This is a genomic window from Saccharopolyspora sp. NPDC002376 (assembly GCF_053593195.1).
The window spans coordinates 1-57,671 of record NZ_JBSFBZ010000009.1; the positions used below are offsets into that span (position 1 = coordinate 1).

Genomic DNA, 57,671 nt, shown 5'->3' on the forward strand with positions numbered 1-57,671 from the left:
TCTGAGAACCCGCGGCGGTGCCGGTTGCGGGGGGTGGGCTATGCGCCTGCGGCGCATGCGACCCTCGCTGCGCGGTGTCGGTCGTGCTTCGCGGTTACCAGCCGGACAGGATGAAAAAGGATCAATGGAAATTGGACATCCAATTTCCATTGAAATTGCGGAAGTTGTCCACAGGACCCGGGACCTGTCCACATCCCCCGGGCATTCGCTCTGGTCACTGGTGCTGGCTGAAGATCGTGTCGAAGGTCAGCGCCGAGGCCAGGACCATGCTCTGCAGCGGGTCCTGGAGCGGGCGGTGGATCTGCAGGACGTAGTTGTCCGCCGTGGTGAACGCCGCCTTCGCCAGGCCCTGCCAGGTTTTGCTGATCTGGCCGATCGGCTGGTCCGCCTGGTCGAGGACCTTGATGTCCCAGGCACGCAGGTTCTCGGCCTGCAGACCGCCGATGCGCTGGCCGCCGATCTCGAAGTTGAAGCGCGCCTTGCCCCAGAAGTTCGCCAACCGGATCTCGCCGATCGGTGACTGGTCCGGGCGCTTCACCTGGACCGTGCCCTTCCAGAGCGTCGCGGGGCGGGTCAGCAGCAGGACCGGGCGACCGGTGATGTCCCGGATCTCCAGCTTGACCGTCATCATCGAGTCGAGCTTGGTGAACGCGCGCAGCGCTTTCTGCGCGCCGCTCTGCCCGACCTGCACGACCGCGCCGATCTGGCGTCCGTGCTGGTCGTAGATGGCGTACTCGTTCGACATCTCGATCAGCTTGGCCTGCTGGTTGATCACCAGCACCGGTTCGGTGAACAGGGTGCCCCCGCCACCGGCGACCGGGCCGCCGACCCCGGCGTGCTGCTGGACCTGGTGCTGGATCGACGCGGCGTTGCCGGTGCCGCCCACGGACATCTCCACGGCGTTGGCGTCGCTTTGCGGCTGCGGTGCCGGTGCTTGTGCCGGTTGCACGTGTTGCGTCCACTGGCGGCCGTCCCACCAGCGGACGTAGCGCTGGTCCGCCTGGTCGGGGTACCAGCCTGGCGCGGGAGCGTTCATGGCGTCCAGGCTAAGTGATCGGTGCGGGGGCTGTCCGCCATTTCCAAGGCCTGTTCGGGAACTCGTTTTGCCTGGTCAGGGCAAAGAGGATCAAAGGCAGGTTTTGGGCCCGATGCGTTTCGGCGCGGTGCCGTTCCGTGCTCGGCTAAAGTCCGGACAGCAATCCCGCCGTGCTCCAAGGGGAGGCGAGGGCCTCCCGCGACTCGAGGCCCCGATGTCGTTCGCAAGCCCCCTGTTCCTCTGGTACTTCCTGCCAGCTGTGCTGGCGGCGGTGCTGATCGCGCCGCGCAGCGGGCGCAATGCGGTGATCGCGGTGGCGAGCCTGCTGTTCTACGCCAGCGGCGCGGGCAGCACGACTTTGTTGCTGCTGGCCTGCATCGTGGTGAACTTCCTCGCCGGGCTGCGTCTGGAACCGGTGGAGTGGGGCTTCGAGCAGAACCGGCGGCGATGGGTGCTGATCGGCGCCGTGTCGTTCAACCTGGCGATCCTGGCGGTGTGGAAGTACGCCGGGTTCGCCACCGAGCAGTTGGCGGTGCTCAGCAGCTGGTTCGGCGGCGACTTCCCGGTGCTGCACCTGGCGCTGCCGATCGGCATCTCCTTCTACACGTTCCACCACATCTCCTACGTGGTGGACATCTACCGCGGTGAGCGCCCGGCGCTGCGCAACCCGGTTTCGTTCATCACCTACATCGCGATGTTCCCGCAGCTCGTGGCGGGTCCGATCGTGCGCTACCGGGAGATCGCCGACCAGCTGCCGCAGCAGCGCACGCACCGGCTGGACGACATCGCGGCCGGTTTTCCGCGCTTCGCCTGGGGGTTGACGAAGAAGGTCGTCATCGCCGACACGCTGGCGCCGATGGTGGACGCCTGCTTCGCGACTCCGGACGAGGACATGACGTTCGCGATCGCCTGGCTCGGCGCGATCGGTTACGCGGTGCAGCTGTACTTCGACTTCTCCGGCTACTCGGACATGGCCATCGGTTTGGGGCGGATGCTGGGGTTCCGGCTGCCGGAGAACTTCGCGCGGCCGTACTCGTCGGTGACCGTCACGGAGTTCTGGCGGCGCTGGCACATGTCGCTGTCGCGCTGGTTCCGCGACTACGTCTACATCCCGCTCGGCGGCAACCGGCACGGGCAGGTCCGCACCTATCGGAACCTGGCGATCATCTTCGTGCTGACCGGTTTCTGGCACGGCGCGGCCTGGACCTACCTGGTGTGGGGCCTGTTCCACGGTCTTCTGCTGGTGATCGAGCGCGCCTTCGGCTGGTCCCACTCGCCTTCGGGCACTCCCGCTCGGATCGCCCGGCGCGCGCTGACGTTGCTGCTGGTGGTGATCGGCTGGGTGTTCTTCCGCTCGCCGGACCTGAGCAGCGCGTTCGTGATGCTGGGGCACATGCTGCTCCCGGACTTCTCCGGTGTCACCGACATCGTGTCGGCCTCGGTGACCAACCAGCGCCTGGTGTTCCTGCTGCTGGCGCTGATCGTGCTGTTCCTCCCGGCGAACTCGGGCACCGGCCCGTTCCTGGAGTCGGTCCGCACCCGCCAGGCCTACGCCCTGCGCATCGGAGTCCTGACCCTCGGCCTCGGCTACTCCGGCCTCCTCGTCGCCACCGGCTCCTTCAGCCCGTTCCTGTACTACCAGTTCTGATTTAGGCGGCGCCCTGACCTGGCGTTTTGGTGCTGCATAAGCGGTATTTGAGGGTGCCAGGCCGTATCCAGGCCGTCTGAACGCACCAACGCCCCGCATCGGGGGAGTCCCGACCGGGGCGTTGGTTAGTGGCGGCCGAACACCGCATCGACAGCACGCTGAGTCCGCTCCAGGCTGGTCGGCATCAGGTGCGTATAGACCTTCAACGTGAATCCACGCGGGTCGGTTGCGACACCCGAGCAACGCGGCCCGCTTCTTGCTTCTGCGAGGGGCGCCGGCTGCCCCGTCTTGTGTGAACGGGGCAGCCGGTCGCTGCGTATTAGCTGAGGTGTGTTTGAGACACAGGTCAGCCCTCGTCGTCGATCTGCTTGGGCTCACCGTCGTGCCGCCCCTTCGGGTCCCCCGGCCCCAGCAGGCGCATCCCCAAGAGCGTCAGGGCACCGATAGTGACCTGGTCGCGATCGAACATCAGCGCCATGGCGATCAGCCCGACAACCAAAATGAAGTTGACGTTGAGCGAACTCTGCAATGCTGCATCCTTCCTGGTAGTTGCCTATCAGGGAGGAATCGCAGGACTCGGTGTTGCGATGTTTGCAGCCTCGTGTATTGTTCGTGGTGGCTAGGGGCCGGTGGTGCTACACCGGCGTCTGGCGCGCAACGCAGCCACATGCGAACTTCCTCCCTTCGCTATCTCCTCGCCAGAGATCAAGAAGAGAGATTAACAGGAGCCCGGGACAGGTCTGAGACCGCCGTCCCCGGGCTTTTGTTTTTGCTGATGGGGACCGATCGTGGGGCGGACCTCTGTGCGGTGGGCAGTCCAGCCAGAGCGATGGCAACCGGATCGCCGTTCTCGAAGTCGTCATCTCCTGAGCCCTGCGGGACTCCTCTCAGGACTCTGTTGGGCGGCATCGTCGGCACACGTGTCTAAACTTTCTCTACTTCATCAAGGGCGGCCCCGCAGGAGCCGCAGAAGTGGAGGCCTTGAGCCTGGTGTCCCGGCTGCAGGCGGTCGCTTGGGCGGGCCGTCAAAGAACGATGCTGGGCACGCTGCGAGGGTGGTCGTCTTGCTTATCCCCGTAGGTCACGAACCGTCGCCTTGGGCACGGGTCACCTGCTTGTGGTCCATTGGCCCAGACAGCGGTGAAACGGATTTCCTGCAGGTTCCGATGTAGCAGATGGACTGGTCAGTAGCTAGCATCCGACAGGTCTGCCCAACGTGGTTTGGTCACTTGGTGCAGCTGGTAGAGGGCCCGACCAGTGGTGAGAACACCGGCCGGGCCGCAGGTGGTGCTACTGGAAGGGCAGCCAGCCCAGGTGGTCACGCAACCACTGGGCAACTTGGGTGCGAACTTCCTGCCAAGCCATCCAGAGAAGGAGCCGGATCCCTGCGCCGACCAAGCTGCGGGTCCGGCTTTCTTCTTGGGTGGGGCGCGAAACCTTGCGGTGTCGCTTTCCGTGGCGAACGGTGGCCAATGCGGCTCTACCTCCTCCGTTAGGGGAGCAAACCCCTTGTGGCTTGCTCCACGTCCGGAGTCGCCCCGACTCGACAGAGTCGGAGGAAGTAGACGTATTGCCTGGCGTTCTCACAGATGGCAACCGAGTGGATCTCGGTTGATCAGAACGATACGGCTTGCACAAACAGAAAGGCGAACGCCAGCGTATGTGACTATTGGCACATAACGTCATACGCCGGTCGGCCGATGCGGGGTAATTCCCGAGGTCAGGGCGCCGCAATCGAGTCGTTTTTAGGTCGAAATCGATCACCTATGGCGCGTCGTGGGTCACACCATTGCATCAGATGAGCTGGCTTCGTCGCCTGGCGGTCGACCGAACTCGCGTTGGGGTGGAGTGGGGCACTGGGTGGTCGGGCGCCTGCTCTCAGCGATCCTGTCGCAGAATCCGGCGGTATGCCGCAAGCGCCTCAGCTAGCCGGCCGCGGGCGACTCTCGCTTCCGACTCATCCGCGGCACGCTCGGCGTGTGCGTACACTGCACCGCTTGCGGCCTTCACGCGAAGCTCGGCCTTTGTCTTCTCGTCCACGCTCCCATCGTCTCCTTCAATACACGGCCCCGAACGAGCTACTCTTTGGCTCACACGTCCAGGCCCAGCAGGGGGTGGGGATTCAGCTGCCGTGCTGTAGGGCCTGAAAGCGGCGGATTGCCAAAGAATTGCCAAGAATCACCCGCAACCAACGTCAAACGTCGGTAGACGAAGCGAGATCAGATTTCGGGGTTTTCCCAGATAACCAGGGGTGTCGGCAGACGACGGCAAGCATTGTCTACTTTGGAAACGTGATCCGCGAGTTCAGGGTTCGATGATCCGTGGCTCTCTCCGCAGGGCAACCGGCTGGAGCATCCGCTCACTGGAGCTCTCAGGCCGCCGTCAGGCCGTCTCTAGGCCCACTAACGACACCAGACATCAACAACCGTCAACTGCCGACTCGTGCAGGTCAGAGTCTTATAGGCGGTTGCCCGCGCTGGTCGCGATCTTCGGGCCCTCAGAACTACCAGTTCTGATCCTGGCGTTTTCGATCGGTCGCGGTGCGTGGCCGGTTAACGTTGGGGTGTGTCGCGGCAGAAGAACTTCCCCCCGGTCCACGAGGCGTGGTTGCCGCGGGAACATCCGCTGCACCGGCCGCGGCACGGCAGGCGGCAGCTCGCCGCGCTGGTGTGCGCCGTCCTGTTCTTCACCGCACCCCTGACGAGCTGGGTGTTCGGGGCTCGGCCGACGCAGCTGGAGAACCGGCCGCTGGCGGCGTTCCCGAGCATCACCGACGGTTGGGGTTTCTTCACCGGGCTGAACGCCTGGGCCACTGACAACCTGCCGTTCCGGAAGGACGCAGTGCAGTCGGTGGACGCGCTCAGCCGCGGGATCTTCGGCGAACCCGCTCGGCTGGACGGCGGTTCGCACACCTCGCCGGTGGGGGCCGGGCAGGTCGACGAGAAGCCGCAGATCGACGAGAACGTGTTCCCCGCAGTCATCGAGGGCAAAGGCGGTTGGCTCTACCTCGGGCACGACGTGTCCTACCGGTGCGTGCCGAAGCGCTCGTTGGACGACGTGATCGCCGGGCTGCGCCGCTGGCGCTCTGTGGTGGAAGCCTCCGGGCGGAAGTTCCAGCTGGTCATCGCGCCCGACAAGTCCACTGTGTACCCGGAGAACATGCCGGACCGCTATGCCGGGCAGGACTGCTCGACGAAGGCCCGCGAGGAGTTCTGGAAGCGGGTGCCCGGCGAGACCGGGGCGCTGGACATGCGCAAGCAGCTGCGCGACGTGGCGGCCCGCAACCAGCGGCCGATCTACCACGACATCGACACGCACTGGACGCACGAGGGCGGCATCACCATGGCCTACCAGCTCGCCGAACGGTTGCAGCCGGGAGTGACGAGTGACTGGAAGGTCCGGCCGTCGCGGCAGTACCCGCACAGCGCGGACATCCCGGACCTGCAGGGGCAGGACCGCACCGTGCCGATCCAGGCGTACTCGCTGGCGCCCGACGGCAGCGACGTGGACAACACCCAGTTCAAGCCCAGCGACTTCCACGAACCGCTGCACCTGGACTCGCCGCCGAAGCCGGGCATGGTCACCGAGCCGATGCGCATGATCGGCGACTCGTTCACCCAGTTCGCGAGTCCGTACCTGGCGGCGACGTTCACCGACGTCACGATCGTCCACCCGGACCAGGTCGCCCTCGACCCGGAGGCGACCGGCCAACTCCTGGCGGAGGGCGAGGTCGTGACCCTCGAGCTCTCCGAGCGCTTCGTCGCCGGAGGCCGCTACCCGATGCTCGACCCGGCTGTGGCGGACAAGGTCGGCGAAGTCCTGGCAGCCCACCCCGTCCGCTGACCCCTCCCGACACGCCGGAGAGTGCCGGATCCCAACTTTAGGGAAATTTGGAAACCCCACCAGATCCGGAAAACCCCAGGTAGCGAGGGTTGCGCGGTGGGAGGGGGTGTCAATTTCTCGCGAAATTGACCACTTGTCGCCCAGCCGGGTCGTGAGGGCGGAGGCGTGGTTGAGGGCGCTTCCGCCCTCACGACCCGGGGTTTAGCGGGTTAGGGGAGTGTGGTTTCGGGATGCGATGAACGGTGGGCGTGGTTCTGGTGCCGAGAACGGGTCGGTCGGTGCGTTCTCGACGCTGTTGAACACCAGGAAGATGTTCGAGCGGGGGTACGGCGTGATGTTGTTGCTCGACGCGTGCATGCAGTTCGCGTCGAACCACAGCGCCGAGCCCGCCGGCCCGGTGAACTGCTCGACCCCGTACTCATAAGCCAGCCGGGTGATGTCGTCCTCGGCAGGGACCCCGACCCGCTGTTCCTTGAGGGACGACTTGTAGTTGTCCTCCGGTGTTTCGCCCGTGCAGGGGACGAAAGTCCGGTGCGATCCCGGCATAATCATCAGACCGCCGTTGAACGGGTAGTTGTCCGTCAGGGCGATCGAGATGCTGACCGCGCGCATCGCCGGTAGGCCGTCTTCGGCGTGCCAGGTCTCGAAATCAGAGTGCCAGTAGAAGCCGGTGCCGCGGTAACCCGGCATGTAGTTGATCCGGCTCTGGTGCACGTACACGTCCGAGCCGAGGATCTGCCGCGCCCGGTCGAGCACCCGCGGATCGCGGGCCAGCTCGGCGATCAGCTCGCTCATCCGGTGCACTTCGAAGATCGAGCGGACCTCGTTCGACGATCGCTCGATGATCGTGCGCTCGTCAGCCCGCACCCGAGGGTCGCTGGTGAGCCGTTCCAGCTCCTGCCAATAGGTTTGCACCTCGGCCGGGGACAGCATCCCCTCCACGACGTGGAAGCCCTTGATCTCGTGCGCCCGGAGTTCCTCCGGGCTGGCCGGTCCCGCGTCCACGCCTGGCCACACGGTGGGGTCGACCCGATCGATCGGCGCAGGCGAAGCGCCCACCCGCGTCGGGTAGCGGTCCTGGGTGCTGAGATCAGCGACGGTCATGGTTTGCGCCTCCTTCGCGAATTCCCGCCGGAGCGGCTGATGCCTTCGGCACCGCCGCCATTTCTCGGTTCCTCGGTTAGAAGCGGCGCACGCGCGGTGCGCCCGCAATCCCCCACGGCGCTGCGCGGGGGAGACCAGTTGTGCGCGTGGCGGGCAACCGGGCATCGGTTACCCGCCACGGGCGAAGAAAAAAAGCCGTCAGGCCATCACTTGGCCGCGGCGGCCTCCTCCTCTTCGATGACCAGCGGGTACACGCCGTTCTCGTCGTGCACCTCGCGGCCGGTCACCGGCGGGTTGAAGACGCAGACGGTCTTCATCTGGGTGCGCGGCCGGACCTGGTGCTTGTCGGCGTTGTTGAGCACGTAGATCGAACCCGGCTTGAGCTGGTGCACCTCGCCGGTCGCCTTGTTCTCGACCTCGCCCTCACCCTCGGTGATGAACACGGCTTCGATGTGGTTGGCGTACCAGAAGTCGTTCACCGTGCCCGCGTAGAGCGTGGTCTCGTGCACCGAGAAGCCGAGCTTGTCCTTGGCCAGGATGATCCGCTTGCTGCGCCAGTTCTCCGACTTGATGTCGGCGTCGGTGTCCTCGATTTCCGACAGGTGCCGGACGATCACGTTTCCTCCAAGTTGTTCTCAGTTGAGTTCGCGCGCGCCGCGTGGGCGCACCTCGCGACTGGCACAGAAGCAGATTCTCAGAACTGTCCTCGATGGACGCTCAGGCACGCGGAGCGTCCTGAGAACCTGCGGGCGTCGTCAGCGGATTCGATCAGGCGAGCACGGAGCGGACCGAGTCGCGGATGATCTTCAGGCCCTTCTCGAGCTCGTCGTCCGAGATGGTCAGCGGCGGCATGAGCTTGAGGACCTCGCTGGACGGACCGGAGGTCTCCACCAGCAGTTTGCGGTCGAACGCGGCCTTGGAGACCTTGCCCGCCACGTTGAGGTCGTCGAAGCCGATACCGCGCGCCAGGCCGCGGCCCTTGGCGATCGCGCCACCGTGCTCGGCGGCGATCTCCTCCAGCACCGCGCCGACCCGCTCGCCCTTGGCGATGGTCGACTTCTCCAGCGCGTCGTCGGACCAGTACTGCTCCAGCGCCTCGGTGGCGGTGATGAACGCCGGGTTGTTGCCGCGGAAGGTGCCGTTGTGCTCGCCCGGCTCCCACACGTCGTGCTCCGGCTTGATCAGCGTCAGCGCCAGCGGCATGCCGTAGCCGCCGATGGACTTCGACAGGCAGACGATGTCGGGCTGGATGCCGGCCTCTTCGAAGCTGAAGAACGGCCCGGTGCGGCCGCAGCCCATCTGCACGTCGTCGACGATCATCAGCATGCCGTGCTTCTGGCACAGGTCGTAGAGCCCGCGCAGCCACTCCGGCCGGGACGAGTTGATGCCGCCCTCGCCCTGCAGCGTCTCGACGATCACCGCGGCCGGCTCGTTCAGGCCACTACCGCTGTCCTCGAGCATCTTCTCGAAGTACAGGAAGTCGGGGACCTGGCCGTCGAAGTAGTCGTCGTAGGGCATCGGCGTGGCGTGCACCAGCGGGATGCCCGCGCCGCCGCGCTTCATCGAGTTGCCGGTGACCGACAGCGAACCCAGCGTCATGCCGTGGAAGGCGTTGGTGAAGCTGATGATCGACTCGCGACCGGTGATCTTGCGGACCAGCTTCAGCGCCGACTCGACCGAGTTGGTGCCGGTCGGGCCGGGGAACTGGACCTTGTAGTTCAGCCCGCGGCGCTCGAGGACGTTCTCCTGGAAGGACTTCAGGAACTCGCCCTTGGCCACAGTGGACTGGTCGAGGCCGTGGGTGACGCCGTCCCGCTCGATGTACTCGAGGAGTTTGCGTTTCAGCACCGGGTTGTTGTGCCCGTAGTTGAGTGCGCCGGCACCGGCGAAGAAGTCCAGGTAGGCGGTGCCGTCCTGGTCGTACAGGTAGCTGCCGGACGCGCGGTCGAACACCGTCGGCCACGTTCTGCAGTAGCTGCGTACTTCGGATTCCAGGGTTGCGAAGATGTCGTTCACGATCCTCCGTTCGGCCGGGCTGCGCACTCCTGGCGCGCCTCGGCAACAGGCAAGATTCCGTGCGTCAGCGGTCGGTTGCGGCCGCTGTGGCGGGGGCCGCCGCGAACGGCCCGATGCGGTACAGGTCCTCCCCCAGGTGCGCATCCGGGAACAGGTCGGCGGTGAACAGCTCGCTGCGCTCGATCTCCGTCGCGCGGTTGCGCGCCAGCGCGGTGAACAGCTTGATCGAGGCGGCGTTGTCCGCGGTGATCGTCGTCTCCAGGTAGCGGATGCCGCGCGGCTGCACTCGGTCCACCAGGTGTCCGAGGAGCCGGCCTGCCACGCCACCACCGCGCTGGGAGGCATCGACGGCGATCTGCCACACCACGAGGGTGTCCGGGGCATCGGGCCGGATGTATCCGGTCACGAATCCCACGACCGCACCGTCGATGCGCGCCACCGCTGAGGTCTGCGCGAAGTCTCGGCACCACAACAGATATGCGTAGGACGAGTTCACATCGAGCACTGCCGAATCGCAAGTGATCCGGTAGAGCTCAGGGCCGTCCGCGACGACCGGAGTGTCGATCTCCAACCGCCCGGCTGAACCGCTTCCGCCATTCCGCTTGTCGTTGTTATGGCTCGGTTTGTCGCCGGTCATACTTCGCCAACTTAACAGAACATCCGTAACGCGTCAGGCTCTCGACGCGATAACTAGTCATCTACCAGGTGAGACGCAATTTTACACGTGATGAGCACTACAGAAACGTTGATTTGCGATCCGGCGTGATGTTAACCGCGCGCTGATGAGTATTGTCGATCATTCTTTACTTTACTGTCTGACCTGCGAAAACGTTGAATTCGCGGACTGTTCCGCGTGCCTCGCCAAGATGATTTTCGATAGCTGAAAAAACTGATCGGATCGAGTGAAATCCAAACGCGAGCGGTCCGCTCGGGTGTCGGTGTGCACCCGAGCGGACCGCCGAGGAGCGCGTCGGACCTACACGCCCGCCACGGACTGGATCCAGTCGCGGTACTCGGTGATGTTGGTGTAGGCCGTGGTGCTCTGCCGGTCGCTGGTGGAAGCCACGCCGACCTGCACGTTCCCGGAGAACATCGGGCCGCCGGAGTCGCCGCCGGCCGGGATGCCGTCGCCGCGGCTCGCGCACACGGCGGTGCCGCCGCGGTAGTCGCTGCAGGCGATGTCGGTGACGTCGACGTCGGCGACCTTGAGGATCTGCGACTGGCACTCGATCTCGGGCTTGTCGGTGCAGGTGGCGCCCCAGCCGTAGGTCTGCACCGTCTGGCCGTTCTGGACGTCGCCGGTCGAGCCCAGCGGCGAGTACTCGGTCTGCACCGCGTGGTCGATGTTGACCAGGGCGAGGTCGGCGGTGTCGTGGATGACCACGCCCCCCTGCTTGGCCTCGGCGTGCTCGCCCTTGGTCTGGTCGACGTCGCCGATGTTGAAGCTCAGCTGCCCGCCGCCGGCGACGCAGTGCTGCGCGGTGAGGATCCACTCCGGCGCGATGATGGTGGCGGTGCAGTTCTCCTGGCCGTCGGCGAACAGCCGGGCGGCCCACGGTGCGCTGTCCACCTCTCGGCCGTCGATGATGTTGGGCTGGACGTCCGCGGCGTGGGACTCGGCGGCCTGGGCCGGGGCGGTGAACGCCGCGGCGGCCAGCGCGGCCCCGACGACGCCTGCGAGGTTTCGGGCGAGCGACACGCTGATCTCCTTCGGTTCGCGAGGAACGCAGCTGGTTTCGAACCGAAATGCACTCTTCACTCGATCGAGTGATTATGTCCATTTGTTGGAGACAACTCGCCAAATAAATGGCGAACGGGATGGAAAATGATCAAGGCGCGGTTCCGGGAAAACGCAGCGAATTCCCGGATTTCCCGCACTGATCGATGGCGGATCATCCGGACGCGCCGAGATCGTTGATCTGCGCCGTCCTAAGAGGACTCCTGCGCTCCGCGTGCGCTGCGCCTGGCCGCTCCTCCTGGTGCTGCGCAGGCGTGTCTGACGATCACTGCTCTTGCTGCTGCTGGCGGAGCTCCCGGTACTCCTTGATGACCAGGACGATGATCGCCACATCCAGCGCGGCGAGCAGCGGGAGCACGATCGAACGGGTCTGCACCGCGCGGAGGATCTCGAAGAGGACGAACAGGCCCAGCGCCGCCGCGGCCACCGGGTACATCGGCAGGACCTTGCGGAGCAGGGCGAGCACCAGGCCGAGCTTGATCACGCCGTGCAGGATCAAGTAGAAGATCACGAACGCGCGGCCGCCGTTGGCGAAGTGCTCGATCGCCTGCTCGAAGTGCCCGGCCAGCGGCCCTGCGGGCGGTCCGACCAGGTCGCGCGTGACGACCGCGTGCGCGAGACGGGTGAGGGTCTCCGGCCGCGCGAAGATCAGCACGATCCCGCCGATCAGCTGCACCGCGCCATCCAGTCCCTTGGCCAGGATGGCGACCAGGAAGAGCTTGTCGGTCAACGTCTTCTGCTCGGGCACAGATCCATCATGCGCGCACTGATCCAGATCAGCCGGACGCCAGCGAGCGATCTCATCGCGATTGTCGACGCATGACTTTCAAGGTAGTTTGAAAGTATGTCGAGCAGTACGGTGGAGACTCCGTTTTCGGAGCTCATCAATCATCCGAAGGCCACAGTTGCGAGGCTCTCGTCAGCACGCGAGCTGCGGCTGCGTCGTCGCGACGCCGATGACCTCATGCTCACCACGGCCACGAGGGCTGAACAGGAGACCGAAGTCGTCTCGGCGGCCACGCGGATCTTCGTCGCCATGATGCAGCGCGACGGTGCCGCCTTGTCGTTGCTGGTCGATGTCGTTCCGGAAGCGTTCCCCTGGGTCAGGTTCCTGCCTGCCGAAGACGTGCGGGCATTCGTGGTGGAGCTGGTGGACACGCTCCGCGCGGCTGACGCGGTCGACAACCCAGCTCCCGTGGCCAGCGTGATCGCCGCGTGGCGGCACACCGCTGAGGTTTATGCAGATCCGGAGCTGTACGCCCGCTTGACCGCGGACGCCGCCGACCACGGTCTGGCGACGGAGCCGCCAGCCGTATGACCACGAAGCGCAAACAGCGAGTCGCTCCGCCTGCCGGGCCTGATCACTGGGAAGTTCGGTGCGGCAACAACGACGCTGGCAAAGGGTGGGACGAACTGTGCCAGCAGGCGCCTGGAAACACCCGGCGAACTTGGGAGCAGCTGAGCATCGCTCCTGAGCCTGCTGTCGAAACGCCGCGGCAGCATCGGCTCCGCGGTTCGCTCGCCGTCGGCACTTTCGAAGGCCGCGAGTACCCGCGATGGCAGATCGAGGTGACCGGCGGAGGTCGGATCTGGTACCTCGTGGACGTTCCACGGCGCACCGTGTGGATCGTGCTGACGGGCAATGCTCATCCCAAAGCCACCGAGTGAACCGATTCGCCCGGCGTTGGTGATCACAGCAACTTCGTCAGGAAGACGTTGTTGGGGTCCGGCTGGTAGTCCGCGAAGGGCTCGCAGGGGGTGAACCCGTGCTTGGCGTAGAGGCGGCAAGCGGGTTCGAAGAAGTCGAAGGACCCGGTTTCCAGGCTCAGCTGGGAGAATCCGCGCTGCTGCGCCGACGTCGTGATGTGGGCACGCCAGGCCGCGGTTCTGGTGCGTCGGCGCGATCGCATCGACTTCAGCTCCGCGTGGTCGGCGTCCAGCTCCTTGAGCGCTGCGCAGCCGATCACGGCGTCGCCGGCCTCGCACATCGACCAGAACGTGACCTCGGGTCGGCGCAGCTCGTCGAGGTCGAGCACGTGCGTGCTCTCCGGTGGGGAGATCGCCCGCAGCTGGTCGACGTGGGCGGTGAGGAACTCGGCGATCTCCGGTCCGGACAGGTCGTCGACGACGATCTCCACTGCACCGCTCCTCTCGCCGCCTGCATCGTCCGGGGGCCGGGTTTCACAGGTGAAATTTCGGTGTGACGGTGTTGTTTCGGCCGCCGGAGCAATAATTGGTAAATACCAATTTCGCAAGATCAGTGCTGGAGCGCTCCGGAGTCGGTAGACAGGTCGCGCCGGCCTTCTCCTGAGTCTCGAAGCTGGTCGGCATCTCTGGAGATGCAGCAGAATAAGAAGCATGAGGGAGCAGCCGGTGAGCGTGTCCGCTGATGTGGTGGGCGAGGCATTGTCGTCGTGGACGGATGCTGTTCGCAGGGCCGAGCACGGTGAAACGGTGCCGGTCGTCGCGCACGGCGAACACGTCGCGGATGTGGTGCCGTCAGGCGAGATCGACCGACTGCGCGAGACGATCGAAGTGCTTTCCGACTCCGACCTCATCCGAGACCTGCGCGAAGGGCTCGCCGATGTGACCGCCGGGCGCACCGTTTCCGCCGACCAGATGGCCGCTGATCTGCAAGCGAGGCGGGACAACGAGTGAGCTGGCGCGGCAGCTACACGGTCGTCTACACCGCTGCCGCGCGTCGCCAGATGAACCGCTTGCCATTGGCTGCCGCCATGGCCATGCACGACCATCTGACCGGCCCGGTCGCCGACAATCCCCACCGTCTCGGAAAACGCTTGGACGTGCCGTTCGACGGCCTGTGCAGCACGCGCCGCGGTGAGTACCGAGCTCTTTACTCGATCGATGATGGCCAGATCACGGTTACTGTCGTGACCGTCGCTCATCGCCGGGATGCGTACCGGCCGTCCTAGATCCGCAGCCCCGCAGCCCCGCAGCCCTCGGTCCTGTCGGTTCGTTCGTCGCAGTTGTTGTTGCCGGTCGTGCGGCTGGACTTTCTCCAGGTGACAGGCCCAAGTCCCGCGGCTCGCATGTAGCCCTCCTAGGTGAGTTTCTCGATCCGCCGTTCGAGCATCTTCGTCGACTCCCGGTCGCCGAGGGCTGATCCTCGTCGCGCAACATCGTCAAGTCGAGCAGTGACGCTGGGGGTGACTCCTCGGTGTCCTCGACACCTGTCCCGGTGGAAGTCGTCGGGGGGATGGCGCTCCGAGTGCGGAATCGTGATCTTGCGCTACGCGGAGTTGCGCTTGCGGGGCTAGATGATCCCTCCGCAGCGCGTAGATCGTGCGGGAGGCGAGGGCAAGAGCCGCCGGAGCCCCTGCCTGCGGGGAGCTCGGCTGGGGTTGGGGTGTGTCAATTTCTCGCGAAATTGACGTTCACCTGGGTGACGGTGGTGCCTACCTGGGGTTTTGTGCGGTAGGTGACAGGCTGTGGGGGCTTCGTCCGGAGGCCTGGTCGGGTAACTTTGGAGCCGCTGAGGGGACTCGAACCCCTGACCGTCCGCTTACAAGGCGGGCGCTCTACCAGCTGAGCTACAGCGGCGTGCACTTCGTTCGTGCGGGGACATCGTAAGCATCGGTGGCGGTCGTTTGGGAAGCGGCTGGGGTACTGCGGGCGGAGGATGTTCTTCGCCGCTGGCAGGCGACCGGCGCGATAGTGATGGACGCCACGGAATCTAGGTGCAACGGTCAGCTCATGACAGGCGATCCCCGAGGGGAAGGTCCGGCACGGCGATCCGCCCGCGAAGCTGGGCGGCAGGAGGGAAGAGCAGCATTGGGAATCACGCAGCGCGCCCGGGGTGTGCTGCGGCGGCGCGACCCGGAGGCCACCATCCCGCCGGGGGCTCGCAACGTCGTCTACGGGCCTGCCCTGCCCGAAGAATCAACCGTCCACCTCGTGCTCGACCTCGGCCTTCGCATCGGTGAGGTCCAGATGGCCAGCGGCGCCGGTGCCTCCGACGTGACCGCGACGATCATCGCCGTCGTCAACGCCTACGGTCTGCCGCACTGCGAGGTCGACGTGATCTACACGTCGATCACCGTCTCCTGCTACCGCGGTACCGAACACGCGCCGATCACCTCGCTGCGCGTGGTCCGCAACCGCTCCATCGACTACACCCGGCTCGACGACGTCGAAGACCTGCTGCGGCGGATCACCGCCAACGAGCTCTCCGCCGCCGACGCCTACGCCGAACTCGACCGGATCACCACCGCTCCGCATCCGTTCCCCCGCTGGGTCGCGACGGTGGCCTGGGCGGGCATGGCGGCCTCGCTGGCCGTGCTGCTCGGCGGCGGTGGCGGCGGCGTCATGCTGCCGATCACCGCGGCCGCCGCGACCGCGCTGGTGGACCGCATCGGGCGGCTGCTGAACAAGCGCGCCCTGCCGTTCTTCTTCCAGCAAGCCGTCGGCGGGGCCATCGCCACCAGCATCGCGATGACCTTCTACGCCATCGGCTGGCTGGAAGACCCGCAGCTGGCGGTGGCCGCGAGCATCATCGTCCTGCTGTCCGGCATGACCGTGGTCGGCTCGATGCAGGACGCCATCACCGGCTACAACGTCACCGCCGCAGGCCGGATAGCCGAACTCGCGCTGATGTCAGCGGGGCTGATCGCCGGTGTGGTGCTGCCGCTCTACCTCGGCGTGCGTCTCGGCGGCGACACCGTCGCCGGGATCAACGCCACCGACGTCGGGCGCGCTCAAGTGCTCGCACCTGCGCTGTCGCTGTCCCTGCAGATCCTCGCCGGTGCCTCCACGTCGGCGTGCTTCGCGCTCGCCAGCTACGCGCCGCCGCGGCCGCTGCTGGTGGCCGGGATCGGCGGTGCGGTCGCCGCGGGGGTGCACGCGGTGCTGACGCTGGCCGAGGTGCACACCGTGCTGGCCGGGGCGATCGCGACCACCATCGTCGGTTTCGTCGGCGGGATCATCGCGCGCCGCCTGCGGATCCCATCCCTGGTGATCGCGGTTTCCGGCGTGGCGCCGCTGCTGCCCGGTCTGGCGACCTACCGCGGCCTGTACGAGCTGTCCGTGCTCGGCAGCGCGAGCGGCGCGACCACGCTGATGCTGGCCGTCGCGACCGGTCTCGCGCTCGGCGCCGGTGTTGTGCTCGGCGAATACCTCGCCCAGCCTGTGCGCACCCGGCTCGGCAGGTTGGAGCGCCGCTTCTCCGGACCTCGGCTGTCCGGGCCACTGCGCCCCGCCAAGAGGCGGTTGGATTGACCCTCTTCGACACACTTTTCGCTGTTCGGAAGGGGCGTGGCCGGTGCTGCGCCGGTTTACCCGCGCGCAGCACGCCGCGACGGGCTGGATTAGCTAGCCTCGCGACAGGTCGTTGACACGGCGGGAGGAACACCGGTGAGCAAGGGCAGCAAGCCCAACCGAGCGGATTTCGTCGTGGTCGCCAACCGGCTGCCGGTCGATCTGGAGCGTCTCGACGACGGCACCGAGCGCTGGAAGCACAGCCCCGGCGGCCTCGTCACCGCGCTGGAGCCGTTCCTGCGCGCCCGGCGCGGCGCGTGGGTCGGCTGGCCCGGGGTGGCCGACATCGACGTCGAACCGTTCGCCGACGATGGCCTGCAGCTGCACCCGGTGCGGCTGTCGGCCACTGAGTTCGCTGAGTACTACGAGGGATTCTCGAACGCGACGCTGTGGCCGCTCTACCACGACGTGGTGGTGCCGCCGGTGTTCGACCGCTCCTGGTGGCACGCCTACCAGCGGGTCAACCGGCGCTTCGCCGAAGCCGCCGCGGAGGTCAGCGCCGAGGGCGCGACGGTGTGGGTGCAGGACTACCAGCTGCAGCTGGTGCCCGCGATGCTGCGGGAGCTGCGCCCCGACCTGCGCATCGGGTTCTTCCTGCACATCCCGTTCCCGCCGGTCGAGCTGTTCATGCAGCTGCCGTGGCGCACCGAAATAGTGCGCGGACTGCTGGGCGCCGACCTGGTCGGCTTCCACCGCCCGGGCGGGGCGCAGAACTTCCTGTGGCTGGCCCGCCGGCTGGCCGGGTTCGAACCCAGCCGCGGTCAGGTCGGCGTGCGCTCCCGGCCGGGCGTGGTGCAGGTCGGCGACCGGACGGTGCGGGTGGGCGCGTTCCCGATCTCCATCGCCTCCGCTGAGCTGGACCGGTTGGCGCGCACCAAGGAGATCCAGCAGCGGGTCAAGGCGCTGCGCGCGGAGCTCGGCAACCCGCGCAAGATCATGCTTGGCGTCGACCGCCTCGACTACACCAAGGGCATCGACGTCCGGCTGCACGCCTTCCACGAGCTGCTGGCCGAGGGGCAGGTCAAGGCAGAGGACGTGACGATGATCCAGATCGCCACGCCCAGCCGGGAACGCGTCGAGCACTACAAGCAGATGCGCGAGGACATCGAGCGCGAGGTCGGCCGGATCAACGGCGAGTTCGGCCGCGTCGGCCACCCCGCGGTGCACTACTTGCACACTTCGGTGGACCGCAAGGACCTCGTCTCCTTCTACTGCGCCGCCGACGTCATGGTGGTGACGCCGGTCCGCGACGGCATGAACCTGGTCTGCAAGGAGTACGTCGCCTCCCGCCACGATCTCGGCGGGGCGCTGGTGCTCAGCGAGTTCGCCGGAGCCGCCGCCGAGCTGACGAGTTCCTTCCTGGTCAACCCGCACAACCTCGACGGTGTGAAGGACGCGTTGCTGGCCGCCCTCTACATCGACGAGGCCGAGGGACGCCGTAGGATGCGCGCACTGCGTAGGCAAGTGCTCACGCACGATGTCGACCGCTGGGCGCGGTCGTTCCTCGAAGCTCTGGGCACACCCCTCGCGGAATAGCTGCGAGTAACTGGTCCGCAACACGGACCGCCAAGCGTCAGCAATACTGGTTGACACCGGTCGGTCACCAACCGGATCGATCAACACAGCCTTGACCACGCCCTTTGATGAGGAGTATGGCGTTGACCGCCGAAGCCCTGCCTGCGGAGCTGCGCCGTGAGATCGTGCAGCTCGCGCGGACACCCCGACTTCTGGTCGCCTGCGACTACGACGGCACCCTGGCGCCCATCGTGGCGGACCCCGCCCAGGCCAAACCGCTGCCGGAGTCGGTGCACGCCCTGCGTTCGCTGGCCGCGCTGCCCGCCACCACCACCGCCGTGATCTCCGGGCGCGCGCTGCGCGACCTGGCGATCCTGTCCCGCCTGCCCGCCGAGGTCTACCTGGTGGGCAGCCACGGATCCGAGTTCGACGTCGGGTTCGTGCACGAGCTCCAACCCGAAGCCACCCAGCTGCGCACCGAGCTGCAGATCGGTCTGCAGGACATCGTGCGCGGCAAGGAAGGCGTGACGCTGGAGGCCAAGCCGGCCAGCGTCGCGGTGCACGTCCGCCGCGCCGAGCCCGACGTCGCCAGCGAGGTGCTGGAGACCGTGCGCACCGGCCCCGCCCAGTGGGACGGCGTGCAGGTGACCGAGGGAAAGGAGGTCATCGAGCTCGCGGTGGTGCAGACCGACAAGGGCAACGCCCTGGACACCCTGCGCCACCAGGTCGGTGCGACCGCCGCGATGTTCCTCGGCGACGACGTCACCGACGAGAAGGCCTTCGCCCGCCTGCACGGCCCTGACCTGGGGATCAAGGTCGGCAGCGGGGACACCCTGGGCCGCTACCGGGTCGGCGACGCCGCCGACGTCGCGACGGTGCTGGCGTTCCTGATGGAGGAGCGCCGGACCTGGCTCTACGGCGAGCAGGCCCCGCCGATCGAGCGCCTGACGATGCTGTCCAACGAGCGCACCGTCGCCCTGCTCACCCCGGAAGCGCGGCTGACCTGGATGTGCCACCCCGGTCCGGACTCGGCGGCGGTGTTCGCCGACCTGCTGGGCGGCTCCGGTGCAGGCCACTTCAGCGTCCGCCCGCACGGCGGCAACGGCACCCAGCGCAGCCCGCTGCCGCTGGGCCAGCGCTACGTGCCGAACACGATGACCGTGGAGACGCGCTGGTCGCGGCTGCTGGTCACCGACTACCTGGCGCACGGCACCGAGAGCCACCGCACCGACGTGGTCCGCGTGATCAGCGGCAGCACCACGGCGGATGTCGAGTTCGCGCCGCGCCCCGAGTTCGGCCAGGTGGCGGTGCGGCTGACCGCCGAAGCGGGCGGCCTGCGGGTGCAGGGCACGGCGGAGCCGATGGTGCTGTACTCGCCGGGCGTGCAGTGGGAGATCACCTCCGACGGCATGCACGAGTCGGCGCGCGCGGTGCTGGAGCTGACCGACGGCGACCCCGTCGTGCTGGAACTGCGCTGCGGTGCGGACGACCTGTCCCCGGCGCAGGCCGAACTGGAGCGTCGCGACGAGGCCGACCGGTACTGGTCGGACTGGATGAAGACGCTGTCGCTGCCCGAGGTGGAGCGCGACCTGGTCGCCCGCTCGGCGCTGACGCTGCGCGGTCTGTGCAACACCGACACCGGCGGGATCATGGCCGCTGCCACCACCTCGCTGCCCGAGGAGATCGGCGGCGTGCGCAACTGGGACTACCGGTACTGCTGGCTGCGCGACGGCGCGATGACCGCGCAGGCGTTGGTGACCCTCGGCTCCACCGAGGAGGCCGAGGCGTTCCTGGACTGGCTGCACCGCGTGCTCGAGACGCTGCCCGGCCCGGAGCGGCTGCACCCGCTGTACACGCTGCAGGGCACCGGGCTCGGCCCGGAGGCCGTGATCGACAGCCTGCCCGGCTACGCCGGATCCCGGCCGGTCCGCGTTGGCAACCTCGCCGACCAGCAGGTCCAGCTCGACGTGTTCGGCCCGGTGGTGGAGCTGATCGCGCACCTGGCGCAGGCCACCGGTCGGGTTCGCGAGGTCGACTGGGAACTGGTCACCGCGATGGCCGCGGCGGTCTCGCAGCGCTGGTTCGAGCCGGACCACGGCATCTGGGAAGAGCGCGACGTGCCGCGGCACCACGTGTACTCCAAGGTCATGTGCTGGGTGACGCTGGACCGCGCGGTCAAGCTGGCCGAGGCCTACGACCGCGAGGCCGACCCGTCGTGGGCGCCGCTGCGCGACCAGATCGGCCAGGACGTGGTGAAGAACGGCTGGCATCCGGACGTGCAGGCGTTCACCACCGCTTACGAGGGCTCGGATCTGGACGCGGCGTCGCTGCACGTCGGCCTGTCCGGGCTGATCGACCCGGCCGACGAGCGGTTCAAGGCCACCGTCACCGCGATCGAGGCGGAGCTGCGCAGCGGGTCCACCGTGTACCGCTACCGGCGCGACGACGGTCTGCCCGGTGACGAGGGCGGTTTCCACCTCTGCGCGGCTTGGCTGATCGAGGCGTACCTGCTGATCGGCCGTCGCACCGAGGCGGAGGAGCTGTTCCAGCAGATCGTGGACACGGCGGGCCCGACGGGCCTGCTGTCCGAGGAGTACGACCCGATCGCGGAGCGCTCCCTGGGCAACCACCCGCAGGCCTACTCCCACCTGGGCCTGATCCGCTGCGCCCAGCTGCTGTCGGCCTGAGGATCTGTCTCCGGTGGTCCTTTTGCGTGGCGGTGCGGGTAGCGGAACCTCAGCGTCCGCCTGGTCTGCGGGCGCCCTGACTTGTGTGTGCCAATACGCGGCGTCAGGGCCGTCCTCGCCAGGCGAACGCTGAGAACCCGCGGCGGTGCCGGTTGCGCGGGTGGGCTGTGAGCCTTCGGCGCATCAAAGGCAAAAGATCCGCCGACGTTTTGCATGTCATCGCCCGTGAGTGCTTTGGGTTGCTGTAGCAGCCCAAAGCACTCACGGGGTTCTTCCCGGGACGCTGGTCACGATTTGGGTGAATCGGGTCATCCGGTTGATGGCGCACGAATACCCTCTGTGCCGGAGCTCGCGCAAGGGGAGGGTAGACGGGTGAACAACGGGTTGGTCACAGCGTTGATCATTCTTGCGATCGTGCTGATCGTCGTCGCGGTGATCGCCGTGATCATGGGGATCCGCGCCAAGCGCGCGGCAGCGGAGCCGCCGGAGCCGCAGCGCCCCACCGATCCCTTCAACACCGGTGATCAGGACTCGCTGCGCGGCGACCCGCGCGCGCTGAAGGCCGGCGACATCGTCGAGGTGCGCGGCGAGTCGTTCACCGTGCGCGGCAGCCTGCGGCTGTCCGAAGGCGGTTGGACCTGGTCGGAGCACCTGCTCGACGACTCCAAGGGCACCCAGGTGTGGTTGGCCGTCGAAGAGGACCCGGACCTGATCCTCTCGCTGTGGACGCCGGTGGCCGACGCCGGTGAGCCGGGCCCGAAGACCATCACCTTCGGCGGGCGCACCTACCACTCCGAGGAGTCCGGCGGCGCCGAGTTCCGCAGCGAGGCCACCACCGGGCTGGCCGAGCACGGCACCGTTCGCTACCACGATTACGAGTCGTCGGACGGCGCGCTGCTGGGCTTCGAGTCCTACGGCGACGCCGACTGGGAAGCCAGCACCGGTGAGGCGCTCAGCCGCTACGACGTGCTCATCTACCCCGCTGCAAGCTGACCCCGTGAAACCGAAGTTCTGGTTCGCGCTGGCCGGAGTCGCGGCGGTGCTCGCGTTGATCATCGGCCTGGTGGCGGTGTTCTCCACCGGCACCAGCCCGCGCGGTTACATCGCGAACAACTACACGCGCGCGGCGAATCTGGACCTGAGCGGCGACGCCGACAACCGCGCGTACACCAGTCCGAAGGCGCCGAGCGCGGTCGCGTTCGAGATCAGCAAGAAGTGGCGACCGCAGTCGCAGTACACCGACTCCTCCGGCATCTACCTGCGGTATTCCGACGACGCCGTGGTGATCAAGCCGCACCAGCGGGGTTCGGTCATCCACGTGATGGACGCCCGCCACGCATACCACCGCTACCACTCGCACGTCGGCGGCGTCTGGGGTTGGAGCAGCCCGCGCGGCGAGAGCTTCCGCGGTCGCGGTCCCGGAGCGGGCAAATGAGCGCTGTCTCGAAACCCGCTCGCCACATGGGGATCGTCGCGGGTGGGATCGGTTTCTTCACGCTGGTGGGCATCGTCAGCGTGTCGACCGGCTTCGGCGGTGCGCCGCAGACCAGCTTCACCTCCGAGGACACGACCCTCTACTCCAGCAGCGACGTCTACTCCGGGCCGTCGATCGAGCGGTTCCCGCCCGCCGACGCGGAGCAGCTCTCGAAAGGCTTGGCAGAGGCCGAGAAGCTGCACGGGATCTGCTTCGGCTGGAAGCTCCTCGACGGATCGACCGAGGAGTTCGACCAGGGCTCCAGCCGGGGCCCGAACGTCCCGGCCGACAGCTGCCCGCGCTGGGCCGAAGTTCAGGTCAGCGTTGCACTCGGGTCCACCGAAGACGATCTGGACGCCGCGGACGTCGAGGTGGTCACCTCGGGAGACCTGCGGCCGGTGCCCACCACGACCGACTTCGTGAACATGGGCGTGACCGCGGACTCGCTGGCCGAGGAGCCGGTGACCGTCACCGGGCAGGCGGCGCTGGGACTTCCGCTGCTGCTGGTGGAAAGCGGCGCGTTGGAGGCGCCGGAGGTGTCGGACGAGGAACCGGCGGGCGATGCGTCGACCACGCCGCTGCCGCCGGGCGACGGCTCGGGTTCGAGCACGGCGACCTGGGTGTGGCTCGGCGTGCTGGGGTTCGTCGTGGTGCTGGGGCTGGTGTTCGGCTTCATCGGGCGCGCCAAGCAGAAGTCCACATCGGACGGAACGCCGTCCGGTCCGCCGCCGTGGCAGCAGACGGGACCACCGCCTGGGCAGCCTCCGGGACCGCAGCAACCAGGGCCGCCATCCGGGCCTCAGCCGCAGGGACCACCGCCTGGACCGCAGCAGCCATGGCCGCCGCAGGGGCCGCCACCGCATGGTCGGCCGCAGTACGGCCAGTTCCCCGGGCAGCCGCCCGGTCCGTATCCGCCGGCACCGCCCGGCCAGGGCTTCCCGCCGCCGCAGGGCGGGCCGCAACCGCCGTGGCCGCCGAGACATCCAGGGCCGCCCGGGCCCGGCCGCTGACCCCGCTCACCACACGAGAAGGACCACACCTTGCTCCAGCAATTGCTCCACGGCATGCTCGCCGCGGTCGCCTACGGGGCGATCGGCGTGGCGATGATGGCGCTCGGCTACGGGCTCGTCGACCTGGCCACGCCGGGCAAGCTGCGCGACCTGATCTGGGTGCAGCGCAACCCGAACGCGGCGCTGCTGCTGGTCTCCGGCCTGCTCGGCGTCGGGATCATCCTGACCACGGCGATCGCCGCCAGCTCTGACGATCTGGTCGCCGGGCTCGTCGGCACTCTCGCCTACGGCCTGCTGGGGCTGATCCTGATGAGCCTGTCGTTCCTGCTGATCGACGTGATCACCCCGGGCAAGCTCGGCGATGAGCTGTCCACCCCTGACCTGCACCCGGCCACCTGGGTGTCGGCGGGTTCGCACCTCGTGATCGCGGTGATCATCGCCGCGGCGATCTGGTGACCGAGACCGCCGCCGAACCGGACGCCGCGCCCAGCAGGCCGCGCGGTCGGCTCGCCCGTACCGCCGTGCTGGTGGCGGTGTTCGTCTGCGCTGCTTGCGGTCTGGTCTATGAGCTCGCACTGGTCGCGCTGGGCAGCTACCTGATCGGCGACACCGTCGGGCAGGCGTCGATCGTGCTGTCGCTGATGGTCTTCGCGATGGGCGTCGGCGCGCTGGCGGCGAAACCGTTGCAGCGCTGGGCAGCTGAGGCGTTCGCGACCATCGAGCTGCTGCTAGCACTGCTGGGCGGGCTCAGCGTGCTGCTGCTCTACGCGGCCTTCGCGTGGCTGAGCCTCTACACGCCGGCGCTGATCACGACCGCGCTGGTGCTGGGTGCGTTGATCGGTGCGGAGATCCCGCTGCTGATGGTGCTGCTGCAGCGGATTCGGCGTCAGGACGCCGGTTCCGCGGTCGCGGACCTGTTCGCCGCCGACTACGTCGGTGGTCTGGTCGGCGGGCTGGCGTTCCCGTTCCTGCTGCTGCCGCTGTTCGGCCAGGTGCAGGGCGCGCTGGTGGTCGGCATGGTCAACGCCGCGGCCGGTATCGCGTTGGTGCTCACGGTGTTCCGCCGCGAGCTGTCCAAGCGGGCGGTGCTGCTGCTGACCGGAGCGTCGGTGCTGGTCGGCGGGGTTCTGGTGGGCGCGTACGTGTTCGCCGACGACTTCGAGGTCACCGCGCGGCAGGCGCTGTACGCGGACCCGGTGGTGCACGCCGAGCGCACGCCTTACCAGGAGGTCGTGCTCACCGAATCGGCGTCGTTCAACGGAACTTCCGATACCCGCATGTACTTGAACGGCGATCTGCAGTTCAGCTCGATGGACGAGTACCGGTACCACGAGGCGATGGTGCACCCGGCGATGGCGGGACCCCGGGGTCGCGTCCTGGTGCTGGGCGGCGGGGATGGCTTGGTGCTGCGGGAAGTTCTGCGCTACCCCGACGTTCGCGAGGCCACGCTGGTGGAGCTCGACCCGGCCGTCCTGCGGCTGGCCCGCACCGATCCGCGAGTGTCCACTTTGAACGAGCACGCCTTCGAGGACCCGCGGGTTCGCACGGTCTCGGAAGACGCCTTCACCTGGCTGCGCGAGAACCGCGACCGCTACGACGTGGTGCTGGTCGACATGCCCGACGCGGACTCCACGGCCACCGCGAAGCTGTACTCGACGGAGTTCTACGGCCTGGTCCGCCACGCGATGGCCGACAACGCGCGCGTGGTGGTCCAAGCGGGCTCACCGTTCTTCGCGCCGAACGCGTTCTGGTGCATCGAGTCGACCATGCGCGCGGCCGACCTCCGCACCGTCCCGTACGAGGTGACGGTCCCTAGCTTCGGCGAATGGGGCTTCCACCTGGCCTCGGCGTCACCCGGTGACGCAAGTTCAATGGAAATCGGACGTCCGATCCCCATTGAACTTGCGGGCCCCGAGGCCGCACGGAGCTCCTTGGCCTCGCCAGGAGCGCCGGAACTCCGCCTGCCGCAGGACGTTCCACCCCTGCGTTCCCTGGACGAACCGACCCTGCGCGCTGCGGCGACGTTCCCGCCGGACCGAACCCGAATCTCCGGCATGGAACCGTCGACCCTGATGCACCCGACGATCCTCCAGCACGCCCAAGGCGAGTGGGACAACTACTGACCCGGGCTCCCGGAGGGGGACCACAGTTTCAATTGAAACTGTAAAACCCAGGCACGGGGATTCACAGTTTCAATTGAAACTGTAGATGTCACGGGCCGAACCAGCGCTCTTCGGCGGAGCGGGGCGGGGCGGAAGTGCTGCCGGTGATCAGCTGGGTCTCCAGCTGGATGTGGCGGGGACGGCCCGGCTCGCTGGTCTCCAGCAGCAGGCGACCCGCCGCCCGGCCCTTCTCCAGCCACGGCTGGCGCACCGTCGTCAGGCCCACCCGCTCGGCGTCCGGGATGCCGTCGAAACCGGTGATCGTCAGGTCTTCCGGAACCCGCAGACCGCGGTTGCGGGCCTCGCTGAGCGCACCGAGAGCCAGTATGTCCGAGGTGCACACGATCGCGGTGATGTCCGGGTCGATCTCCAACAGCTGAGCCGCCGCCGACGCGCCGGACGCCGTGGTGTGGTCGAAGCGCTCGACGACCGGGACTGTCGTCCAGTCGACGCCGGCTTCGCTGAACGCTTCCGCCAGCGCGGTCAGGCGGGCCTTCTGCACGTGGAAGCTGGCGTTTGCCTGCCGCTGCACGGGTGCGGGGCCGTCGTTGCGGCCGCGCGCCAGGCGCATGCAGAGCACGCCGATGCGGCGGTGGCCGAGTCCGATCAGGTGGTCGGCCACGCTCTTGATGGCCTTGCGGTCGTCCGGGCCGACCCAGTCGACGTTGTCCAGCCGCGGTTGGTCGCAGACCACCACCGGCACCGGGCGCTCGAGCACCGCGGCCAGGTGCGGGTCGTCCTCGGGGACGGAGTAGACGACGAAGCCGTCCACGCCGGCGCGGTGCACCGCGGCGACGTCCTCGCGCTCGGGGCTCGCCGGGATGAGGGTCAGGCCCTGTCCGGCGTCTTCACAGGCCAGTGCCAGTCCTTCGAGGAAGCCGACGGCGCCCGGATCGCGGAACGCGTAGGAGAGGTTCTCGGTGAGCAGCAAGCCGACCGCACCCGCTTTCCGGGTGCGCAGGGAACGCGCAACCGGGTCCGGACCGGGGTAGCCGAGGCGGCGAGCCGTCTCGAGAACCCGCTTGCGCAGCTCGGGTGAGAGCTGGTCAGGACGGTTGTACGCATTCGAAACCGTGGTCCGGGAGACCCCGAGTTCTGCAGCGAGCGAAGCGAGCGTCGCAGGCCGCCGGGCATTCATTGACCGCGCCATGGAGGAACCGTAACGGTTCAGTACCCCTCGGTGAAGTGAGCATGATGCAGATCCCACTCATGTTCGAGTCCCGAACGCGGAGCGACGCAGTGTGATGACGCAGAGAGTTGGTTCATTCGAGGGGATGACCTTTGGTGTTGGACCGGTTACGGTTTCCGGACCGGTTCAGTGAAAGGTGCGTCACACATGGCTGAGGTTGCATACGTCAACGCGTCGCGCGTGTACCAGGGGAATCCGCCGGTCAGGGCCGTCGACCAGCTGGAGCTGGACATCGCCGACGGCGAGTTCCTGGTGCTGGTCGGACCGTCCGGTTCGGGCAAGTCGACGGCGTTGCGGATGCTCGCCGGCCTGGAGGACGTCGACGAAGGCGGCATCACCATCGGCGGCACCGACGTCACGCACACCCCGCCGAAGAACCGGGACATCGCGATGGTGTTCCAGTCCTACGCGCTGTACCCGCACATGACCGTGGCCGAGAACATGGGCTTCGCGCTCATGCTCCGCAAGACGCCCAAGGCCGTCATCAAGGAAAAGGTCACCGAAGCGGCGCGAATGCTGGACCTGGAGAAGTACCTGGACCGCAAGCCCAAGGCGCTCTCCGGCGGTCAGCGGCAGCGCGTCGCGATGGGGCGCGCGATCGTCCGCGAGCCCAGCGTGTTCCTGATGGACGAGCCGCTGTCGAACCTCGACGCCAAGCTGCGGGTGGAGACCCGCGCGAACATCGCCGCGCTGCAGAAGCGGCTGGGCACCACCACCATCTACGTCACCCACGACCAGGTCGAGGCGATGACGATGGGGCACCGGGTGGCGGTGCTCAAGGACGGTCTGCTGCAGCAGTGCGCCAGCCCGCGCGAGCTGTACGAGAACCCGGCGAACGCGTTCGTGGCCGGATTCATCGGCTCGCCCGCGATGAACCTCAAGACGGTGCCGCTGACCAGCGAAGGGGCGGTGCTGGACGGCACGACGGTCCCGCTGTCGCGTCAGACGCTGGCCGCTGCGGACGGCCTGGAGAAGGTGACCTTCGGCGTGCGGCCGGAGGCGCTGTCGCTGGTTCCCAGCGAAGACGACGGGCTGGACATGACCGTCGAGCTCGTCGAGGAGTTGGGCGCGGACGCGCTGATCCACGGCGCCATCGACATCAACGGTTCCCAGGAGCGCTTCGTGGTCCGCACTGACGGCCGCACCCCGCCAGCGCTGGGGCAGCAGGTCAAGGTGGCGCTGCGCGACCACAGCGAGGTGCACCTGTTCCACCCGGAGACCGGAGCCCGCCTGGCTGCCTGACACGCCGAGCGCGAACCCCGACGGCTGACGCCCCCGCAGGTCCGTCCTGGCGGGGGCGTCTTCGCGTCTCAGGGCGGCGCTCGGGGTGGGGAATAACCCACTCGGTGGAGTGTTGCAAGGCGACGTGCTTAGACTGTAGTTGACAACGGTTTCCGTTACCGTTCGCAGTAAGCCGTCAGCCTGCTGCGCAAGACTGATCACCTAGGAGTGCGGTCGATGACCTCTCGCAGTCGCTCTGCGTCCACCGCCGTGGCCGGACTGTCCGCTGCCACCCTCGCGCTGACCGCCTGCGGGACTGTAGGACCGACCGCGCCCGGACCGGACGACAAGATCAAGGTCGTCGCGTCCACCAGCGTCTGGGGCAGCGTCGCGCAGGCCGTCGGCGGGGACGCCGTCGAGGTCGAGTCGATCGTCAGCGACCCCAACGCCGACCCGCACTCCTACGAGAGCACCCCGCAGGACGCCGCGAAGGTCACCGACGCGCACCTGGTGGTGTTCAACGGCGGCGGCTACGACTCGTTCATCGAGCAGATCCTCCGCAGCAGCGACCAGAAGCCCACCGTGCAAGCAGCCGCCGACGAGGGCGAGCACGCCGAGCACGACCACGGACACGCTGGTCACGACCACTCGGTGAACGAGCACGTCTGGTACGACCTGCACGTCGTGCACCAGGTGGCCGACCAGATCGCCGACGAGCTCGGCAAGCTCCAGCCCGGCAAGGCCGAGCAGTTCCACCAGGCGGCCGGGCAGTTCGAAGCCGAGGTCGAAGCGCTCGAGGGCAAGGTCGGTGAGATCGCCAAGGCCGACAACGGCAAGCCGGTGATCGTCACCGAGCCGGTCGCGCACTACCTGGTCGAGGCCGCCCAGCTGCGCGACGTCACCCCGCAGTCGTTCGTCAACGCCATCGAGGCCGAGTCCGACCCGTCGGCCGCGGCGGTCGCCGAGATCCAGAACGCGATCAACGGCAAGCAGGCAGCGGCGGTCGTCTACAACCCGCAGACCGAATCGCCGGTCACCCGCAACGTGCGCAGCGCCGCCGAGCGGAACCAGATCCCGGTCGTGGAGATGAACGAAACGCTGCCGGAGGGCAAGACCTACGTGCAGTGGATGGACAACCAGATCACCGCGCTGCAGAGCGCCCTCAACCAGAATCGCTGAGGCATGACCGCCAAATCCGAGACCTCGCAGGCCATCGCGCCGCCCACCGCTCCTGCGGTGCGGCTGCAGGACGCTGCGCTCTCCTACGGCAGCCGGACCCTGTGGTCCGGGCTGGACCTGGAAGTCGCTCCCGGCGAGTTCCTGGCCGTGCTCGGGCCGAACGGTTCCGGCAAGACCAGCCTGCTCAAGGTGCTGCTCGGCCTGCAGTCGCTGAGCGCGGGCAGCGTGGAGATTGCCGGCGATCCGGCGCGCCGCGGCAGCAACCGGATCGGCTACATCCCGCAGCAGCGGGCGCTGGAAGCCACCGTGACCGTGCGCGGCAGCGACCTGGTCGGGTTCGGGTTGGACGGGCACCACTGGGGCGTCGGGTTCGGCAACCGCCGCGAGCGCAAGCGCCGGGTCGCCGCCGCGCTGGAAGCCGTCGAGGCGACGCCGTACGCGCGGATGCCGCTGGGCCTTCTCTCCGGTGGTGAACAGCAGCGGCTGCGAGTGGCTCAGGCGCTGGTCAGCGACCCGTCGGTGCTGCTGTGCGACGAGCCGCTGCTGTCGCTGGACGTCGCGCACCAGCGCAAGGTGAGCCGGTTGATCGCCGACCAGGCGCGTCGGGCCGGGGCCGCGGTGCTGTTCGTGACGCACGAGATCAACCCGGTGCTGCCGCTGGTCGACCGGGTGCTCTACCTGGTCGACGGCCGGTTCCGGGTCGGTACCCCGGACGAGGTGATGAACTCGGCGACCCTGTCCGAGCTGTACCGCACCGACATCGAGGTCGCCCGCGTCGGCGGTCGGCTGGTGGTCGCCGGTGCCGACGACCACGACCACCACCACGTGGAAGAGGCTGACGAAGCGTGAACGCGATGACCGAGGCGCTGAGCAAGCTCTTCGACTTCAGCACGATGGTGAACCTGCTCGGCTACCCGTTCGTCCAGCAAGCGCTGCTGGCCGCCGCGGCGCTCGGCCTGGTGTCGGGCTGCCTGGCGCCGCTCGTGGTGGCGCGCAAGATGTCCTTCGCCGTGCACGGCACCGCTGAGCTGGCCTTCACCGGTGCTGCGGCGGCGCTGCTGGTCGGCGTCAGCGTTGGTGTCGGCGCGCTGGCCGGTGCCGTGGTCGCGGCGTTGTTGCTGGGGTTGCTGGGGCAGCGCGGTTCTGAGCGGGACTCGGTGATCGGCGCGATCTTGTCGTTCGGTCTGGGTGTTGGCGTGCTGCTGCTGTGGTTGAACCCGGAGCGCACCGCGAACAAGTTCAGCCTGCTCGTCGGCCAGATCGTCGGGGTGGACTCGACCGACGTCCTGCTGCTCACGACCAGCGCGGTGCTCGTTCTGGTGGTGTTCGGCTTCGTGTACCGGCCGCTGCTGTTCGCCAGCGTCGATCCCGATGTCGCGGCTGCGCGCGGGGTGCCGGCACGGGTGCTGACCCCGCTGTTCGCGGTGCTCGTCGGCGTGGCGACTGCGCTCGGCGTGCACACCGTCGGCGCGCTGCTGGTGCTGGCGCTGATGGTGACGCCGGGTGCTGCGGCGGCCCGGGTCACGGCCAGCCCGCTGAAGGCGACCGTGCTGGCCGTGGTGTTCGCCGAGTTCGCAGTTCTGGGTGGCATCGTCCTGTCGCTGGCCCCGGGAGCCCCGGTGAGCGCTTTCGTCACGATCATCTCGTTCGTGATCTACCTGGCCTGCCGGGTCATCGGCAAACGCCGCCTCAACCGCCTGACCCGAACCCCGGTCACCGCCTGACCCGAACCCCAGCCACCGCCTGACCCGAACCGCAGCCACCACCCGGCCGAGTGGACTTGTCGCCAGCGGGACCACAGTTTCAATTGAAACTGTGATCCGCCGTGGGTGGGATTTACAGTTTCAATTGAAACTGTGATCCCGGCGCCGTTGCCCAGGCGTGTCGGGTGCCGGACACACCGACGCCTGTGGGCAAGTCCGGTCGCCTGTGGACAACTTGCGGGAGTCTGAGGTTGGTGGGTCGAATGGCGGTGGGGCCTGTGGTGGCACAACCTGGCGCTCGTGGGGGCTCGGCGGAAAGTGCTGATCAACCTGGTTGCCACGGTTGGGGCCGTGGTGGTGTGCACCGCCGTCTACTACGCGCTGCCGATCGGCGAGTTCGGGCGGACGGGGACCATCGGCGCGATCGTGGCCTTCGGCGCGGGACTGCTGGTGATCTCGAGCTTGGTCCTGGTCGAGGTGTACCGGTTCCGGGGCGACCGCGGGCATTCGATCGTGGGCGTGGTGGCGGCGCTATACCTGGCGGTGCTGTTCTTCGCCGCCGTCTACTTCGTACTCGCTCGCTACGAGCCGGATGCGATCGCCTCGCTGCGCACCAGGACCGACGCGCTGTACTTCTCCCTGTCGATCACCAGCACTGTCGGCTTCGGCGACGTGCACGCGATCTCCCAGCTCGCCCGGGCGGTGGCGGCCTTCCACATGGCCTTCAACATCGGCTTCCTGGGCATGGCGGTGGCGGCCCTGCGGACCAAGGCAAACCGCTCCTGACCTGAGTCAGGCGAGGCCCAGGTACCGGCGTTCGTTGAACTGGATGCCCGCGCAGGAGGCTCCGAGGTCGTGGCCGATCCGCTCGATCACGTCCGCCAGTTCCAGGCGGGCCAGCCAGGGGCGGGGGAGGACCGCTGTGCCGTGGCGGGCACCGAGGATGGCTCCGGTCAGGGCCGCGGTGGAGTCGCTGTGCCCGGAGTGGTTGGCCGCGAGCCGCACCGCGTCCGCGAACTGCTCCGGCTTCGGCAGGGCCAGCGCGCAGTAGACGCCGATGGCCAGCGCTTCCGGGCCGATCCAGCCCTGTCCCAGGCGTTCGATGTGGCCGACGCTGGCGCCGAGCCGGGCCAGCGTCGCGGCCTCTGCCAGCGCGCTCGCGGTCTCGGCGTCCTCGCGCAGCACTCGTCCGGCGGCCTGGTCCACGGCGGCCGGCAACTTGCGGTCCTGGACCGCGACCAGGTGCACGATCAGCGCCATCGCCCCGGCCGAGGCCCAGCCGCCGACGCCGCCGTGGGTGAGCGCGGCGCACTGGCAGGCCAGCTGGTAGGCCATCTCGCCGCTCGGCGCCAGGCCGAGGGGCGCGCTGCGGTCGACCCCGCCGCAGCCCTTCGAGCTGTTGCGCGGCCGGTCCGGAGTGCCGAGCTCGGGTTCCTGGAGTGAGCGGAGGCTGGTCAGGCCGGGAGCCCGGCTGGCGTACAGCTCGGGCTCGGCCAGCAGACCCGTCGCGCCGGCCTGCGGCTTGTCCTCCTGCTGGGTGATCAACCACCGTTGGTAAGCGGCTGCGGTCGACTCGACCGGGCGCCAGGGGCCGCCGTTGTTGCCGGTCGTCCAGGCGTGCAGGAAGCCCTCGCCGGTGAACAGCGTCATCTGCGTGGCGTCGCCGAGCAGCGCTTGAGGTGGTGGTTCGGACACTCCGTCCTGGCCGAACTCGGCCAGGATGTCGTCCAGCTGCGCGTACTCGACCGGGCTGCCGATGGCGTCGCCCAGAGCCCCGCCGAGCAGGCAGGCCACCGCGCGATCGACCACTGTGGATGGTGTGCGCACGGGTGGGGCTCTCCTTCCGCAGTGTCCTCGTTCGGGTGATCGACGGGCCAAACTTTACTTGGCGTGTTCATCGGCGGGGAGACGTTTGTCGTCAACGGCGGGTCGTCGCGGATTGCATCCAGGTCCCACCGTGCATTCCTCCATTGAGGTGAGGGCTGCTCGGCATTCCGGCCGCCTGCATCGACTCCTCGTTACGGTGTGTCGGCCCCGAGGTGAGGTTCGCCAGGGGTGTGGACTCGATGTGGACCTTGGTCGAGACTGTCTGAAGGCTCAACGAAACATGAGCGAGAATCGGATTAGGAGATGATGGCGCCGCACGACAGACCGAGCGGAGCACCGGTCATGGGATTCGAGTTCCGCGTGCTCGGTCCGCTTGAGGTGCTCGTTGATGGCGTCGCGCGCCCGATGGGCAGCGTCCAGGTCCGCGCTCTGCTCACCTGCCTGCTGCTCGAGCCGAACCAGATCGTGTCCATGGACCGGCTGATCGACACCACCTGGGAGCACGACCCGCCGGCCACCGCCCGCACCATCATCCAGGGCTACATCTCCCGCCTGCGCAAGCTCTTCGGCGCAGGTGAGCCGGACGGTCCCAAGATCGTCACCCGCCCGCCGGGCTATCTGCTGAGCGTCGACGCCGAGCGCATCGACGCGCACCGCGCCCGCGCCCTGATCAACCGCGCGCACGGCCTCGACCCGGCCGAGCGCTCGCGCGTGCTGGGCGAAGCTCTGAGCTTCTGGCGAGGTCCGGTGCTCACCGACATTTCCAGCAGCCGCCTGTACCAAATGGTCGCGCCGAACCTGGACGAGTTGCGGCTGCTCGCGCTGGAGGAGCGCGTCGACGCAGACCTGGACCTGGGCCGCCACCACCAGCTGGTGCTGGAGCTGTCCACGCTCGTCGACCGGTACCCGCTGCGCGAGCGCCTGACCGGGCAGCTGATGCTCGCCAGCTACCGCGCCGGGCACCGAGCCGAAGCACAGGCCAAGTTCCACGAACTGCGCCGCAGGTTCTCCGACGAGCTCGGCCTGGACCCAGGTCCTGACCTGCGCAATCTCTACGAGCAGGTGCTCCGCGACGATCCGGCGCTGCGCAGCCCGCAGCACCGCTCGGAACCGGCACTGGGCATCAAGCGCCCCACTCCGGCCGAACTGCCCCCGGCCCCGGCCGGATTCGTAGGTCGCCGCCACGAGCTCGGCGAGCTGGACCGGCTGCTGGCCGAGCGTGAACGCGGCTCCAGTCTGCTCGCGGCGCTCACCGGGATCGCCGGCGTCGGCAAGAGCGCGCTCGCGCTGACCTGGGCGCACCGCGTCGAGCACGAGTTCCCCGACGGCCAGCTCTACGCCTCGCTGCGCGGCTACGACTCCGAGCGCGAACCGCTGAGCCCCGGCGAGGCGCTGACCAGCATGTTGAAGGCGCTCGGCGTGGCAGCCGATGCGATCCCGGTGGAGCTGGACGACCGTGCTGCGCTGTACCGGTCGCTGCTGGCCAAGCGGCGGGTGCTGGTGCTGCTGGACAACGCGCGCGACTCCGAGCAGGTCCGACCGCTGCTGCCGGGCAGCGCGGAATCGCTGGTGCTGGTGACCAGTCGACGGCGGCTGGACGGGCTCGTGGTGCGCAGCGGCGCGACGGTGCTGCCGCTGGAGACGCTGCCCACCGCATCGGCGATCGAGCTGCTGGACCGTGCGGGCGTGCCGGGCAAGTCGGCGTCCGAGCCGGTCGCGGCGGCCGAGCTCGCGGAGCTGTGCGGCGGTCTGCCGCTGGCGTTGCGCATTGCCGCGGCGAGGTTGGCCGCGAACCCGGCGCGCGGGGTGTCGGATCTGGTGCACGAGCTCACCGACGAGCGAAATCGCCTGCACGCGCTGGACATCGACGACGACGCGGACACCAGCGTGCGCCGCGCCTTCGACATCTCCTACCGAAGCCTGCACCCGGTGCACGCCGAGACGTTCCGGCTGCTCGGCCTGGTGCCCGGCCACACCTTCACCGCTGACGCCGTCGCGGCCCTGTGCGACACCGATCCGCCCAACGCGCAGCGCCGGTTGCGGACGCTCGCGCTGGCGCACCTGGTCGTCGAGCCGGAACCGGACCGCTTCGCCATGCACGACCTGCTGCGGGTGTACGCCCGTGACCTGCTGGTCGAGTGCGACGACACCGGTCCGCTGCGCCGGCTGCTCAACCACTACCTGGCCGTGGCCGACCACGCGCGCCGCTTCCTGCGTCCGACGCGCGACGAGCTGAACTTCGTCAGCGCGATCCGCCCGCCCGAGATCAACGACCGCGCCCAGGCGCTGGACTGGTTCGACGCCGAGTGGCCGAACCTGATCGCGGCGGTCCGGGCCGCCAAGGCGCGAGGCATGCACGATTTCGCCTGGCAGCTGGCTCGGCTGCAGTTCAACTACCTGATGGTGCGCTGTCCGTGGGAGGACTGGATCCGCCTCTACACCGACGGGCTGGACTCCGCGCGAGCGGCGGACGACCCGACCGGCAAGGTCCTGATGTCGGCTGGGCTGGGCGTGGCACACTCGCGGTTCGGGCAGCTGGACGAGGCGCTGGCCCACTACGACGAGTCCTACCGGGTCGCGGTGGCCAACGACGACGCGTCGCGGCGGGCGATGACGCAGATCAACATGGCCAGCGTCCTGTTCCGGCTCAAGCGCTACGACGAGGCGAAGGCGCACTGCCAGGACGCGCTGCGCGTCTACCGATCGCTCGGCGACAGCTACTTCGAGGCCGGGGCGCTGAACAACCTCGCCATGGTCGAGCAGATCAACGGTGAGCTGGAAGAGGCGCTGGCGCACCTGCGCGAGGCCGAAGCGCTCTACCGCGCCGCCGACGACCTGGACACCTTGGCGATGGTGCTGAACAACTGCGGCGAGGTCTGCATCGAGCTCGGCTGGCTCGACGACGGCGAGCGCTACCACCACGACGCCCTCGACGTCGCGCTGAAGTGCGGGTCGGCGATGCGGCAGGCCTCGGCCTACCTCGGGCTGGGCGACACGGCACGCTGCCGCGGTGACCTGGCGGTGGCCCGCACCAGGTGGGAGACGGCGCTGGCGATCTTCGAGGCGGAGGGTTCGCCGCGCGTGGCCGAGGTGCAGGAACGGCTGGACGCGTTGGCCACGCCCGCCTGATTGATTTGCTCGCGCTGTCGGGATGCCGCCCCTAAGATGAATTTTCGGGAAACGCGCCGGTGGGGGTTTCCGCGCGACCGGATTCGCAAGCGTTTAGCGCGCATTTAGCCGCTGTGCAGCGCCCGCTGGGACTTTGTGTTCAGTGCGGATCAAGCCGTGCGAGGTTCGCACTGACGGGCGGCTCTGGGGGGGAGTCCAAGGGGGGATTGTCGCCCGGTCGCCCCGGTCGTCCTTTCGAGGTCGACCGGGGCGGCCGCTAGGGGGGCGGAAGCATTCGGGACGCCTCCCGAATGGACGATGGGGGTGAGTGCGGGCTTTCGGCCGAACGGGTATGCATGCCGGAGGTCCGCACTTCGTCCTATCCGCAGGTCATTTCGCAGCGGTCAGCTTTTCCAGTTGCGGGCGCTTGGGCCCGCGGCCGTCTCCGCTGGACACCCCGCGCAACCGGCGACCGATCCACGGTGCCAGGTACTCCCGAGCCCACTTGATGTCCTCGGCGCGCTGGGTCCGCCACGACGTCTCCGCCGCATCCGGCCACGGCTCGCGCCAGTCCTCACCGGTCTCCACGCCCAGCGCCTCACAGGCGCGCAGCGCGACTCGGCGGTGGCCGTCGGCCGACAGGTGCAACCGGTCGTCGCTCCAGGCTCGCGAGTCCCGCAGCACGCGCATCGACCACAGGTCCAGCACGTAGCAGCCGTGCCGGTCCGCGATGGAGCGCAGGTGCGAGTTGTAGGTGCCAACCTTCCCGCGGACGTGGCGCAGGATCGGCGTTTCGGTGGTGTCGAAGCCGGTTCCGATCAGCACGTCGATGCCCGCGGCGCGCAGTTCGGCGACCGCGGGTTCGAAGAGCTGCGCCACGGTGTCCGGGTCGCTGCCGGGGCGGATGATGTCGTTGCCGCCGGCGGTGAACGAGACCAGGCCCGGCCGCAGCTCGATGGCCTGCGGCACCTGGTCGTCGACGATCTGGCGGATGAGCTTGCCGCGCACGGCCAGGTTCGCGTAGCTCAGGTCGGGGTTGTCCGCGGTGAGGTGCTCGGCGACCCGGTCCGCCCAGCCCCGGAACGCGCCGTTCGGCCGGGCGTCGTCCAGGCCTTCGGTGAAGCTGTCCCCCAACGCGACGAAGCTGTCCCAGCGGGCCGAGCCGGCGCTGCGCTGCGTTGCCATGTCAACTCCTTCCCGGTGATTCCTCCCGCCCACGCGGTGATCCGAGAACAACAGTGGCGTTCGAATCTCTACCTACGCCACCGTCGGTTCCGGCTTTAGTGATTAACGACACTGACGAGTCTAGTTTTTCTGGGCGTTTTGGGAGCTTTGGTTTCCCGCGGCCGGAGGAAGCGCGACGACGGGTTTCCCGACCGGTCGACACCGGATCCCGGGCGGGTGCTTTCCCTTGCCGTGCGGTGCTTTTGGCTGATCGAAGCGGCAACCGGGTGGCTGTTCCCGGAAACACCAGTACGGGTGAACCTCAGCTGCTACTGTCCTTCGGCGGTAACAGAAGTAACGAGGGGGCCCGCGATGTCGGCATTTACGCAGGTGGCAGCCCGCCGTGCGCTAGGGGAGGCGCACGTGCGACGCCGTCTGCCTGTCTGCCGCATCGCGGTCGGTTGAAGCGGGGAACGACGGAATGCTCTACCGCGTCGGTTCCAATGTGCCCGCCATCCGGACTCAGCCGGATGCCGCGAGGCGATTCGACCGTCCCAAGTACCTGGGGGAATCGTGACGTCACCGCAGAATCCGGCGTCCGCGCCGGAGCCCGCGGGCTTCGACGCGCAACAGGTCGGTCCTGGCGGACGCCATTCGGACGCACCGCGCGGCTCGCTCGGCGAGCCGCCCGCACCTGGAGGTGCCCGGACCGCACCGCGCCCGATGCGCTTCGACCTGCGTGCCGAGTTCGCGGCCATGACCGGCGAACCGCACCCGTTCGCGTTCTGGCAGCGCGTTGAGCAGCTGCCGGAGCGCTTCGAGCAGGAGCAGCGCAGACAGCTCCAAGCCACCCGCCCGGCGCCGGACCGCCAGAAGCCGCCCGCGACCGGGAAGTCCACGCTGTCCGGCGACCTCGGCGGCCCGGCCGAACCGGAGCTCTCCGGATCCCTGGACGGCGACCTGCCCGCGCCGCCGCCCCGTCCCAGCGCCATGAGCGGATCCCTGACCGGCTCGCTGGCACCCGAAGCGCCGCTCGGCCCGCCGAGCGGCGCCTTCGCCCAGCCCGGACCGGATGGTCCGCGTGCCGAGCCCGGCCCGCCGCCGCGTCGGGAAGGCCCGCCACCGCAGGCCCCGATCGACGGCCCGCCCCCGCGCCGCGAGGGTGCGCCGGACGGTCCGCCGCCGCGCCGCGAGGGCGCCTCCGACGGTCCGCCCCCGCGCCGCGAGGGCGCCTCCGACGGTCCACCGCCGCAGATGGGCCCGCCGAGCGGTGCCTTCGCGCAGGTCGGACCGGATGGTCAGCCGCCACGTCCGGACGGCCCTCCGCCGCGGCGCGAGAGTCTGCCGCCGGGGCCGGACGAGCTCGGCCCGCCGATCCGGGTGGGTCCGCCCAGCAGACCCATCGGCAAGCTCCGTCCGGACGGTCCGCCGCCCAACGATGCGCTGTCGCAGCCCGGACCGGATGCTCCGCCGCGGCACGAAGCTCCGCAGTCGCGCCCGGACGGCCCGCAGCCGGGCCCCAACGGCGAACCGCCGTTGCAGACCGGTCCGCCGAGCGGTGCTTTCGGTCAGTTGGGCGCGGATGGTCCGCCGCCGCGCCCCGACGGCCCTCCGCCGCCCGCGCCCGACGAGCCGCCCCGGCACGAGGCCGGGCCCGACGGCCCGCCGAGCGGCCCGTTCCCGGCTCCGCCGCGGCCCGATGCGGCTCCGCCGCACGCTCCTGCTCCGCAGGCCGACGCTCCGCTCGACGGCCCTCCGGGCCGTCCGCTGCCGCCGGACGCTCCGCCGTCGGCCGGTCCCCGCTTCGCGGGTCCGCCTCCGGCTGAGCTGAACGGCCCTGCTCCGCAGGGGCCGCCGGGTGCTCCCGCCGTTGGCGGTCTGCCCCCGCGTCCGCCGGTCGCTCCGGGTCCGCCGCCTCCGGCGCCGGACGGTGCTCCGTCCGCCGGTCGGCCGCCCGGTCGTCCGCCGCAGCCGGCTCCGCCGCGTGCGGAGCCGCCGCGTCCGCCGGAGCCCGCTCCGGCTCCGCCGCCGAAGGAGGAGTCGCGTCCGGTTGCGGCGCGTGCGCCGAAGTTCGCGCAGCGCGCCGACGGCGGGTTCGGGCCGATGGGCTCGTCCGGTGGCTGGTCGGGCAGTTCGGCGCGCGCCGGTTACGGCCGGAACACCACGTGGTCGGCCGACGACTTCAAGGAAGAGCGTCGCAACGACAACGACCTGCAGGTCGGCTCCGGCTACAAGCCGGGCGAGAGCGGGAGCAACGTCGTGCCGCAGTTCCTGATCGAGGCCGACGAGCTCTTCGACGACGACGAGGGCGACGGCGGCAGCCGTCTGGTGGCGCCGCCGGTGCTCGGCGAAGCGCCGTCGAGCTACCGGGACTTCTAGCGCGGGCACGGCCGGTGCGGGTCGATGGGCCGACCCGCACCGGCCGCTGCACCCAGACTCGAAATGAGCGTTCGATGGTCGAGACGATCAACTTGTCGATCCCCGCGGTCGACGTGCTCGGTGAGCAGTTGAACCTCACCGTGCGGCAGTACCCGTTCGAGCTGCCCCGGATCGGGGAGCTGGGCGAGGACCGCAACCGGCTGGTGCAGCAGGTCTGGCAGGAGCTGGAGTCCACCGGTCTGGCGAGAAACGGGCGTCCGGAGCCGGAGGTCGAGGACGCGCTCTACCTGCTGTGCAGCTCCGAGGTGTCGATCGCGGCGGCCGGTCTGCTGGACGTGCGCGCCGGACATCGGCTGGCGGCGCGGGTGGTGGCCACCGGCGAGGTCGGAGTCGTCGGCGTGCTCGACGGCCGCGGGCTGCGGATGAGCTTCCTGGCGCCGGACGCGCTGCCGCGGGCGTGCGCGGACCTGCTGCCCGACGCCCCCCTGGGCACGGAGGGCCCGGTGCGCGCGGTGGCCGATCGCAGCAGCGGGCATCCGACCGACGCCGACATCGACGGCCTGGCTGAGCTGCGCGCGATCACCTCGCGCCAGAAGTTCCGCCTCGGCCACTTCGTGGTCAGCGGCGACCGCCGCAACGGCCCCCGCCAGCCGAACCTGATCTGGTTCGACAACGAACAGGGCCGCTACGCCCTCCAGGGCGAACGAGCCGAAGGCCGGGACGTGGTCACCTGCGGCCCGGCCGACAAGCGAACCATCGCAGGCCAACTGGCCACCCTCCTCGACCGCACCCGCCAGAACCACATCTGACGACACGCCGGACCATGTCGGGCCCCAACACGCCGACACCTGTGGAACCCCGGTGCACCGGACGACGGTCCGCGAGGTCCTCGGGGCCGCTGTTCGGTGGGGCTAGCTCGGGGCTCGGGAGTTACAGTTTCAATTGAAACTGTGATCCGTCGTGGGTGGGATTTACAGTTTCAATTGAAACTGTGGTTCAACGGAGCCCTGCGGGCCTCACCGGATGGGAGGCGCGCGCCACGGCTGGGTGCGAGGAAGGTGACCGTTAGGGCAGGCTGGGGGGCGTGACCCAGGAGCGCCAAGCCGAGATCGTCGAGCAACCGGACGACCGCGATTCGTTCATGCGCTTGCTCGGTGGTCGGGCCAGCGCGATCGACGCGATGCTGCCGCCCGTCGCCTTCGGCCTCGGGTGGTACCTCGGCGGCGAGTCGATCGCCGTCGGCAGTCTCGCGGCGGTGGTGATCGGAGCCGTGGTCGCGGGCTGGCGGCTGTCCCAGCGGGCACGTCCGCTGGCGGTGTTGATCAGCCTGCTGGCCGTCGCGCTCGGTGCGCTCATCGCGCTCTACACCGGGGACGCGGTGGACTTCTTCCTGCCGCGGTTGGTGAGCAACGCGCTCAGCGCGCTCGTCTGGATGACCAGCATCGCGATCCGGTGGCCGTTGCTGGGCGTGGTGGTCGGGACGGCGCTCGGCCAAGCGCGGCGGTGGCGCCAGGATCCGGACCTGCTGCGCGCGTACAGCCGGGCGAGCTGGGTGTGGGTCGGTCAGTACGTGGTGCGGCTGGCGGTGTTCATCCCGCTCTGGCTTGTCGATTGGATCGGCCCGCTGACGATCGCGCAGGTGGTGCTGACCTGGCCGCTGGTGGCGGTCTGCGTGGCGGGCAGCTGGTGGGTCGTGCGCCGGTCGTTGCCCGCGGCGCACCCGGGCCTGCGGCATCCGCGCACCCCGGAGTGACAGCCGGATTCGGCGAGCGCAGAATGCGCTCATGTCCCTCGGCAGCGTGATCACCGCGATCGTCACCCCGTTCGACGAGCAGCAGCGCGTCGACGAAGAAGCCTTCCTGTCCCTGTTCCGGCACCTCGTCGACCACGGCTCGGACGGCATCGTGGTCTGCGGGACGACCGGCGAGGCGCCGACCCTCACCGCCGAGGAGCACCTGCGGCTGATCGAGCTCGCCTGCACCGAGCGCCCGGCAGGGACGACGGTGATCGCCTCGACCGGCTCGAACGACACCGCGCACGCCTGCTCGATGAGCGCGAAGGCGGTCGAACTCGGCGCGGAGGCGGTGCTGTCGGTGACCCCGTACTACAACCGCCCGAACCGGCGCGGCCTCGTCCGCCACTTCACCGAGATCGGGCGGGCCACCGCGAAGCCGGTGGTGCTCTACAACGTGCCGTCGCGGATCGGGCTGTCCCTGGACAACGACCTGCTCGCCGAGCTCGCCCAGGTCGAGCACCTCGACTACGTCAAGCAGGCGGACAACTCCGCGCTCGCCCAGATCGATGGCCTCGGGCTGTACGCGGGCAACGACGACGGCTTCGCGCAGGTGCTCGACCTCGGCGGCTGCGGCGGCATCCTGGTGGCCAGCCACCTGGTCGGCGATCAGATGCGCCGGATGGTCGACGAGCCGGAGAACCGCGCGGAGATCGACGCCGAGCTCAAGCCGCTGTTCGCGGCCATGGGGGTGACCACGAACCCGATCCCGGTCAAGGCGGCGCTGAACCTGGTCGGTCACCAGGTCGGCGGCGTCCGCCTGCCCCTCGTCGAAGCCGACGACTCGGAGCTCGAGGTCATCCGCAAGTCCCTCGCCGACCTCAACCTCCTCTGACACCCACGACGTCAGGCTGGGAGCAGGCGGGTGTGGAGGGCAGTGGGGTCTGGGGTGAGGTCGAGGGCGGCTAGCCAGGCCGCGCCGGCTGCTCCGGGGCCTGCGGTGTGCGGTTCCGGGAAGCCTCGGGACGTCAGCTCGGAGCGGAGGGCTTCGCCTACCGGGTTTGCCGGGGCGACCAGGCTGCCGGCCAGGACGATCGGGGTTTGGTCGTCGGGGGTTCGGGTTTGTTCGGCGGTGTCGGCCAGTACGCGTGCTGCGTGGTCGATGATCGTCGTGGCCGTTGGGTCGGAGGCCTTGGTGACCAGTGGTGCGAGCTCGGCGAGGCGGATCGCGGGCGCTGAGTTGACCGCGCTGATCAGCTGTTTGCGCTGCGCATCAGGGTTGTCGGGGAGCAGCGCCTCGCGGACGGTCGCGGTGAGGCCGTGCAGTGGGTCGCCCCGGTCCAGGGCCGCGAGGGTGGCTCGGACGGCTTCGCGGCCGAGCCAGTAGGCCGAGCCTTCGTCGCCGAGGAGCCAGCCGTAGCCGCCGACCGTTCTGGTGAGCTGGTGCTGCTCGATGCGGGCCGCGATCGCTCCGGTGCCCGCGATCAGCACCGTGCCGCTCGGCTCCGGCGTTCCCGCCGCGAACGCCACCTCGGAGTCGCTGATCGCGCGCAACCCGCAGTCCAGGCCCAGCCGCGCCCACTCCCGCTCGAACAGTTCGCGGAACTGCGGATCGGCCATTTTGCTGACCCCAGCCATGCCGATCACGCTGGCGCGTACGCGCGCCGGGTCGACGTCGCGCAGAGCGGTCAGCGTGGCGGTGGCGATCTGCCGGACCGCTTCGTCTGCCGGGTGCGAGTTCGGGTTGCCGCCGGCTGCTTCGCCGCAGCCCAGAACGCGGCCGGACAGATCGCTGACCAACGCGCGGCTGCTGGTGCCGCCGACGTCCAACCCGAGGACCACTTCCGCATCGCGGTGCATATGCCTTTTCTACGCGTTCCGAGTGATCGGCACGACAGGAAAGCCGAACATGACCGATATCGCCAACTGCTGGATTCCGCGTTCGCGAACGGCTATACATCGAGGCATTTGCATGATCAGTCGGGGAGAAGAACCATGGTCGACCTTGCCCAATCGCGGCCCGCCGCAGCACCGTCCGAAGTGGACGAGGGGGGCCGATGACCGTCGACGCCCACCACCACCTGTGGGACCTCGACGTCCGCGATCAGCCGTGGATCGTCGGGCCCGAGATGGATCCGCTGCGCCGCGACTTCCGGCCCACCGACCTGCAAGCCGCGCTGAAGGGCACCTCGGTGGACGCCACGGTGCTCGTGCAGACGGTCTCCGATCCGGACGAGACCCCCGAGATGCTGGTGCTGGCCGACTCGGTCGACCGCATCGCGGCGGTCGTCGGCTGGGTTGACCTGACCACCCGCGACGTGCGCGAACGCATCGGACGGCTGCAGACCCACCCGTCCGGCCGCTGGCTGAAGGGCATCCGCCACCAGGTCGAGGGCGAATCCGACCCGGACTGGCTGGTCCGGCCCGACGTGCTCAAGGGACTGGCCGCGGTCGAGGACGCGGGACTGGTCTACGAGCTGCTCGTCCGCCCGGACCAGCTGCCAGCCGCGACCGAGGCGGCCGCCCAGTTCCCGCAGCTGACCTTCGTGCTCGACCACTGTGCGAAACCCCCGGTGGCCAGCGGCGAACTGCAGCCCTGGGCGGACCGGATCCGAGCCCTCGCTGCTTACCCGAACGTGGTGTGCAAGCTGTCCGGTCTGGTGACCGAGGACGACTGGGCCCAGCAACCTGATCCGGTGAGGCTCGCGCCTTACGCCGAGGTCGTTCTGGAGGCGTTCGGGCCCCACCGCCTGATGTTCGGCTCTGACTGGCCGGTGTGCCTGCTGGCCGCCGAGTACGGGCAGGTCATCGACGTGGCCAAGCAGCTGACGGCGAACCTGGATGATCGGCAGCGTTCGGCGGTGTTCGACCGGAATGCCCGAGAGGTGTACGACATCTGAGGACTTTCGCCTCTGTCAACGCCCGCGTCCTGACGTTTGCGGGCTGCTCCGATCGGCGTAGCCTGACGATGCCCGCCTTACCCCACCCCCTCGGTGAGGCGGGCCCTTCTCTTAGGTTCTTGCTCGTTTTGCGTGGCGGGGCAAGTAGCGGAACCTCAGCGCCCGCCACTTCTACATCAGCAGGTCATGGCCCGTGAGAACTTTGGGTTGTCATAGCGACTCGAAGTGTTCACGGGCTTTTGCCCTGCTGGATCAGCGGGTTTTGGTGACCTTGTTGAGGCCTCGGGGGTTGTCCGGGTTGAAGCCTCTGGCCAGGGCCAGGCCCAGGGCCAGTTGCTGGACCGGGAGGATTTCCAGGACTGGGGCCAGTTCTTCGGCGCAGGCCGGGACCGGGATTCGGTGGGTGGTCGGGACGTCCGCGGCCGCCGAGCCGATTGTGCAGACGTCCGCGCCGCGCTGGGCCACCGCTTCCAGCGGTTCGCGCATCGCCGCGCCGCCGAGTCCCTGGCTGGCCAGTGCGAGGACTGCGGTGTCTTCGTCGACTGCTGCGACAGGGCCGTGGAGGAGGTCCGCGCCGCTGTAGGAGCGGGCCGAGAGGTAGCTGGTTTCGGCCAGCTTCAGGGCCGCTTCGTGGGCCGTCGCCAGGGAGTAGCCGCGGGCCGTGGTGACCATCCGCTCCAGGAAGCGGTAGCGGCCGACCGCTTCGTCCACCGCCTGCTGGCTGGTCGACAGGGTCGTTTCGGCCAGCTCCGGCAGCTTCGCCGCCTGTTCGCCGGTGCCGCCGCGGATCGCGTCGATCAGCAGGTAGAGCGCCAGCATCGTGGCGCCGTAGGTCTTGGTCGCCGCGACCGCCTGCTCGCGGCCCGCTCGGACGTCCACCGACAGCTCGGCGGCAGAGTTCAGCGGGGAGTCGGAGGTGTTGGTGACCGCGACGGTCAGCGCGCCCTGCTTGCGGGCGGACTCGGTGACCTCCAGCAGGTCCGGCGAGCCGCCGCTCTGGCTCACCGATACCAGCAGCACGTCGGTCAGGTCTGGCTGCGCGCCGTACAGCGTGGTGGTGGACGGCGAGGTCAGGCCGGCGGGCAGTTCCAGCAGGTTCTCGATGAGGTACTTCGCGTAGAGCGCGGCGTGGTCGCTGGAGCCGCGCGCGGCGAGCAGCGCGAACCGCGGGCGGCGCTCCGCGACGGTCGCCGCGACCTGGGCGATCGCGTCCCGGGCGGCCAGCAGGTCGGCGAAGATCGCGGGCTGCTGGCGAATCTCGTCGGCCATGTGATGGCCATGGGTGGCGGTCATCGGGCCCATCCCTTCGAATCGAGGTCTAGACCAATCGTAGCCGGGACTGGTCGTGCGGCCAATCCTCGCCCGGAACTGCGACGACCGCCGCGCCGAGCTAGCCCTTCGCGCGGCACTTCCGGGATGTTCTGCATCAGCAGCGCGATGACGACCGTGGCCGCTACCATGCAGGCGGTGGACACCACGGTTCGCAGCGCGATGACCCAGAAGTCCGCGCCGCCGAGGACCTCCGCGTAGTTGTCAAAACCGGCCCAGGCGACCCGGCCACTGGTGAGCTCGCCGAGGTTGAGCTTGCGGAAGCTGGTGATGATCGCGTTCCTGCGAGCGCTCTCCAGATCTTCAATTTCCGCCCCTTCCTCCGTGGCGTCGCGGAGATGCAAGGCTTTTTGGTGTAGACCAATGCGAGTCAGGATTGTGGTGTTGCACACCCGATGTCAAGAGTCCCTGGGGTTACTGTTCATCCACGCATAAGGCTGGCTTGAGCTTCGGGAGCAGATCGCTGTCCGGCCCGGATGGCCCGGCGGCGCTAGCGGGGGAGCGCGCTTCGGGCATGCTGGTGGTCTGGACGACTTCGGCGAGGCGGCGACTTCGACGCTTCTGGGGCGGCAAGGTTCGTGGCGGTAGGAGGAACGATGCTCGAAACGTCCGTGTCCGGCGGGGCGGACTCATCGGGGCGCGCGCAACGCGAACCGAAGTACTGGGGGCTCAAGCAGCACCTGCTGGACATGCTCCGCTCGCTGCCGCCCGGATCGCCCATCCCCACCGAACGATCGCTGGCCGCCGAGTTCGACGTCTCGCGCACCACGGTGCGCCAGGCGCTGGCCGAGCTGACCGTGGAAGGCCGGCTGCTGCGAGTGCAGGGCAAGGGCACCTTCGCGGCCAAGCCGAAGGTCGCCCAGCGGCTGCAGCTGAGCAGCTACACCGAGGACATGCGGGCGCAGGGGCGCCAGCCGACCTCGCGCCTGCTGGAGGTCGTCGAGGAACCGGCCGACCCCGAGCTGGCGGCGCTGCTGGAGACCAAGGCCAGCGCCACCGTGCTGCGGCTGCGCCGGTTGCGGTTGGCCGACGGTGAGCCGATGGCCATCGAAACCACCCACCTGCCGCTGACCCGGTTCCGCGGGCTGACCCGTCAGCTGGAGTCCGGTGGATCGCTGTACCAGGTGCTGCGCGAGAATTTCGACGTCGAGATGGGGCACGCCGAGGAGACGATAGAGACCGCGCTGGCCAGCCCCGAGGAGGCGGAGCTGCTGGGCTCCGAGGTGGGGCTGCCGATGCTGCTGCTGTCCCGGCACTCCTTCGACACCGAGGGGCGCCCGGTGGAGTGGGTGCGCTCGATCTACCGCGGCGACCGGTACAAGTTCGTCGCCCGCCTGAACCCGCCGAGCTGAGCACTGCCGCCGCAACGCCGTCGAGAAGGGCACCCCGCCGCGGGGTGCCCTTCTGGCGTTACGCCGAGTGGGAGTACTCACGAAACGCGCTGATCAGGAGAAAAGCCACGCCGTCGGCCGTTCTTCGTTCTGGAGAGAGTGCGTTCTGAGTGCGTGGGAGCCATGGTCAGGCAGAAAGCGGATCAGCCGGACGAGCAGGACTCGGACGAGGAGCAGAAGGACAAGAAGATCGACATCAAGCCGGCGCAGGTCGCGGGGGCGGCCACCGCGTCGGTGACGGCGGCGTTCCTGGGTTCTCGGCTCGGGGTCGCGGGCACCGTGATCGGCGCTGGCATGACCAGCGTGATCATCACCGTCGGCGGCGCGCTGTACCAGCGCTCGTTCGAGAACGCCCGGGACAAGGCGCTGGTCGCGGCGGTGAAGGCCAAGCGCGCCACCCGAGCCCACGCCCGCCAGCTGCCTACGGAGCTGCGCAAGATGGCGGGGGTCCGCAAGTCGTCCGAGGAGACCCGCGAGGCGACGGAGCAGGCCCGCAAGGCGTTGGGGGAGACCACGCGCGTCCTCTCGCTGGACGCGACGCGCAAGGTCGACTCGGCCAAGCCAGCGACGGAGGAGGCGACGCGCCGGATCCACTTCAAGCCCGGCGTGCAGCAGTGGCCCGGCGGTGAGCAGGTCGTCGACTCCGAGGGCACCAAGCGGATCAACCTGTCGACCGCGGTGCTGGCCGCGGACGCGACCGCGAAGGTGGAAGCCCCGGTGGAATCCCCGGCCCCGGTCGACCGGCGCAAGGTCCGGCAGCGCTGGGTGATGGCTGTGGTCAGCTGCGTGGTGACGTTCGGGCTGGCCATGCTGGTCGTCACCGGCTTCGAGAGTCTCACCGGCCGCCCGCTGTCAGGCGGGGAGAGCGGCACGACGGTCGGCCGCGTGCTGGACCGTCAGCCCCGGGAGGAGGTGGCGCCGCCGCCGACGACCGAGGTCGAGAAGCCCGCGGAGACCACCACCCGCGAGTCGGCGCCGAGCACCGAGGTCCAGCCGACGCCGCCGCCCACCCAGCCGCCGTCGACGGAGCAGACCCCGACTCAGCGGCCGACGCAGCCGCCGACGACGGAGCAGCGGCCGACCGAGCAGCAGACCCAGACGGAGCAGCCGACCGAAACGGCGCCTCCGACGGGCCTGTTCAACGACCCCCGGATGGACTGAGCTCCGGTACCCGTGAGCGCTTCGGGCCGTTCCAGCGGCCCGAAGCGCTCACGGGTCTAGCTGGGCTGAACTCTGAAAACCGTTCGCAGGAACGACTATTGGGCTACCTCGATCAGGCCGAATTTCGTGCCTGATGGGGCAAGAGGTGGATGTGGGACTGGTGTAGCCCTCTGATACTGGATCGCGCGACGGGGGTTGCGAGATCCAGCTCACAAGAGGAGACATCAGATGAAGCGCAGACTCGCGGCCCGGGTGGCCGGGACCGTGGTGCTGGCAGCTGGGACGGTGGCCGCGCTCACCATGCCTGCCACCGCGACCGGATCCGCCCCGCCGGAAACCCCGGCGGTCACCCAGCTCGACGCGATGCGGCGCGACCTGGGGCTGACCCGGGACCAAGCGCTGCAGCGGCTTGATCAGGAATCCATCGCGACCCGCGCGGAGCAGATGCTGAGCCGATCGCTGGCCGGTACCTACGGCGGCTCCTACTTCGACGCCTCGCAGGGCAAGCTCGTCGTCCTGACCACCGACGAAGCACGCTTCGACGAGGTGCGCGCGGCGGGCGCCGTGCCGAAGAAGGCCGACTTCACCATCGAGCAGCTCAACGACGTGGTGGCCGGGCTCAACAGGAACAGCAGCATCGCCCCGAAGGCGGTCTCGGGCTGGTACGCCCAGGCCCGGGAGAACACGGTCGTCATCACCACCCGGCCCGGATCCGCGTCCCAGGCAGCCCAGTTCGTGCAGGTCACGGGCGTTCTCACCGAGGCCGTGCGCGTCGTCGAATCCATGGAGAACCCGCGCACCTACGCCGTGGTCGGCGGCAACGCCTACTACATCGGCGGCAACACCCGCTGCTCGGTCGGGTTCTCCGTGCAGGGCGGGTTCGTGACCGCGGGCCACTGCGGTCAGGCCGGTGCGACCACGTCCCAGCCCGACGGGAAGTTCGAGGACTCGACCTTCCCCGGCAACGACTACGCCTGGGTGAGCGTCAGCTCCGACACTCCGGAACCGCAGGTGAACCGCTACGACGGCACCGCCGTCGACGTCGCCGGCTCCACCGAGTCGGCCGAGGGTGCGTCGCTCTGCCGCTCGGGCTCGACCACGGGCTGGCACTGCGGATCGGTCGAGGCCAAGAACCAGACCGTTCAGTACCCGCAGGGCACCGTGACGGGCCTGACCCGCACCAACGTCTGCGCCGAGCCCGGTGACTCGGGCGGCCCGTACATCTCCGACGACCAGGCCCAGGGCACCACCTCGGGCGGTTCGGGCGATTGCAGCTCCGGCGGAACGACCTACTTCCAGCCGGTCAACCCGATCCTCTCGGCCTACGGCCTGACCCTGCTCACCCGCTGATCCATCCCGCACGCGAAGCGACCCCCGGTACCCAAGCCCAACCGGGGGTCGCTTCGTGGGCAGGGGTGACCCTGCTGGTCAGGGGAGGCGGTTGCGGAGTTCTCGGGCTGCTGCGCGGGGGTCTTCGGCTTCGGTGATGGCTCGCACCACCACGACGCGCTCCGCGCCCGCCTTCAGCGCTTCGTCGAGGTTGTCCGGGCCGATGCCGCCGATGGCGAACCACGGTCGGCCGTGCCCGCGGTGCTCCGCCGCGTGCTTGACCAGCTCGAGCCCGGCCGCCGGGCGCCCCGGCTTGGTCGGGGTCGTCCACACCGGGCCGGTGCAGAAGTAGTCCACGCCCGCCTCGGCCGCTGCGGCGTCGGCCTGCACTACGTCGTGCGTGGAGCGACCGATCGCGATGTGCTCGCCGATCATGCGCCGCGCGATGTCCACCGGCAGGTCGTCCTGCCCCAGGTGCAGGATGTCGGCCTCTGCGGCCAGCGCGATGTCCGCGCGGTCGTTGACCGCCAGCAGGGCGCCGTGCCGCACGCACGCCTCGGCCAGCACCTCCAGGGCCGCCAGCTCGTGGCGCGCCTCCAGCGGTGCGCCACCGGGCTGCTTGTCGCGCAGCTGCACGATGTCCACGCCGCCGGCCAGCGCGGCGTCCACGAACTCCGCGAGATCACCGCGTTCGGTGCGGGCGTCGGTGCACAGGTAGAGCCGCGCCTCGTTGAGGCGGGCGCGGATGCCGAAGCCGTCCATTCCAGGCATGCCCCACAGGGTAGCTCTGCTGCGCGCGCGAATGCGGGCTCGGAGCCGGCGTACTCGGCAGGTACGGTGTAAAGCGGTGAGCACGGGAGCCCGGTAGCGGGCTGAGAGGGGGCGTTGGCCCCGACCGTCGAACCTGATCCGGGTCATGCCGGCGCAGGGAGCGTGGAGTTGTCTGAAGAACGAACCGAGCACGTCGTCGTTGTCGGCGGTGGAGTGATCGGGTTGTCCGTCGCCTGGCGCGCAGCGGCCGCCGGGCATCGAGTGCAGTTGGTCGATCCAGCACCGGCGTCCGGTGCGTCCTTCGTGGCGGGTGGAATGCTGGCGCCGATCGCCGAGGCCTGGCCCGGCGAGGAGGAGCTGCTCGAGCTGGGCAGCGCGTCGCTGGAACGCTGGCCCGATTTCGCCGAGGAGCTGAGCCGCACGTCCGGTCTGCCGTCCGGGCTGCGCCGCGAGGGCACCCTCGTGGTCGGCGTGGACAGCGCGGATCGCGCGGAGCTGGACGAACTGGCCGAATACCTGTCCCGTCAGGGCCGCACGGTGACTCGGCTTTCGGGCCGGGAGGCGCGGCGGCTCGAACCGTCCTTGGGGCCCGCGGTGCGCGGTGGCCTCGAAGTTCCGGGAGATCTCGCGGTCGACAACCGCTTGGCGTTGGCCGCGTTGCGAGCTGCGGCGACGGCTGCCGGGGTCGAATTCGTCGCAGCAGCGGCGAAAAGCGTCCGCGAGGGCGCGGTGGAGCTCGAAGATTCCACTGTGGACTGCGATGTTGCGGTGATCGCCGCAGGCGCGCACTCCGGTTCTCTGCACCCCGCGCTGCGCGATCGGATCCGCCCGGTGAAGGGCGAAATCCTGCGTCTCCGCGCACGGACCACTGCGCTGCCGCCGCCGAGCCGCACCGTTCGCGGTCCCGTGCACGGCCGCCCGGTCTACCTGGTGCCGCGCGACGACGGGGGACTGGTGCTCGGCGCCACCCAGTACGAGGTCGGGTTCGACACCGAAGTCACCCTCGGCGGAGTGCGCGACCTGATCGCCGACGCCGAGCAGGTGATGCCGGGCATCGCCGAGTACCAGCTGGTCGAGGCCAAGGCCGGGCTGCGGCCCAGCACCGACGACAACCTGCCGGTGCTCGGCTGGCTGGAGCCGGGCGTGCTGGCCGCCACCGCGCACCACCGCGGCGGGTTCCTGCTCGCCCCGGTGACCGTGGACGCGGTGCTCGCGCTGCTGCGCGGCGACGAACCCGACGCGCTGATCAAGACCACCGATCCGAGCCGATTGGGAGGACAGCAGTGAACGTCGTGATCAACGGGAAACGGCAGCAGGTCGCCGACGGCGCCGTGCTCGCCGCGGTGCTCGCGGAGTTCGGAGTGCCGGACCGGGGTGTGGCGGTGGCCGTGGACGGTGCGGTGGTGCCGCGCGCGAGCTGGCTGGAGACCGAGCTGAACCCCGAGGCCACGATCGAGGTCCTCACCGCAGTGCAAGGAGGGTGACATGGACGACCCGTTGGTGATCGCCGGTCGCGAGTTCGGTTCGCGGCTGATCACCGGGACCGGTGGGGCGACGAACCTCGCCGTCCTGGAACGAGCGCTGATCGCATCCGGCACCGAGCTGACCACCGTGGCGATGCGCCGTGCGGACGCCGGTGGCGGCACCGGCGTGCTCGACCTGCTGCGCAAGCTCGGCATCGAAGCGCTGCCGAACACGGCGGGCTGCCGGACGGCGGCCGAAGCGGTGCTGACCGCGCAGCTGGCGCGCGAGGCGCTGGAGACGAACTGGGTCAAGCTGGAGGTCGTCGCCGACGACGACACCCTGCTACCCGACCCGCTGGAGCTGCTGGACGCCGCCGAGCAGCTGGTCGACCAGGGCTTCGTGGTCCTGGCCTACACCAACGACGACCCGGTGCTGGCGCTGAAGCTGGAGGAGATCGGCTGCGCGGCGGTGATGCCCCTGGGCTCGCCGATCGGAACCGGCCTGGGCATCCGAAACCCGCACAACATCGAGATGATCGTCTCCCGAGCCTCGGTGCCGATCGTCCTCGACGCAGGCATCGGCACAGCCTCGGACGCAGCGCTGGCAATGGAACTCGGCTGCTCAGCGGTCCTCCTGGCCACAGCAGTCACCCGAGCCCAAGACCCAGAACGCATGGCAGCGGCCATGAGAGCAGCGGTCGAAGGAGGCCGCCTCGCGTCCCTAGCGGGCCGAATCCCCAAGCGCTTCTGGGCAGAAGCCTCCAGCCCAGGCCACCCCATGAGCTGACCCCGCCCGCAAGAGCCCAACGGCGTGTCAGGACCCCGACGCACCGAGTCCCCACACCACAGTTTCAATTGAAACTGTGATCGCCCGTGGCTGGGATTTACAGTTTCAATTGAAACTGTGGTTCCACGGTGTGTCGGGACCCCGACACACCTGTGGACAGGTCCCGGGTCCTGTGGAGAACTTCCGCAATTTCAATGGAAATCAGACGTCTGATTTCCATTGAGCTCTTTTCATCCTGTCTGGCTGGTGGCCGCGAAGCACGACCGGCACCGCGCGGCGAGGGTCGCATGCGCCGCAGGCGCATAGCCCACTCTCGCAACTTGCACCGCCGCGGGTTCTCAGACGTCGCCTGGCGAGGGCAGCCCGTTTGCCGTGTATTTGGCATACATAAAAACAGGATCCCGCAGCCAGGCGGCGTCTGAGGTTCCGCCACCCGCACCGCCACGCAAAACGAGCCTGGAAAAACCTCATTTAAAATTGCGTACCGGGGACCGGACGAGGACGTCTGTGGCTCAGTGGATGTGGTGGCGCTCCGGGCGGAAGAACGAGATCGTGTAGCTCTTCCACGGGTTGTCGTAGCCGAAGGTCCGGTCGATCGCCTGACGCGCGTGCAGCGCGTTCTCCACCATGGAGCTAGCCAGGAGCTCGGTCGCCGGCGCACTGCCCTCAGGCACGTCCGGAATCTTCGCCGAAGGCTTGCTACCCAGCAGGTCGTCCACCGCGCGCAACGCCGGAACCGCCACCGCCTGCTCGGCCTCCGGCCGGAACGCCAACGTCGCGACGTCCTGGCGCAGCGCGGCCAGCGCGATCGCCGCGTCCCGCGTCGCTCGGTCGTCGTCGGTCTCCTCGCCCGTGCCGTCCAGCAGCGCCGGCATGCCCAGCAGGTCCTGAGTTCGCCGCAGCGCCAACACATTCGCCGCCTGCAGTGCCGTGGGCAGGTCGGCGCCCTGACCGGCCGCCCGGACGCTGCGCAGCAGCTCGGACACCGCCCACACCGTCGAGCGCACCGCGCCCCGCACGTCCGGCAAGATGCTGCTGGGCAGCACCAGGTACGCGACGTAGCCGACGATCAGCGCGATGGCGGCGCCGACCGCGGTGTTCGCGGCGAAGCTGATCCCGACGTTCACCAGCGGCCGCTCCAGCCGCATCGCCTGGTCCACGACGGTGATCACGATCAGGCAGCCCAGCAGCGTCTGGTACTCGGTGCGCAGCCGCTGCATGCTCAGCAGCATCCCGCCGATCACCAGCGGCACCAGCAGGAACGCGCCGGGCAGCAACGTGATCAGCAGAGCCAGCGCGGTCACGCCCAGCACCGCGCCACCGGTGCGCTCCAGCGCGCCGGTCATGCTGTCGCGGGCCGCGGGCTGCAGCACCACGTACAGCGCGAGCAGCAGGCTCGACGCAGAAGGATCGCCCACCAGCAGCACGATCACCATGCCGACGGCGACCGCAGCCGTGCAGCGCAGCGCGTGCCGGAACAGCGACGACCGGAACGACAGGTGCGCGCGCACCGCGCCGATCAGCCGCTCCCGGGTAGCGCCGGGCGCCTGCGGCGGCAGCGGCGTCTCGACGCGACGGACCACGGTCGCCCGGATCCGCTCGAGACCCTGGTTGATGCCCTGCACGGCGTCCGGCAGGTCCTGCCGTCCACCGCGGGCCAGCACGGCCTCTGCTGGGGTGCGGCGCGCCGCGTGGGGAAGTCCGGTGCAGGCGCGGGAACGTACCGCCCGGGCCAGCTCCGCGGCGACCTGGTCGGCTTCCGCGACGATCTGCTCCAGCCGTCCGGCCTCGATTCGATCGCTCTGCGCGGCCTGCGCGAGCAGCGTCTCGCGCGCGGCGCGGAAGCGCGCAGCACCGGCCAGCACCTCGCCGAGCCAGGTGCTGGAACCGTCGGCCCGCCACGCGGCGGCCGCGGACTCCACGACACCGGGGCCGGGTTCGAGCAGCGTCCGCGCGACCGCCACCCGAGTGGCCCGGCCGGGATCGCTCAGTCCGCTGATCACCCGCAGCACCAAGGCGAACACCGCGCCTGAGGCAGCTGCGGCCAGCAGCATCCACGCTGGCTGGTCGCTGCCGATGCCGGTCGTGGTGGACACCAGGGTCGCGGCGGCGAAGGTCTGCCCGCCGACGCGGTAGTGCTCGCCGAGCGCGGGCAGCATGCCGGTGCCGAAGACCACGACCGCCACCACCAGCCCGGCCAGCACCGGGATGTTGGTCAGCAGCGGCCCCACGGCCATCACCAGCACCAGGGCCGGGGTGAACCAGACGAACCGCCGCAGGTCCGAGCGCAGCGACTGGCCGCCGGTGGCGACCAGCGCGAGCACCGCGGTCAGCCCGGCCAGCAGCGCAGGGGTCTGCAGTTCGAACAGCCAGCCGACCGCCGTCCCGGCGACCACCGCGATCAGCACCAGCACGGCGTACTGGCGCTGTCGGGGGTCGGGTGCCCCTGCCTCGGTTGCCAGCAGTCGCTGCCGGGCCCGGGCCAACGCCGACTTAGCAGTCGAGACGGATTTAGCCACGCTGTCGAAAACCCCTGTCATCGTCGTTCGCACAGCGCGCAGCGCACCGCGCGCCACGAGGGCGTGCGATCCTCCGGATTACGCGCTTCTTACCTAGTTTGTCGACGAGGCACACCATTCGGGTTACAGATCCGGGATGGAAATCACTCTATTAGGGGTCATCTTGGGGAGCGTCAGATCGTCAGAACGACCTCGGGCTGACCCGCCAGAAGGTCGACACCGGCCCGACACCGGCGCCGAGCGGGTAGGCGTGCGACACGCTGCGCGTGACGAACCGCTTGCCGCTGCGCACCGCGTCAGGCATCGAGGCGCCCTTTGCGAGCGCCGCGGTGATCGCTGAAGCGAAGACGTCCCCAGCGCCGTGGGTGTGCACAGTGGCATAGCGCGGGCCAGGTAGCGGGATGGCCTCGGAGCCGTCGAAGAGCAGGTCGATGCACTCCGGGTCGTCTTCCAGGTGACCACTCTTGATCAGCACCCACTCGGGGCCGAAGTCGTAGATCGCCTTGGCCGCGTCCAGCAGATCGGCGCGGGTGCGCGCGTCGATGCCGGTCAGCAGCCGCACCTCGTCGAGGTTCGGGGTCACCAGGGAAGCGCGCGGGAAGGCCTCGTTGCGCAGCGAGTCCAGTGCGTCCTCCCGCAGCAGCGGCTCACCGCTGCGGGAAGCGGCGACCGGGTCCACCACGAACGGCGTGCGCCCGCCGCGGCCGATGCCGTGCTTGTCGCAGACCTCCAGCACCGCCTCGATGGTCGCCGCGGAGGCGAGCACCCCGGTCTTGGCGGCGTCCACGCCGATGTCGGAGGCCACCGCGTCGACCTGCGCGGCAACGGTCTCCGGCGGGATCTCCACCAGCCCGGTCACGCCGACGGTGTTCTGCACCGTCACCGCGGTGACGGCGGTCATCCCGTGCACTCCGCAGGAGAAGAACGCGCGCAGGTCGGCGTGCATCCCGGCGCTGCCCCCGGAGTCCGAACCGGCGATGGTCAGCGCGGTCGGAGGGGCGGTGTCGTTCGCGGGCCGTGCTTCGTGCTCCGCCGAGATCTCGTGCATCCACTTCATGTTACGGCCCCAATCCGACCGATCCACCTGGGTACGGACGCCCATTTGCCCAGGTCATCCCCCGTGAGTGCTTGGGCTGCCAGAACAGCCCGAAGCACTCACGGTTGGTGACCAGCGGATTCAGTCGGCGAGGGGCAGGTAGACCTTGCCGCCCGCGCCGGAGAACTCCTCGGACTTCTCCCGCATGCCGGCCTCGATCGCTTCGACGCTGGTCAGGCCGCGTTCTTCGGCGAACTTGCGGACGTCCTGGGTGATCTTCATGGAGCAGAACTTCGGGCCGCACATGGAGCAGAAGTGCGCCGTCTTGGCCGGTTCGGCGGGCAGGGTCTCGTCGTGGAAGGCCTTGGCCGTGTCCGGGTCGAGGGACAGGTTGAACTGGTCGGTCCAGCGGAACTCGAAGCGGGCCTTGGACAACGCGTCGTCGCGTTCCTGCGCTCGCGGGTGGCCCTTGGCCAGGTCGGCGGCGTGCGCGGCGATCTTGTAGGTGATCACGCCGGTCTTGACGTCGTCGCGGTTGGGCAGGCCGAGGTGCTCCTTGGGCGTGACGTAGCAGAGCATCGCGGTGCCGGCCTGGGCGATCATCGCCGCTCCGATGCCGGAGGTGATGTGGTCGTAGGCGGGCGCGATATCGGTGGTCAGCGGTCCGAGCGTGTAGAACGGAGCCTCACCGCACAGCTCTTCCTCCAGCCGCACGTTCTCCGCGATCTTGTGCATCGGCACGTGGCCGGGGCCCTCGATCATCACCTGCACGTCGAGCTCGCGGGCGATGTGGGTGAGCTCGCCGAGGGTTTCCAGCTCGGCGAACTGCGCGCGGTCGTTGGCGTCGGCGATGGAGCCGGGCCGAAGGCCGTCACCGAGCGAGAACGTGACGTCGTAGTCGCGCAGGATCTCGCACAGCTCGCTGAAGTGCGTGTACAGGAAGCTCTCGCGGTGGTGCGCCAGGCACCAGGCGGCCATGATCGAGCCGCCGCGGGAGACGATGCCGGTGACGCGCTGGGCGGTCAGCGGCACGTAGCGCAGCAGCACCCCGGCGTGCACGGTCATGTAGTCCACGCCCTGCTCGCACTGCTCGATCACGGTGTCCCGGTAGATCTCCCAGGTCAGCGCGGCCGGATCACCGTTGACCTTCTCCAGCGCCTGGTAGATCGGCACGGTGCCGATCGGCACCGGGGAGTTGCGCAGGATGCGCTCGCGGGTCTCGTGGATGCGCTTGCCGGTGGACAGGTCCATGACGGTGTCGGCGCCCCAACGGGTGGCCCACACCATCTTCTCCACCTCCTCCTCGACCGAGGAGGTCACCGCGGAGTTGCCGATGTTGGCGTTGACCTTGACCAGGAAGTTCTTGCCGATGATCATCGGCTCGCTCTCCGGGTGGCAGCGGTTGGCCGGGATCACCGCCCGGCCGCTGGCCACCTCGTCCCGGACGAACTCGGGGGAGACGCCTTCGCGGGTGGCGATGTACTCCATTTCCCGTGTGATGGCACCGGATTTGGCCCAGCCCAGCTGGGTCCGGTGCTCCCTCCCGTCGGTCCACCCCGCTCGCATCCGAGGAAGTCCACTGTGGACGTCAATGGTGTCGTTATCGTCGGTATAGGACCCGGAGGTGTCGTACACGTCGAGGTGTTCGCCGTTGGTCAGCTGGATGCGGCGGAATGGCACCTGCAGGCCGGATTCGGTGCTGCGGAACACCTTTCGTGAGCCGTTGATGGCCCCGGTGGTGATCTCGCTGGCGTTCTCGGACGTGTTCGGACGCGCGTCGGCCATTGCCAATCCACTCCCTACGCCGGCATTACCCGGTCAGGTTCATGCGGTCGGCGGCCCCGGAGTTCTCCAGCCGCCCTCTCAGCCCGCTGTTGGTGCGAGCTCCCGCGGTCTTCGTTTGTCGCTGCCAGAGGCTAGCCGGACCCGGCAGCGCTGCCAACCCCCGTTCATCCCGATGACGGCGGGCCGGTTTG

General features: G+C 69.0%; 49 protein-coding genes, 1 tRNA gene and 1 riboswitch. Of the genes, 30 read left to right on the forward strand and 20 right to left on the reverse strand.

Annotated features, from left to right (window positions below):
- Positions 1 to 214: 214 nt before the first annotated feature.
- Complete coding sequence (locus tag ACWCO2_RS08950) at positions 215 to 1,036, reverse strand: phospholipid scramblase-related protein (RefSeq protein ID WP_450127156.1); 822 nt, start codon at positions 1,034 to 1,036, stop codon at positions 215 to 217.
- Between the two features lie 214 nt (positions 1,037 to 1,250).
- On the opposite strand from ACWCO2_RS08950, the gene ACWCO2_RS08955 reads away from it, so the two are divergent.
- Entirely contained in the window at positions 1,251 to 2,684 is a 1,434-nt protein-coding gene (locus tag ACWCO2_RS08955) for an MBOAT family O-acyltransferase (protein ID WP_450127157.1), read from the forward strand.
- 346 nt (positions 2,685 to 3,030) lie between these two features.
- Here the strand turns inward: ACWCO2_RS08955 and ACWCO2_RS08960 are convergent, their stop codons facing one another.
- The gene (locus ACWCO2_RS08960) at positions 3,031 to 3,213 is read right to left on the reverse strand and encodes a hypothetical protein (protein WP_450127158.1); all 183 of its coding nucleotides are present in this window, start codon (positions 3,211 to 3,213) and stop codon (positions 3,031 to 3,033) included.
- A 2,036-nt stretch (positions 3,214 to 5,249) separates the two neighbouring features.
- Here ACWCO2_RS08960 and ACWCO2_RS08965 point away from each other — a divergent pair.
- Positions 5,250 to 6,527: an alginate O-acetyltransferase AlgX-related protein gene (locus tag ACWCO2_RS08965; RefSeq protein ID WP_450127159.1), complete on the forward strand. Its 1,278-nt coding sequence runs from the start codon at positions 5,250 to 5,252 to the stop codon at positions 6,525 to 6,527.
- 201 nt (positions 6,528 to 6,728) lie between these two features.
- On the opposite strand, the gene thpD is transcribed toward ACWCO2_RS08965, so the two are convergent.
- The 6 genes from thpD to ACWCO2_RS08995 form a co-directional block, all read right to left on the reverse strand.
- Entirely contained in the window at positions 6,729 to 7,631 is a 903-nt protein-coding gene (thpD, locus tag ACWCO2_RS08970) for an ectoine hydroxylase (RefSeq protein ID WP_450127160.1), read from the reverse strand.
- Between the two features lie 206 nt (positions 7,632 to 7,837).
- On the reverse strand, positions 7,838 to 8,248 hold the full coding sequence (locus tag ACWCO2_RS08975; protein WP_450127161.1) for an ectoine synthase: 411 nt from the start codon (positions 8,246 to 8,248) through the stop codon (positions 7,838 to 7,840).
- A 151-nt stretch (positions 8,249 to 8,399) separates the two neighbouring features.
- Positions 8,400 to 9,647, reverse strand: coding sequence for a diaminobutyrate--2-oxoglutarate transaminase (gene ectB, locus ACWCO2_RS08980; protein WP_450127162.1), 1,248 nt, complete (start codon positions 9,645 to 9,647; stop codon positions 8,400 to 8,402).
- Positions 9,648 to 9,711: 64 nt separating this feature from the next.
- A complete protein-coding gene (gene ectA, locus ACWCO2_RS08985) occupies positions 9,712 to 10,218 on the reverse strand; it encodes a diaminobutyrate acetyltransferase (RefSeq protein WP_450127277.1) in 507 nt (168 codons plus the stop codon).
- Between the two features lie 405 nt (positions 10,219 to 10,623).
- Complete coding sequence (locus ACWCO2_RS08990) at positions 10,624 to 11,346, reverse strand: S1 family peptidase (RefSeq protein WP_450127163.1); 723 nt, start codon at positions 11,344 to 11,346, stop codon at positions 10,624 to 10,626.
- A gap of 304 nt (positions 11,347 to 11,650) precedes the next feature.
- Positions 11,651 to 12,133 carry a DUF2127 domain-containing protein gene (locus ACWCO2_RS08995; RefSeq protein ID WP_450127164.1) on the reverse strand — a complete coding sequence of 161 codons (483 nt, stop codon included), beginning with the start codon at positions 12,131 to 12,133 and terminating at the stop codon, positions 11,651 to 11,653.
- Positions 12,134 to 12,229: 96 nt separating this feature from the next.
- Here ACWCO2_RS08995 and ACWCO2_RS09000 point away from each other — a divergent pair, with 96 nt between their 5' ends.
- Positions 12,230 to 12,703, forward strand: coding sequence for a DUF6247 family protein (locus ACWCO2_RS09000; RefSeq protein WP_450127165.1), 474 nt, complete (start codon positions 12,230 to 12,232; stop codon positions 12,701 to 12,703).
- 373 nt (positions 12,704 to 13,076) lie between these two features.
- Here ACWCO2_RS09000 and ACWCO2_RS09005 read toward each other — a convergent pair whose 3' ends face one another.
- Positions 13,077 to 13,523 (reverse strand): GNAT family N-acetyltransferase, encoded by a 447-nt coding sequence (locus ACWCO2_RS09005; protein WP_450127166.1) that lies wholly within the window; start codon positions 13,521 to 13,523, stop codon positions 13,077 to 13,079.
- Positions 13,524 to 13,743: 220 nt separating this feature from the next.
- Here ACWCO2_RS09005 and ACWCO2_RS09010 point away from each other — a divergent pair, with 220 nt between their 5' ends.
- Together ACWCO2_RS09010 and ACWCO2_RS09015 are read left to right on the forward strand one after the other, a co-directional pair.
- Entirely contained in the window at positions 13,744 to 14,043 is a 300-nt protein-coding gene (locus tag ACWCO2_RS09010; protein ID WP_450127167.1) for a hypothetical protein, read from the forward strand.
- Positions 14,040 to 14,318: a type II toxin-antitoxin system RelE family toxin gene (locus ACWCO2_RS09015; protein WP_450127168.1), complete on the forward strand. Its 279-nt coding sequence runs from the start codon at positions 14,040 to 14,042 to the stop codon at positions 14,316 to 14,318. The genes ACWCO2_RS09010 and ACWCO2_RS09015 overlap by 4 nt, the downstream gene beginning before the upstream one ends.
- Before the next feature lie 552 nt (positions 14,319 to 14,870).
- Here ACWCO2_RS09015 and ACWCO2_RS09020 read toward each other — a convergent pair.
- Positions 14,871 to 14,946 (reverse strand) — tRNA-Thr (locus tag ACWCO2_RS09020).
- Between the two features lie 231 nt (positions 14,947 to 15,177).
- Between ACWCO2_RS09020 and ACWCO2_RS09025 the strand changes: the two genes are divergently transcribed.
- The 8 genes from ACWCO2_RS09025 to ACWCO2_RS09060 all read left to right on the forward strand — a co-directional run bounded on the left by ACWCO2_RS09025 (position 15,178) and on the right by ACWCO2_RS09060 (position 25,468).
- Entirely contained in the window at positions 15,178 to 16,620 is a 1,443-nt protein-coding gene (locus ACWCO2_RS09025) for a threonine/serine ThrE exporter family protein (protein WP_450127169.1), read from the forward strand.
- Positions 16,621 to 16,755: 135 nt separating this feature from the next.
- Positions 16,756 to 18,195 (forward strand): alpha,alpha-trehalose-phosphate synthase (UDP-forming), encoded by a 1,440-nt coding sequence (locus ACWCO2_RS09030; protein WP_450127170.1) that lies wholly within the window; start codon positions 16,756 to 16,758, stop codon positions 18,193 to 18,195.
- A gap of 116 nt (positions 18,196 to 18,311) precedes the next feature.
- Entirely contained in the window at positions 18,312 to 20,861 is a 2,550-nt protein-coding gene (gene otsB / locus ACWCO2_RS09035) for a trehalose-phosphatase (protein WP_450127171.1), read from the forward strand.
- Between the two features lie 372 nt (positions 20,862 to 21,233).
- Positions 21,234 to 21,854, forward strand: a complete 621-nt coding sequence (locus ACWCO2_RS09040) for a DUF4178 domain-containing protein (RefSeq protein WP_450127172.1) — start codon at positions 21,234 to 21,236, stop codon at positions 21,852 to 21,854.
- A 4-nt stretch (positions 21,855 to 21,858) separates the two neighbouring features.
- Positions 21,859 to 22,296: a DUF4247 domain-containing protein gene (locus ACWCO2_RS09045; RefSeq protein WP_450127173.1), complete on the forward strand. Its 438-nt coding sequence runs from the start codon at positions 21,859 to 21,861 to the stop codon at positions 22,294 to 22,296.
- Positions 22,293 to 23,345, forward strand: a complete 1,053-nt coding sequence (locus ACWCO2_RS09050) for a hypothetical protein (RefSeq protein ID WP_450127174.1) — start codon at positions 22,293 to 22,295, stop codon at positions 23,343 to 23,345. Before ACWCO2_RS09045 ends, ACWCO2_RS09050 begins: the two co-directional genes overlap by 4 nt.
- A 30-nt stretch (positions 23,346 to 23,375) precedes the next feature.
- Positions 23,376 to 23,801, forward strand: a complete 426-nt coding sequence (locus ACWCO2_RS09055; RefSeq protein WP_450127175.1) for a DUF350 domain-containing protein — start codon at positions 23,376 to 23,378, stop codon at positions 23,799 to 23,801.
- On the forward strand, positions 23,798 to 25,468 hold the full coding sequence (locus ACWCO2_RS09060) for a polyamine aminopropyltransferase (RefSeq protein WP_450127176.1): 1,671 nt from the start codon (positions 23,798 to 23,800) through the stop codon (positions 25,466 to 25,468). The genes ACWCO2_RS09055 and ACWCO2_RS09060 overlap by 4 nt, the downstream gene beginning before the upstream one ends.
- 88 nt (positions 25,469 to 25,556) lie before the next feature.
- On the opposite strand, the gene ACWCO2_RS09065 is transcribed toward ACWCO2_RS09060, so the two are convergent.
- On the reverse strand, positions 25,557 to 26,657 hold the full coding sequence (locus ACWCO2_RS09065; protein ID WP_450127177.1) for a LacI family DNA-binding transcriptional regulator: 1,101 nt from the start codon (positions 26,655 to 26,657) through the stop codon (positions 25,557 to 25,559).
- Between the two features lie 186 nt (positions 26,658 to 26,843).
- Between ACWCO2_RS09065 and ACWCO2_RS09070 the strand changes: the two genes are divergently transcribed.
- The 5 genes from ACWCO2_RS09070 to ACWCO2_RS09090 all read left to right on the forward strand — a co-directional run bounded on the left by ACWCO2_RS09070 (position 26,844) and on the right by ACWCO2_RS09090 (position 31,585).
- Entirely contained in the window at positions 26,844 to 27,938 is a 1,095-nt protein-coding gene (locus ACWCO2_RS09070) for an ABC transporter ATP-binding protein (protein WP_450127178.1), read from the forward strand.
- Between the two features lie 216 nt (positions 27,939 to 28,154).
- Positions 28,155 to 29,096 (forward strand): metal ABC transporter solute-binding protein, Zn/Mn family, encoded by a 942-nt coding sequence (locus ACWCO2_RS09075; RefSeq protein ID WP_450127179.1) that lies wholly within the window; start codon positions 28,155 to 28,157, stop codon positions 29,094 to 29,096.
- Positions 29,097 to 29,099: 3 nt separating this feature from the next.
- Positions 29,100 to 29,945, forward strand: a complete 846-nt coding sequence (locus tag ACWCO2_RS09080) for a metal ABC transporter ATP-binding protein (protein ID WP_450127180.1) — start codon at positions 29,100 to 29,102, stop codon at positions 29,943 to 29,945.
- Positions 29,946 to 29,962: 17 nt separating this feature from the next.
- Positions 29,963 to 30,820 carry a metal ABC transporter permease gene (locus tag ACWCO2_RS09085; RefSeq protein WP_450127278.1) on the forward strand — a complete coding sequence of 286 codons (858 nt, stop codon included), beginning with the start codon at positions 29,963 to 29,965 and terminating at the stop codon, positions 30,818 to 30,820.
- A 279-nt stretch (positions 30,821 to 31,099) separates the two neighbouring features.
- Positions 31,100 to 31,585 (forward strand): ion channel, encoded by a 486-nt coding sequence (locus ACWCO2_RS09090; protein ID WP_450127181.1) that lies wholly within the window; start codon positions 31,100 to 31,102, stop codon positions 31,583 to 31,585.
- 6 nt (positions 31,586 to 31,591) lie between these two features.
- Here the strand turns inward: ACWCO2_RS09090 and ACWCO2_RS09095 are convergent, their stop codons facing one another.
- Positions 31,592 to 32,626, reverse strand: coding sequence for an ADP-ribosylglycohydrolase family protein (locus ACWCO2_RS09095; RefSeq protein ID WP_450127182.1), 1,035 nt, complete (start codon positions 32,624 to 32,626; stop codon positions 31,592 to 31,594).
- 342 nt (positions 32,627 to 32,968) lie between these two features.
- Here ACWCO2_RS09095 and ACWCO2_RS09100 point away from each other — a divergent pair, with 342 nt between their 5' ends.
- Positions 32,969 to 35,755, forward strand: a complete 2,787-nt coding sequence (locus ACWCO2_RS09100; protein ID WP_450127183.1) for an AfsR/SARP family transcriptional regulator — start codon at positions 32,969 to 32,971, stop codon at positions 35,753 to 35,755.
- 369 nt (positions 35,756 to 36,124) lie between these two features.
- Here the strand turns inward: ACWCO2_RS09100 and ACWCO2_RS09105 are convergent, their stop codons facing one another.
- On the reverse strand, positions 36,125 to 36,919 hold the full coding sequence (locus ACWCO2_RS09105; protein WP_450127184.1) for an SGNH/GDSL hydrolase family protein: 795 nt from the start codon (positions 36,917 to 36,919) through the stop codon (positions 36,125 to 36,127).
- A 552-nt stretch (positions 36,920 to 37,471) separates the two neighbouring features.
- Between ACWCO2_RS09105 and ACWCO2_RS09110 the strand changes: the two genes are divergently transcribed.
- From ACWCO2_RS09110 to dapA, 4 genes are all read left to right on the forward strand, one after another.
- Entirely contained in the window at positions 37,472 to 39,277 is a 1,806-nt protein-coding gene (locus tag ACWCO2_RS09110; protein ID WP_450127185.1) for a hypothetical protein, read from the forward strand.
- Positions 39,278 to 39,351: 74 nt separating this feature from the next.
- Positions 39,352 to 40,086: an ESX secretion-associated protein EspG gene (locus tag ACWCO2_RS09115; RefSeq protein ID WP_450127186.1), complete on the forward strand. Its 735-nt coding sequence runs from the start codon at positions 39,352 to 39,354 to the stop codon at positions 40,084 to 40,086.
- A 275-nt stretch (positions 40,087 to 40,361) separates the two neighbouring features.
- Entirely contained in the window at positions 40,362 to 41,030 is a 669-nt protein-coding gene (locus ACWCO2_RS09120; RefSeq protein ID WP_450127187.1) for a DUF3159 domain-containing protein, read from the forward strand.
- 31 nt (positions 41,031 to 41,061) lie between these two features.
- Entirely contained in the window at positions 41,062 to 41,904 is an 843-nt protein-coding gene (dapA, locus tag ACWCO2_RS09125; protein ID WP_450127188.1) for a 4-hydroxy-tetrahydrodipicolinate synthase, read from the forward strand.
- An 11-nt stretch (positions 41,905 to 41,915) separates the two neighbouring features.
- On the opposite strand, the gene ACWCO2_RS09130 is transcribed toward dapA, so the two are convergent.
- Positions 41,916 to 42,869: an N-acetylglucosamine kinase gene (locus ACWCO2_RS09130; protein ID WP_450127189.1), complete on the reverse strand. Its 954-nt coding sequence runs from the start codon at positions 42,867 to 42,869 to the stop codon at positions 41,916 to 41,918.
- Positions 42,870 to 43,066: 197 nt separating this feature from the next.
- Between ACWCO2_RS09130 and ACWCO2_RS09135 the strand changes: the two genes are divergently transcribed.
- Positions 43,067 to 43,909, forward strand: coding sequence for an amidohydrolase family protein (locus tag ACWCO2_RS09135; protein ID WP_450127190.1), 843 nt, complete (start codon positions 43,067 to 43,069; stop codon positions 43,907 to 43,909).
- A 252-nt stretch (positions 43,910 to 44,161) separates the two neighbouring features.
- Here ACWCO2_RS09135 and ACWCO2_RS09140 read toward each other — a convergent pair whose 3' ends face one another.
- On the reverse strand, positions 44,162 to 45,211 hold the full coding sequence (locus ACWCO2_RS09140; RefSeq protein ID WP_450127191.1) for an SIS domain-containing protein: 1,050 nt from the start codon (positions 45,209 to 45,211) through the stop codon (positions 44,162 to 44,164).
- Positions 45,199 to 45,630, reverse strand: coding sequence for a hypothetical protein (locus ACWCO2_RS09145; protein ID WP_450127192.1), 432 nt, complete (start codon positions 45,628 to 45,630; stop codon positions 45,199 to 45,201). The genes ACWCO2_RS09140 and ACWCO2_RS09145 overlap by 13 nt, the downstream gene beginning before the upstream one ends.
- Before the next feature lie 204 nt (positions 45,631 to 45,834).
- Here ACWCO2_RS09145 and ACWCO2_RS09150 point away from each other — a divergent pair, with 204 nt between their 5' ends.
- From ACWCO2_RS09150 to ACWCO2_RS09160, 3 genes are all read left to right on the forward strand, one after another.
- Positions 45,835 to 46,590, forward strand: coding sequence for a GntR family transcriptional regulator (locus ACWCO2_RS09150; RefSeq protein ID WP_450127193.1), 756 nt, complete (start codon positions 45,835 to 45,837; stop codon positions 46,588 to 46,590).
- A 162-nt stretch (positions 46,591 to 46,752) separates the two neighbouring features.
- The gene (locus tag ACWCO2_RS09155) at positions 46,753 to 47,790 is read left to right on the forward strand and encodes a hypothetical protein (protein WP_450127194.1); all 1,038 of its coding nucleotides are present in this window, start codon (positions 46,753 to 46,755) and stop codon (positions 47,788 to 47,790) included.
- A 228-nt stretch (positions 47,791 to 48,018) separates the two neighbouring features.
- A complete protein-coding gene (locus ACWCO2_RS09160) occupies positions 48,019 to 49,140 on the forward strand; it encodes a S1 family peptidase (protein ID WP_450127195.1) in 1,122 nt (373 codons plus the stop codon).
- A 78-nt stretch (positions 49,141 to 49,218) separates the two neighbouring features.
- On the opposite strand, the gene thiE is transcribed toward ACWCO2_RS09160, so the two are convergent.
- Complete coding sequence (gene thiE, locus ACWCO2_RS09165) at positions 49,219 to 49,890, reverse strand: thiamine phosphate synthase (protein WP_450127196.1); 672 nt, start codon at positions 49,888 to 49,890, stop codon at positions 49,219 to 49,221.
- A gap of 72 nt (positions 49,891 to 49,962) precedes the next feature.
- Positions 49,963 to 50,067: riboswitch (TPP riboswitch) on the forward strand.
- On the opposite strand from thiE, the gene thiO reads away from it, so the two are divergent.
- From thiO to thiG, 3 genes are all read left to right on the forward strand, one after another.
- The gene (gene thiO, locus ACWCO2_RS09170) at positions 50,059 to 51,177 is read left to right on the forward strand and encodes a glycine oxidase ThiO (protein ID WP_450127197.1); all 1,119 of its coding nucleotides are present in this window, start codon (positions 50,059 to 50,061) and stop codon (positions 51,175 to 51,177) included. (Overlaps the previous riboswitch by 9 nt.)
- Positions 51,174 to 51,374, forward strand: a complete 201-nt coding sequence (thiS, locus tag ACWCO2_RS09175) for a sulfur carrier protein ThiS (protein ID WP_450127198.1) — start codon at positions 51,174 to 51,176, stop codon at positions 51,372 to 51,374. Before thiO ends, thiS begins: the two co-directional genes overlap by 4 nt.
- 1 nt (position 51,375) lies before the next feature.
- The gene (thiG, locus tag ACWCO2_RS09180; protein WP_450127199.1) at positions 51,376 to 52,140 is read left to right on the forward strand and encodes a thiazole synthase; all 765 of its coding nucleotides are present in this window, start codon (positions 51,376 to 51,378) and stop codon (positions 52,138 to 52,140) included.
- Positions 52,141 to 52,652: 512 nt separating this feature from the next.
- Here the strand turns inward: thiG and ACWCO2_RS09185 are convergent.
- The 3 genes from ACWCO2_RS09185 to thiC all read right to left on the reverse strand — a co-directional run bounded on the left by ACWCO2_RS09185 (position 52,653) and on the right by thiC (position 57,480).
- Entirely contained in the window at positions 52,653 to 54,659 is a 2,007-nt protein-coding gene (locus ACWCO2_RS09185) for an FUSC family protein (protein WP_450127200.1), read from the reverse strand.
- A gap of 181 nt (positions 54,660 to 54,840) precedes the next feature.
- Complete coding sequence (gene thiD / locus ACWCO2_RS09190) at positions 54,841 to 55,707, reverse strand: bifunctional hydroxymethylpyrimidine kinase/phosphomethylpyrimidine kinase (protein WP_450127201.1); 867 nt, start codon at positions 55,705 to 55,707, stop codon at positions 54,841 to 54,843.
- A 129-nt stretch (positions 55,708 to 55,836) separates the two neighbouring features.
- Positions 55,837 to 57,480, reverse strand: coding sequence for a phosphomethylpyrimidine synthase ThiC (gene thiC / locus ACWCO2_RS09195; RefSeq protein WP_450127202.1), 1,644 nt, complete (start codon positions 57,478 to 57,480; stop codon positions 55,837 to 55,839).
- Between the last annotated feature and the right edge of the window lie 191 nt (positions 57,481 to 57,671).

Bases quoted from the DNA above. Each gene is read 5' to 3' on its own strand.
- ACWCO2_RS08950 (WP_450127156.1), bottom strand. From the start codon at position 1,036: ATGAACGCTCCCGCGCCAGGCTGGTACCCCGACCAGGCGGACCAGCGC.
- ACWCO2_RS08955 (WP_450127157.1), top strand. From the start codon at position 1,251: ATGTCGTTCGCAAGCCCCCTGTTCCTCTGGTACTTCCTGCCAGCTGTG.
- thpD (WP_450127160.1), bottom strand. From the start codon at position 7,631: ATGACCGTCGCTGATCTCAGCACCCAGGACCGCTACCCGACGCGGGTG.
- ACWCO2_RS09000 (WP_450127165.1), top strand. From the start codon at position 12,230: ATGTCGAGCAGTACGGTGGAGACTCCGTTTTCGGAGCTCATCAATCAT.
- ACWCO2_RS09010 (WP_450127167.1), top strand. From the start codon at position 13,744: ATGAGGGAGCAGCCGGTGAGCGTGTCCGCTGATGTGGTGGGCGAGGCA.
- otsB (WP_450127171.1), top strand. From the start codon at position 18,312: ATGGCGTTGACCGCCGAAGCCCTGCCTGCGGAGCTGCGCCGTGAGATC.
- ACWCO2_RS09050 (WP_450127174.1), top strand. From the start codon at position 22,293: ATGAGCGCTGTCTCGAAACCCGCTCGCCACATGGGGATCGTCGCGGGT.
- ACWCO2_RS09065 (WP_450127177.1), bottom strand. From the start codon at position 26,657: ATGGCGCGGTCAATGAATGCCCGGCGGCCTGCGACGCTCGCTTCGCTC.
- ACWCO2_RS09070 (WP_450127178.1), top strand. From the start codon at position 26,844: ATGGCTGAGGTTGCATACGTCAACGCGTCGCGCGTGTACCAGGGGAAT.
- ACWCO2_RS09075 (WP_450127179.1), top strand. From the start codon at position 28,155: ATGACCTCTCGCAGTCGCTCTGCGTCCACCGCCGTGGCCGGACTGTCC.
- ACWCO2_RS09080 (WP_450127180.1), top strand. From the start codon at position 29,100: ATGACCGCCAAATCCGAGACCTCGCAGGCCATCGCGCCGCCCACCGCT.
- ACWCO2_RS09100 (WP_450127183.1), top strand. From the start codon at position 32,969: ATGGGATTCGAGTTCCGCGTGCTCGGTCCGCTTGAGGTGCTCGTTGAT.
- ACWCO2_RS09105 (WP_450127184.1), bottom strand. From the start codon at position 36,919: ATGGCAACGCAGCGCAGCGCCGGCTCGGCCCGCTGGGACAGCTTCGTC.
- ACWCO2_RS09115 (WP_450127186.1), top strand. From the start codon at position 39,352: ATGGTCGAGACGATCAACTTGTCGATCCCCGCGGTCGACGTGCTCGGT.
- dapA (WP_450127188.1), top strand. From the start codon at position 41,062: ATGTCCCTCGGCAGCGTGATCACCGCGATCGTCACCCCGTTCGACGAG.
- ACWCO2_RS09130 (WP_450127189.1), bottom strand. From the start codon at position 42,869: ATGCACCGCGATGCGGAAGTGGTCCTCGGGTTGGACGTCGGCGGCACC.
- ACWCO2_RS09135 (WP_450127190.1), top strand. From the start codon at position 43,067: ATGACCGTCGACGCCCACCACCACCTGTGGGACCTCGACGTCCGCGAT.
- ACWCO2_RS09140 (WP_450127191.1), bottom strand. From the start codon at position 45,211: ATGGGCCCGATGACCGCCACCCATGGCCATCACATGGCCGACGAGATT.
- ACWCO2_RS09150 (WP_450127193.1), top strand. From the start codon at position 45,835: ATGCTCGAAACGTCCGTGTCCGGCGGGGCGGACTCATCGGGGCGCGCG.
- ACWCO2_RS09155 (WP_450127194.1), top strand. From the start codon at position 46,753: ATGGTCAGGCAGAAAGCGGATCAGCCGGACGAGCAGGACTCGGACGAG.
- ACWCO2_RS09160 (WP_450127195.1), top strand. From the start codon at position 48,019: ATGAAGCGCAGACTCGCGGCCCGGGTGGCCGGGACCGTGGTGCTGGCA.
- thiE (WP_450127196.1), bottom strand. From the start codon at position 49,890: ATGCCTGGAATGGACGGCTTCGGCATCCGCGCCCGCCTCAACGAGGCG.
- thiG (WP_450127199.1), top strand. From the start codon at position 51,376: ATGGACGACCCGTTGGTGATCGCCGGTCGCGAGTTCGGTTCGCGGCTG.
- thiD (WP_450127201.1), bottom strand. From the start codon at position 55,707: ATGCACGAGATCTCGGCGGAGCACGAAGCACGGCCCGCGAACGACACC.
- thiC (WP_450127202.1), bottom strand. From the start codon at position 57,480: ATGGCCGACGCGCGTCCGAACACGTCCGAGAACGCCAGCGAGATCACC.